The sequence below is a fragment of the Puniceibacterium antarcticum genome (assembly GCF_002760615.1).
Lineage (GTDB): Bacteria > Pseudomonadota > Alphaproteobacteria > Rhodobacterales > Rhodobacteraceae > Puniceibacterium > Puniceibacterium antarcticum.
Genome location: NZ_AWWI01000064.1, coordinates 55,814 through 111,535 on the forward strand (window position 1 = coordinate 55,814; position 55,722 = coordinate 111,535).

Genomic DNA, 55,722 nt, shown 5'->3' on the forward strand with positions numbered 1-55,722 from the left:
GCCGTCATCGCCATCGTCTCGGGGGGCAATGTCGACGGCGACATCTTTGCCCAGGCCTTGCAACGTTTCCCGGCCTGACCGTCCCCCACCACCGCCAAGAGTTTTTACAAAACTCTTGGCAAAACTTTTCTGAAAAGTTTTGCACCGCCCACACCAAACCCGGCCAAAATTCGCACCCACAGCCGACAGGAGCGCCCGCTCATGCACATCGCCAATCTCGACGACATCCGCCTGCACCACCGGATCGACGGCGACCCGGACGGTGCCCCGGTGGTCTTTTCCAATTCGCTTGGCACAGACCTGCGGCTCTGGGATCAGATCATACCTCTGCTTCCCAAGGGGTTGAAATTCATCCGCTACGACATGCGCGGCCATGGCCTGTCCGACTGCCCGCCCGCGCCCTATGGCATGGGCGCGCTGGTCTCGGATGTTGAAAAGCTGATGGACCATCTCGGGGTGCGGGACGCCGTCTTTGTCGGCCTGTCCATCGGCGGCATGATTGCCCAGGGGCTGGCGGCCAAGCGGCTTGATCTGATCCGCGCCCTTGTGCTGTCGAACACAGGCGCCCGGATCGGCAACCGCGACATGTGGCAGGACCGGATTGACGCCGTGCGGGCGGGCGGCATCGAGGCCCTGTCCGAGGCGACCCTGCAGCGCTGGTTTTCGGCTGCCTTCCGTGCGTCCGACGCCTTCAACGGCTGGCGCAACATGCTGATCCGCCAGCCGGTCGAGGGTTATATCGGCTGCTCCGCCGCGATCTCGGGCACCGATTTCATGACGACCACCGCCGCCCTGCGCCTGCCGACCCTTGGCATCGCGGGCTCCGAGGATGGATCGACCCCGCCCGATCTGGTGCGCGAAACCCTCGATCTGATCCCGGGCGCCGAATTTGCCCTCATCCGCGGCGCAGGCCATCTGCCCTGTGTCGAGCAGCCCGAGGCCTATGCCCGGATCCTGACCGATTTCATCACCCGTCAGGGCCACGCAACTCTCTGACCCCGGACCGGAGCTGCCCATGTCCCATTTCCTGATGATCCACGGATCCTGCCACGGTGCCTGGTGCTGGCGCGATCTGCTGCCGGAACTGCACGCCCTCGGCCACACGGCGCAGGCCATCGACTTGCCTGCCCATGGGCAGGACCAAACCCCGGCGGCCGAGGCCACGCTTGATCGCTATGCACGGGCAATCCTTGGGGCTCTGGACGCGCCCACAATCGTCGTCGGCCATTCGATGGGGGGCTTCCCGATCAGCCGGGCCGCAGATATCGACTCCCACCACATCCAGCGCCTGATCTATCTCTGCGCCTATGTGCCCTGGGACGATCACACCCTGGTCGAAATGCGCCTGCGCGCGCCGCGTCAGCCGATCATGAAAGCGATCCGAAAATCCGAAGACGGGTCAACGTTCGCCATTCTGCCAGAGCATGCGCGCGAGGTTTTCTATCACGACTGCCCCGACGCCGCCGTCGAATATGCCCTCGCAAACCTCTGTGCCGAACCGACCTTGCCGCAAGCCACCAAAGTCACTCTGGGCGCGGCTTATAAATCCGTCCCCCGCAGCTATATCCTGTGTGAGCAGGACAGCGCGATTCCGTCGGAATTCCAGCAGACAATGGCCGGGTACTTCGCGCCCGAAGACGTGGTGCGGATGAACACCTCTCATTCGCCGTTCTTTGCAGCCCCGGCAGAGCTGGCGCAACATCTGGATCAGATCGCCAAAGGCTGAGCGGCCAGAAGTACAGCTTCCTGTCTGGCGACAATCTCGCTTTTGCGTAATTGAAAGGGGAGGACGCCGCACAAAAGAGTCCGCCCGCGACTGAACCTCTCAGATGCCGGACGGCGCAGCACCGTTCAGTTCGCGAAACCCTATAGGCTTGGCCACTATCACTCGAACGGCGCTGCTCCTATAATGAGCACAATCACACAAAGACCCAAGGACTCTTCATGCCCGCCTCGCCTTTCGACAGCGCCCATCTGAGCAAACTCTTTGATACCGGGGAAGCCGCCCGCCTGTTTTCGGACAGTGCCGAGATCCGTGCCATGCTGCTGGTCGAAGGCGCGCTGGCCAAGGTGCAGGGCGCGGCCGGTCTGATCCCCGAGCTCAGCGCCAAGGCGATCCACCGGGCCACGCTGGAAATTCAACTCGACCCTTCCGGTCTGGCCCAGGCGACTGGCCAGAACGGTGTCTCTGTCCCCGCCCTTGTTGCCGCCTTCCGCGGGCTGATGCAGGCACCGGAACATGCGCAATATCTGCATTGGGGCGCGACCTCTCAGGATATTCTCGACACGGGCCTGATGCTGCGGCTGCGGCAAGTGCTGGCGCTGTACGACAGCGGGCTTGAAGCAACGCTCAAGTGCCTTGCCACTCTGGCACAGGGTCATGCCGCCACCCCGATGGCGGCCCGCACCTATGGCCAACACGCCACACCCACCAGCTTTGGCGCAACTGTCGCCGCCTGGGGCTGGCCGCTTTTGACCTTGCGGCAAGAGCTCCGCCAGATCCGCGCAGATGGCCTGCCAGTCTCGCTCTCTGGGGCGTCGGGAACTGCAAGCGAACTGGGGCCGGATGTCCCTGCCCTGCGGGCCGCGCTGGCGCAGGCCCTCGGCCTTTCTGATCCCGGGCGCAGCTGGCACAGCGACCGCAGCGTGATCCTGCGCCTTGCCGCATGGATCACACGCACCACAACTGCGCTGGGAAAGATGGGCGAAGATCTGCTGTTGCTGACCCAGTCCGGACTGGGAGAAGTGCGGCTGGGCGGGGTGGGCGGATCTTCGACCATGCCGCAGAAACAGAACCCGGTGGCGCCTTCGGTCCTTGTTGCCCTGTCGCATCATGCCATCGGCCTGAACGCAACCCTGCAGGGCGCAGGACTGCACCGCCAGCAGCGGGACGGCGCCGCCTGGTTCACCGAATGGCTCACCCTTCCGTCGCTCTGCCTCTGCCTTGCCTCGGCACTGACCCATACTCAGCGTCTGTCCAAAACTGTGACCCCCGATGCAGGGGCGATGCGCGCCACGCTCGACAACGCCCAGGGCCTGCTCGCCGCAGAGGCGCTTTCCTTTGCCCTGACCGCCCGCATGTCGCGCCCCGAGGCCCAGGCCGCAGTCAAGCAACTCTGCGAGGAAGTCATTGCCAATCGCACGCATCTGCGTGACGCGGCAGAGGCCCGCTGGCCCGACCTGCCGGTGAGTGTATTCGAATATGCCACACAGATGGGCCAGGCCCCGCAAGAGGCGCGCGACTTCGCCACCGCTGTGCACGCGCTGTGACCTTGCGGCAATGACCAATAGCGCACAAAGCGATCACGCGAAGATGCGACTGCCAGTGATCTTTCTGCTGCTCACCGTGATGATCGACGCCATCGGCATCGGCCTGATCATCCCGGTCATGCCCGACCTCATCCGCGACGTGACCGGCGGTACCCTTTCCAATGCAGCACTTTGGGGCGGGGTGCTGGCCACGGTCTTTGCGGTGATGCAGTTCCTGTGCGGGCCACTGATGGGGAACCTCTCGGACAGATTTGGCCGTCGCCCCATCCTGCTGAGCGCGCTGGCGGTGATGGCCGCCGACTATATCGTCATGGCCCTGACTGGCAGCCTGTGGCTGCTTCTTGCCGGTCGCCTGGTGGGTGGCATCACGGCCGCCACCAAAAGCACCGCCTCGGCCTATATGGCCGACATATCCGAGCCGGGAAAGAAAGCGCAGAACTTTGGCCTGATCGGCGCAGCCTTCGGACTTGGCTTCGTGATTGGCCCGGCGCTTGGCGGCCTCATGGCACAATTGGACACCCGCGCACCGTTCTATGCTGCAGCAGCGCTCGCCGCCGGAAACGGCCTCCTCGGCTACTTCGTCCTCACCGAAACCGTAACCGACCGAATCCGCCGCCGCTTCGAATGGCGCCGCGCCAACCCGTTCGGCGCCTTCAAGGCCCTGAACCGCCTGCCGGGCATCGGACGCGGCATCGTGGTTTTCTTCCTCTATCAGGTGGCATTTTTCGTCTACCCGGCGATCTGGGCCTATTTTGGCACCGCGCGGTTCGGCTGGGACGCCGGGATGATCGGCCTTTCGCTCGCTCTGTTCGGCATCTCCATGGCCCTGGTGCAGGGCTGGCTGATCCGGCGCATCCTGAAACGACTGGGCGAACGCGGCACGGTGATCTACGGACTCACCTTCGACATCTTCGCCTTCCTCGCACTCGCCTTTGTCACCTCCGGCCCGCTGGCGCTGATTCTCACCCCACTCACCGCCCTCGGCGCGGTGATCACCCCGGCCCTGCAGTCGATCCTCAGCCAAAAGGTACCCGACAACCAGCAGGGTGAATTGCAGGGCGCTCTGGCTTCTGCCGGTGCAGTGTCGATGATCGTCTCCCCCCTGCTGATGACCTGGGTCTTCGCGGTCTTCACCGCGCGGGATGCCGCAATCTACATGCCTGGCGCGCCTTTTCTTGTCGCTACGGGCCTGATCATCGCCGCGCTCGGGGTCTTCCTTGCGCCAGCGCGCCCGTGACCGCTCCGTCTTCCTCTCTTTCCAAACACGCACAGCAGTGGCGGCGGCCGCATTCCCGCTTGTGTCCTCCCATCATGCATCGCAGGCTGCCCAAAGCATATTGCTTTTGCGAAGAGCCATGCCTTCAGTCAGCAGACGAAGTCAGCGTTTGCCTCGGGAAACACCTGCGGCAGGACTGTTGAAGGCCACTCAACGCCACATGATCTGAACCGAGAGGGGGCACCATGACCCGCATCACCGCCGCCGTCTGCACCGCACAGGGCGCACCGCTGACCATAGAAGACCTCGACCTGCGCGCGCCCTTGGCGGGCGAGGTCGAAGTCACCCTCGAAGCGGTCGCCATCTGCCATTCCGACATCCACTTCGCCGAAGGCGCCTGGGGCGGCGACCTGCCTGCCGTCTATGGTCACGAGGCGGCAGGCCGCATCACCGCCCTTGGCGACGGGGTGAGCGGTCTCACACTCGGCAACCGCGTCGTCGTCACGCTGATCCGCGCCTGCGGCACCTGCCCGCAATGCGCCACCGGCAAGCCGACGATCTGCGAAACCCCCTCCCCCAATCCCTCACCGCTCAGCCGCCCCGATGGCACCAGCGTCGTGCAGGCGATGAACTGCGGCGCCTTCGCCAGCCACGTGGTGGTGGACCAAAGCCAGGTCGTCCCCCTGCCCGACGGCATGCCCCCCGAGGCGGTCGCGCTCATGGCCTGCGGCGTGATCACCGGCATCGGCGCTGTGGTGAACGCCGCCCAGCTGCGCCCGGGTCAGGACGTTGTGGTGATCGGCGCCGGCGGCGTCGGCCTCAACGCCATTCAGGGCGCAAGGATCGCCGGTGCACGCCGCATCATCGCCGTCGACATGTCGCCGGAAAAGCTCGCCATCGCCCGCGACTTCGGCGCCACCGACGGCGTGCTGGCCACTGCCGACAAACCCTGGCGCGAGGCGATGAAACTCATGGGCCGGGGCGCCGATGCGGTCATAGTCACCGTCGGTGCCATCCCCGCCTATAACGACGCGCCCCGCTATCTCGGCTGGGGCGGCAAGGTGGTGATGGTCGGCATGCCCCATTCCGGCGCCATGGCCGAATATGAACCGGTCATGCTCGCCTATATGTCTCAGGGCATGACGGGCTCCAAGATGGGCGATGTGGTGATCCGCCGCGACATCCCTTGGATGGCCGACCTCTACCGCCAGGGCCGCCTCAAGCTTGACGAACTGGTCTCGGGCCGCTGGCGGCTCGATCAGATCAACGAGGCGATCGCCGACACCAAATCCGGCGGTGCCAAACGCAACGTCATCGTCTTTTAAAGCGTCCCGCCTTAAACGTGACTCGCTTGTTCGCTGCCTGTCGGCTGCGTCTCAAACCCGAAAAGCGATGCGTGTGTTTCAGGTGAAAGGCGGGGCGCTCTAGACCCTGCCTTCACCTGTCCCCAAATATCCCGGGGGAGTCGCCCGGACGGGCGACGGGGGCAGCGCCCCCAACCCGGTCGGAGCGCACCCGCGATCCGAAACCAGACCAACGGAGCCACCCCGATGAAACTCACAGATCTCGACATCATCGTCACCGCCCCGCCGGCCCCCGGCTGGGGCGGGCGCTACTGGATCCTCGTCAAGCTCACCACAGACACCGGCCTCACCGGCTGGGGCGAATGTTACGCCGCCTCGGTCGGCCCGACCGCCATGCAGGCCGTAATCAAAGACGTGTTCGAACGATACTTCCTGAATGAAACCCCCGAAAACATCGAACTCCTCTTCCGCCGTACCTTCAGCTCGGGCTTCACCCAGCGCCCGGACCTCACCGTCATGGGGGCTTTTTCAGGCCTTGAAATCGCCTGCTGGGATATTCTGGGCAAGGCGCGCGACCGCCCGGTCTGGGCGCTTCTGGGTGGCATGGTGAACCCGCGCATCCGCGCCTATACCTATCTCTACCCGCTGGAACAGCACAATCTGACCGACTTCTGGAACAACCCCGATCAGGCCGCCGACTCTGCCCTCGACCTCGTGGCGCGCGGCTATACGGCGGTAAAATTCGACCCCGCCGGCCCCTATACGATCCACGGCGGCCACCAGCCCGCGCTCTCGGACATCTCGCGCTCGGTGGCCTTCTGCAAGGCGATCCGCGAGGCGGTGGGCGACCGCGCCGACCTGCTCTTTGGCACCCACGGCCAGTTCACCACCTCGGGCGCGATCCGTCTGGGCCAAGCCATCGAACCCTACCTGCCGCTCTGGTACGAAGAACCCATCCCCCCCGACAACCTGCTCGAATTTGCGCAGGTCGCCCGCGCCGTGCGCATCCCCATCGCCACGGGTGAACGCCTCACCACCAAATCCGAATTCGCCACCCTGCTGCGCACCGGCGGGGCCAGCATCCTGCAGCCCGCTCTGGGCCGCTCCGGCGGGATATGGGAGACGAAAAAGATCGCCGCCATGGCCGAGGCCTTCAATGCCGAAATGGCGCCGCATCTCTATGCAGGCCCCGTGGAATGGGCCGCCAACGTGCATTTCGCCGCCTCGATTCCCAACCTGCTGCTGGCCGAGACCATCGAAACGCCGTTCCACAGCGCCCTGATCAGGAACAGCATCCAGATCGAAAACGGCTATATCGTGCCGCCCACCGCCCCGGGTCTGGGCATCGAGGTGGACGAGGATCTCGCCCGCGCCCATCCCTACACCGGCACCGGCCTGCATTTACAGATGCAAGAGGCCCCCTGCGACTATCAGAACGACAACCACTTCATGGGCGGCGCACCACCCGTGGCGGACTGATCCCGCCACAGGCAAGGGCGGCACCGACGCGCTGCCCTTGCCTGTGGCCTCAAAGTTACTTCAGCCAGTCCCAAGGCCGGGTGAATGCGCCCAGCACGGCCGAAACCTGCGCCTCGTCCGCACCATTTGCCGCCAGTTTCGCCACAAGCCCGCGCTTATTGTCATCCACCACCGACACGACCCGCGCCGCGCACTCCGCCTCGGCAAGCGCGCCGTTATACACCCGGGTGATCGCCATCTTGCGCAGATCCGGCTTGAACACCTTGCCCACCGCCGTCTTGGGCAGTTCGTCCAGAATGGTCATGTGCTTTGGCTGCGCCGCGCGTTCATGCACGTGCACCCGGGCGTACTCCAGCAGCTCTGCCTCGCTCACGGTGCTGCCGCTCACCAGCTCCACATAGGCACAGGGCAGCTCTCCGGCATGGGCATCGGGCTGACCGATGGCCCCGGCAAAGGCCACCGCCGGATGCCCCAGCAGCGCCTCTTCGATCTCGGCGGGGTCGATGTTATGCCCGCCCCGGATGATCAGATCCTTGGCCCTCCCGGTGATCCAGAGGTATCCGTCCCCATCGACACGCCCCAGATCGCCGGTGCGCAGATGCGTGCCGTAATGGAACAGATCCCGGTTCTTGTCCGCCTCGGTATAGGTATGCCCCGCATAGACCCCGGGGTTCGAAATACAGATCTCCCCGACCTCATCCACGCCGCATTCAACAGGCTGACCATCCACCACCCGCAGAATCTTGACATCCGTATAGGGCATCGGAATCCCGATGGATCCGACCTTTTTCACCCCCTCGACCGGATTGACTGACACCAGACAGGTCGCCTCTGTCAGACCATAGCCTTCGACGATGGACACCCCCGTCGCCTCTTCGAACCGCCGGAACAGCTCAAGCGGCAGCGGCGCAGACCCCGAAAACGCTGTCTTGACCGACGACACATCCGCATCCACCGGACGCTGCATCAGCGCCGACAGCGCCGTTGGAACGGTGATCACAAAGGTGATCTTCCAGCGCTCGATCAGCTTCCAGAAATTGTCGAACACCCCCTCGCCGCGATAGCCCTGCGGCGTGGGAAACACCACATGCGCCCCCGAAGACAGCGATGCCATCAGGATCACATGCACCGCAAAGACATGAAACAGCGGCAGCGGGCAGATGATGTTGTCCTGCTCGCTGAACAGCAATGTATGCCCCAGCCAGCCGTTGTAGATCATGCCGCTATAGGTGTGCTGCGCCACCTTGGGCATGCCCGTCGTGCCCCCGGTGTGGAAATAGGCCGCCACCCGGTCTTTCTGCACATCCTCGAACTGCAGAATCTTCGGCTGGCGCGCGCATTCCCGACGGAAACATTTCACATCCACATGGTCGGCGCCCCGCAGCTTGGGCCGCAGAAACGGCACGATCCACGACTTCGGCGGCGTCAGATAGCGGTTGAGGTCCACCTCAAGCACCGTCTTCACCCCCGGCGCATGGCGGCAGGCCTCGTGCACCTTCTGCGCCACGTCGGTCTTGGGGAACGGCTTCAGCGTGACGACAACCTTGGCCTTGGTCTCGCGCAGGATCGACGCGATCTGTTCGGGCTCAAGCAGCGGATTGATCGGATTGGCGATCCCCGCCACCATCGCGCCCAGCAGGGCCACGGTCGTCTCGTTGCAGTTGGGCAGCGCATAGGCCACCACATCCGTCTCACCGATTCCCAGTTCGCGAAACAGGTTCGCCGCCTGCGTCACCCGGTCCAGAAGCTGCGACCAGCGCAGGGTCTCGGCCTTGTCCTTGGGTCCCGAAAAGATCTGATAGCTGACCGCCGGGCGATCCGGAAAGGTCCCCGTCGTGCGGCTCAGCAATCCAAAAAGTGTCTTGGGCAGATCCCTGTCCTGCCACGGCATCTCTGCCTCTAGCGCATTCCGGTCTGCCATGGATGCAAAGCCCATCAGCCGTCTCCTCCTTAACTTCCGGCCTCTCCCGGGCCATCGCGTTGCCTCAGTTTCCCGAGGAACGCGCCGCGACGCAAGCCCGCCCGACGCTGCGGCATCAAAACTCTGACGCAACGTCGGGCTCTTCCGGTTTCACCTGTCTCAAAATATCCCGGGGGAGTCACCCTTCAGGGTGACGGGGGCAGCGCCCCCTCCCACGCCAGAGTTACTCTGCCGCGATCCCGTCGGTGAACTGCAACCGGGCCAGCCGCGCATACAGCCCGCCTTCGGACACCAGCGCATCATGCGCGCCCATGGCGACGATCCGCCCCTGATCCAGCACGACAATCCGGTCGGCCTTTTTCACCGTCGCCAGACGGTGCGCCACAATGATCGTGGTGCGGTCGCGCGACAGCTTGTCCACGGCACGCTGCACCGCCCGTTCGCTTTCGGCGTCCAGCGCGCTGGTCGCCTCGTCCAGCAGCAGCACCGGCGCATCGCGCAGGATGGCGCGTGCAATGGCGATGCGCTGCTTCTGCCCGCCCGACAGCATCACACCGCGTTCCCCCAGCCAGGTGTCATACCCCTCGGGCAGCCGGTCGATGAATTCAGACGCCGCTGCGGCCTCTGCTGCCGCCTCAATCTCGGCGTCCGTGGCGTCAGGACGGCCAAAGCGGATATTTTCGCGGGCCGAGGCGGCAAAGATCACCGGGTCCTGCGGCACCAGCGCGATATGCTTGCGAAAGGCGTCGCGCTCCAGATCGGCCAGCGACATGCCATCCATGCGGATTGCGCCTTGGTCCGGGTCATAGAACCGCTGGATCAGCTGGATGATCGTGGTCTTGCCCGCCCCCGACGGGCCGACCAGCGCCACGGTCTCGCCCGCGCGGATCTGCAAATCGATCCCGTCCAGCGCCGCCACACCGGGCCGCGCCGGATAGGCAAAGCTCACGTTGTCGAACGCAATCTCGCCCCGCACCGGGTTCGGCAGCACCGCAGGCGACTCCGGGTCCGTCACCGGATCCTCGGTCTGCAGCAGCTCGACCAGACGTTCGGTCGCCCCCGCCGCGCGCTGCAATTCACCGATGACTTCGGACAGGGCGGCGACCGACCCGGCCACCATCACCGCATAGATCACGAACTGCACCAGCGACCCCGGCGTCATTGACCCGGCGCGCACATCCCAGGCCCCGATCCACAGCACCCCGACAATCCCCGTGAACACGAGGAAAATCACGATCGCCGTCATCAGCGCCCGCGTCCAGATCCGACGCCGCGCCGCGTCAAAGCTTTTCTCGGTCACATCGCCAAAGGCCGCACGCGAAATAGTCTCATGCGTGAACGCCTGCACCGTCTGCACCGAACTCAGCGCCTCGGACGCATTGCCAGACGAGGCCGCAATCCAGTCCTGATTTTCGCGGCTCAGCTTGCGCAGCTTGCGCCCCAGCGTGAGGATCGGCACCACCACGGCGGGCACGATCAGCAGCACCATCAGCGTCAGCTTCCACGAGGTGAACAGCATCAGCACCAGACCGCCCGCAAAGATCAGGATATTGCGCAGCGCGATGGACACGGACGACCCGATCACGCTCAGGATCAGGGTGGTGTCGGTGGTGATCCGGCTCAGCACTTCGCCGGTCATGATCTTTTCGTAAAACACCGGCGAGAGGCCGATAACGCGGTCGAACACCGCCTTGCGGATGTCGGCAACAACCCGCTCGCCCAGCCGCGTGACCAGCGCATACCGCAGCGCCGTCCCCACAGCGAGCAACGCGGCAATCGCCAGCGCCGCGCCGAAATACTGGTTGAGCAGCGCGCCGCTGCCATCCTCGAAATTGTCCACCACCCGGCGCACAGCCAGCGGCAGGATCAGCGACACACAGGCGGTCAGGACCAGCGCCATCAGCGCCAGGATCACAAGCCTGCTGTAGGGCAGCATAAAGGGCCAGAGGCTGCCAAGCGATCCCAGCCGTTTCGATTTCTGGCGTTCGTCGTGACCCGTGGTCGGTGCGGTCTCTCGGGCCATGACCCCTCCTGATATCGGTGCCCCCCGTGTTTCACCACTCAGGCCGCCATGGTCAAGCGCCGCATTGCCGCGCCCTGCCCGACTCTGCCAAAAAAAGACGCAAAATGGGGATACTGGCCACGATCACCCCCTCCCAGACGTGGACCAAACGCCTTTGTCAGCTGCCTGCTGTGGCGACATGGGTACGCTGCACTGCGGAAAAATTCAGCGTCCGCCGAAACACTCCGCCTCAGGACCGCCGGTTTCCTAGGGATTGGGCGCGGCGTGCCTAGCTCAGACCCAAGCAACCCGGAAAGAGGTTTTACATGGACCCCGTCCAAGATGTCGGACAGGTCATGCAGGACATGGAACAGGCCATCGGCGTGTTCGAAACCTACGTGCCCGCCCCGCTCTGGCCCTGGCTGATCGTCAGCATCGGCCTTGTCATCGCCCTGACCCTGCATGCCGTGCTCTGGCGTCCGGTGCGCCGCTTTTGCCACGGTCGCAGCGGTCTGGTCTTTACCGTCCTGCCCCGCCTGCGCCGTCCCAGCCGCCTGCTGATCCTGATGCTGGTGTCGCTGCTGCTGGTCAATGTCGCGGGCCTCCCCGAGGTCTGGAGCGCGGGCCTGACCCAGGGCGCCACCGCCACGCTGATGGTGATCATCGGCTGGATCTTCACCGTGGCACTGGATGTCGCCTGCCAGCGCTTTCTGGGCCGCCTGCCCGAAGACACCGAAGATAACCTCTCCTTGCGCAAACAGGCCACGCAGGTGCGCATGATCCAGCGCATCGGGCGGCTGTTGATCATCCTGCTGACCGCCGCGCTGGTCCTGTCCAGCTTTGACGCTGTGCGCCAGTTCGGCGTTTCGCTCTTTGCCTCTGCGGGTGCGGCCGGCCTTGTGCTCGGCTTTGCCGCCCGGCCCGTGCTGGCCAACCTCATGGCCGGCATCCAGATCGCCCTGACCCAGCCGATCCGCATCGACGACGTCGTCATCGTCGAAGGCGAATGGGGCTGGATCGAGGAAATCACCTCGACCTACGTCGTTGTGCGCATCTGGGACTGGCGCCGCCTTGTGGTGCCGCTGAGCTATTTCATTGAAAAGCCGTTCGAAAACTGGACCCGCGAAAGTGGCTCGATCATCGGCGCGGTGACCTGGCATCTCGACTACACCGCCCCCGTGGCCGAAATCCGCGAAAAGCTAGAAGAGATCGTGCGCGGCTCCTCCCGCTGGGACAAAAAGGTGGTGAACCTGCAACTGATTGAAACCGACCGCGACAGCATCACCATCCGCGCCCTGATGAGCGCGCGCAATTCCCCCATCGCCTGGGAGCTGCGCTGCGAAGTGCGCGAAAAGATGCTGGAATGGCTGCAGCGCGAACATGCGGAAAGCCTGCCCAAAGTGCGCACGCAGCTGCAGATCAATCAATCGCCGTCAGAAGACGCGCCCGTGCAGATGCACAAACGCGCGGCAAACGGTTGATAAGGGGATAAATTGGAGCGGGCGACGGGCTACAGGCGCTTAAATCGAACCTCAACGGCCCCGACACTTCTCAAACATTTTCAGCTACTTGCCGCTCCTCTTTCTTCCGGCGGATTTTTCTGTGTGTGCCTGACGTGCCGCTCTTGTGTGCCTGACGTGCCGCACTTTTGTACCACAATCATGTGCCCGACTACTTGCCGACGCAAGGACGATTTGACAGGTCGTATCCACTGCGCCACGTTTGCTGAGTAATTGGTGGGGACGGACAGAATGAAGAAACAGGGTCTTGTGGTTGGGTTAATTGCCTTGGGCGCTCTCGCTTCATGTGTGGAGCCAACTACTTCCACGGTTGCGGGACCATCAGGGGCCACCATAAGCACTGCGAAGTGCAGCCGGTCATCCGAAGGCTGCCTTAAGTCGGCGGCAACCAGCTGCAATGGGCCATACCAAGTTTTGGATAGTTACAGTAAATCCGGGGGGCTGATTGCCGACATTTTACCGGGTCCAGTAACATGGTATTACATGTCTTACCAATGCGGGAGGTCTGATGGCCGGATGCCGTCTTTTGACTTTCGAGGGCAATCCTACCAGCCACCACCAATGGTAATTTCGCCGACATATACACCACGCACCACCACAACGAACTGTAACCGCTTGGGTAACTCCGTCTCATGCACCAGTTACTGAAAAAGCGCTGCCCTCAATTAGTTTGACTGCCTCTTCGGGATTACGGACCACTGCTTCCGGGAAGTCGTTATGTCCTTCGAGGACTCGGAACCTTTTGTCGCTGGTTACAAAAACATCATAACCGGCATGGCGATGCGCCCAGAATGCCTGTACATCAAGAAGCTGGTTGCGCCATCGGGCATATCCCTTGGACGTAAGATCGTCCCCTTCATAGCCCTTTGCGGCGGCATACTCGGTCCATTCTGGCGGCGAGTTGGGGAATAGGGCGCGATAAATCGAATGCTCAACTGCAATGGTCTCGTCGCTACCCATGAGGCAATGGTCAAAGAAGCTTATGTCGAAGCGGCCAATTGATGGGAGCAATGGCAAATTTCCAAACCCCAGCGCATTTCTGCGCTCGTCGAACGTATTTAGTGAGGAAAGATATCCGTCGCCCTCCTGCCGTTCAGAAGCACTAGAAGCGACTAGCGCAACCTCAACTGCACCCTTCTTAGCGGTAGCGAGCAAGCTCAATACGTGCACTGCCATGCTGCGTTTCTCTGCAACGTCGATTATGCAGTTAGTATCCAATGTGAACTTCATCTCCGAGCCTCTCTCCATCGCCAGTTGCTTGGCCAGTTTTAACGTCTACGAAAAGCGAACTTGCCCCACAGTTACTACGGCAGGGCCCCGTTGGCTGTTGAGAGTTCACCTTACAGGACCAGAAGTGGGCGATGCTCGGAATATTTCACCACAAAATTCTGTAGCCCCGAGATGATATATATGGCCCCGGCAGGCTCCCCCGTGGAGGTACCCAAGATCACCAGCTAGGCCGTAGTTTGCTTCTTTGGCGGGAAGCTCCCGTTGATGACCTAAGCCGTGAAGGTCCCGGCGGCAGGGATGCGGCAGGGATAAGGGGCGGCGTGTTAAGGCGACTTTTAGGGTGTACTTCAAGAGAACCGGACTCGAGGCGGTTCGATAAATGCCAATTGAAAACCCAAAGCGAACTAACGATAAGAGAACCACCTAAATAGAACCAAAGGTGCCCAGCCATGTTCATCCGCGCTTATCTCCGAGCATCAACCAAAGACCAAGACGCCGACCGCGCCCGCACTGACCTCGAACACTTCGTCTCTGTGCGAGGGACCAAGATCGCATCCTATTACGTGGAGAACGAAAGCGGTGCAAAACTGGAGCGACCCGAGTTGATGCGCCTGATTGCAGATTGCCAGACAGGTGACGTGCTGTTGGTCGAACAGGTGGACCGCTTGAGTCGCTTGAATGCCAAGGACTGGGACAAGCTAAAGTCCGTGATCGGGGCCAAGCGCGTCCGCGTGGTGGCTCTCGACCTGCCGACCTCCCACCAGTTAATGCAACCCGAAGCCGACGAGTTCACCGCGCGAATGCTGGATGCAATCAACGGCATGATGCTGGACATGCTCGCAGCCATCGCCCGCAAGGACTATGATGACCGGAGACGCAGACAGCGGCAGGGGATTGAGCAGGCCAAGGCTGGCGGCGTCTATCGCGGAAGACCCGAAGACGCCAAACGGAATGCAGCTTTGGCAGCCATGCTCGACAACGGCCAGAGTTGGGCGAGCATCATAGCTGCTACGGGGTGCTCCCGCTCTACGCTGGCGCGGTTGAGGAAGCGCGGGAAGGACATTTCCGGGGCAGCCTGATGCGAAACTCTTGGCGCGCCCATGTCCTGTTGGGCGATCAATGACTTTCGTGGAGGCGATAGCCCCCGGCCATTATCCCACAACTCAGACACAACAGCCCCTTCCGGCCACCGGAGGGGGCTTTTTCACGTCTGACAAAGGAAACCCCCATGAAGACCCAAACGCAAGCCAGCGGTGCCCAGCCCCAAGTGAGCCAGACCCGCGCCCTACGCTATATCACTCCCCGCGAGATCACAGCCGACCAAGCTTTTCAGTTCCGCCAGGCGGGCACCGACAAGGCACACGTTCGGGGGCTGACCCAAACCCTGCGGACCGTGGGCGACCTCGACCCGGTGTTGGTCTGGGAAGAGACAGCGGCCGAAGGCCTTCCCACTGGTCGCATCATCCTACTCGATGGCCATCACCGGCTTGCGGCATACGCCAATGCCAAGAGCAGACAACAGGGCATCAAAGCGGTTGTCTTTCAGGGGGACCGCACCGGGGCCATGCTGGAAGCCGTCAAGGCTAACACGCGGGAGAGCCTGCCACTGACTAAGAGAGAGCGGATGAATGCCGCATGGCAATTGGTCAGACTGCCGGGAAGGCGCATCACTGTTCTCGCAGTCGCACGGGCCGCAGGCGTTGGGGCCGCGACCGTCGACCGGATGCGCAAGCGGTGGACTGTGATGCAGGCTGCGGGGGCGAAAGTCACAGGCGAGTGGTGGCGTGATCAAAAGGATATCGAACCAGACATGAAAGATCGACCAGAGATGACAGATGCAGAACGGGAGGCGGCTATTGTGAAGCTGGTGACCGATATCAAATCTGCCCTTGGCAGGATGAACAGATCGCCGCCGAAGCGCTGGAACGTGCTGTGGGAACATACAAGCTTCGAGCCATGGCGGAGTACCTGTTCAGCCCACAGGACGAATTTGGCAGCGAGGAGAACCACAGCGCCTGTTGGGAACCCCTAAGGGAACCCGAAACGGGCACGACCAAGCATGACTTCTGACCCCTGAACACATCCCTCATAGGAACACATCATTGATGTGATTTCGGTGCCGATGGCGGCGCTCGTACAGCACTCCCAGCGCTCGTCAGTGGCACCCCCGCGCCCAGCGCAATCCGAACCCCTCAACCAACCGATGCAGCCCACCAGCCCCGCTCAAGCGGGCGGGGACACATTGCCCATTTTTACCAGAAAGAACTGACATGACAACGAACACCACACCCACCAACGCAGACCAGAACAGCCCGACAGCGCCCGGTGACCAGCCCGAAGTAAGTCAGACCCGGATTGAGATTTATACGGATGGTTCGTGCATCGGGAACCCCGGCTACGGGGGCTTTGGCGTCGTCATCCTGCGCAGGGATGACAGCGGCAACATCATCAAGGAACGTGAGTTCAACGGCTATGAAACAGTCATCACCACCAACATCAGGATGGAGATGACCGCCGCCTGTACTGCCCTTGAACGCCTCGGCAGCGTCACCGCCGAACCGATCACCGTCCGGTGCGATGCCAACCTCATTCCGAACGCCATGAACGGATGGCTGGCAGGCTGGAAGGCCAAGGGCTGGAAGAAGAGTGACGGCTCGTCCCCGGAAAATCCCGACCTATGGGACCGCCTTGAGGCGGCAGCAAAAGGGCGCAACGTGGAATGGCAATGGGTCCGAGGCCACAGCGGCAGCGAGTTCAACGAACGGGCTGACCGGCTGGCCTATGCCGGGGCGCGTAAGGCAGAGAAGCGCATACGGCGACACTAACGGCAGCGCCACAGGCTACCCGGCGGGGGAACTCGCCGGGGCGCCTTGCCTCAGTCTTCCAAGCCGAAAGCCCGCTTCATGACTCGTGTTGTGGCCCGCAGCTTGGCAACCTCGCCCCCATAGACGCGATCACCGACTCCGCCCAGCGCGTGACCCAGTATCAGGTTCTGGTCAAGGGATGCGGCTTCGACCAACACTAGCCTGTCTTTCATGTTGTGGCGCAGGGAATGTATGACGTGCTTTTCGTCCGTGGAGATACGCCGCAGGTGCTTCATCAGCGCAGCGGAGGCTGCATCGGCGCCCCGGATACGACCATACTCGGGGAACAGCATTAGGGCATCTGGCGCGACCTCAAGCGCCTCTTTGGCAGCAGCCAAAGCATCACCCACAAGGGGAACCTGACGGCGAGAGGTCTCGGTTTTCAGACCACGTAATCCATGCGGCTCAATACGGATGTGCGGCAGATCGCCCCCAACCTTCACATCCTCAACCCGCAGCCCCGTGACCTCTGCAATCCGACAGCCTGTACCCTCGACCAGCCGCCAAATCAGGGCCAGCGATTTTGAGCCATTGGCTATCACCCGGTTCCGCGTCTGCATCAGCACAGCTTTTGGCAGTGGGTCTCTCTTCTCCGAAGCCTTTCGGCCCTGACCCTTTGCCACACGTTCCACCGGCAGGCGGCTGAACGGGTTTTGAACGACATCGCCCAATCCAAACTCCACCTTGGCAAAGTTTATGATTGCCGCGATGATCGTCAGTTCCCGCGACACCGTTGCAGCGCTGACTTTCCCGCCAACCCCTCTCCCCCTGACCTTCACCCGGTCAAGCATTTCGTCCCGCACCGTCCGCGCATCCTCTCTGGTGATGGCGGACAGCATGGGGTCACGACCCATTGCGCTGATGGCGGCATGAATGACCCGCCGCGCAAGGCCTACGGTACGACTGTCGGTCTCCGGGCTGCCCTCATTCAGGTGCTCCTTGAGGTACAGCTTCAGTGCATCCCCGAGGGTCGGTTCAGGAACCTTGATCTTGCCCGGAGCATTTCGCAGCAGGTTGATTTTGTAGCGGTCCAGTGGAGGGACACCGATAGGCCCGTTATAATCTTGAGGATATGCATCCGCGAGGTTGTCTGCAGTAATTTCCAAGTCTTCCTGAGAGGCAACCAGTTCAGCCCGCCACCGCAGGGCTTCTGCATAGGCTTCACGCTCGGATGCTTTGGCGCTTTTGGCCAGCTCCGACCGAACCCGGCCCCGCTTGGCTTCTGCAATCTCCCGCTCCACCTCGGCATGACAGCGGGCGTAGGCGGCGACTGCCTCCCGCTGAGAATCACCAAGCTTGCGCTTGAACTCCCGCTTCGTGATCACCGCTGCGACGTCCTTGGGCACCCTGCGCCGATACTGCCAGCTGCCCGATTTCGTTTTCTCGATGTACTTCAAGATTAGACCCATGTGTGCCCCGTGTGTGCTGCGATGTGCACCGGAAGGGGACGCAAGTACCGAAAGATGTTGAAAAATTTGGCCTCGTCACGGGTCCAATGGAGCGGGCGACGGGAATCGAACCCGTGTCATCAGCTTGGAAGGCTGAGGTCTTACCATTACACAACGCCCGCTCTATGACTCCGCTCAATATTTCATGAGACTTTTGGGGTCAAGCCATATGTCGAAATTCTACGGTGGTACCTATAGCGTCCCGCCTTTAACCTGAGACACACTCATCGCTTTTCGCGTTGCAGGCGCAGCCGGCAGACAGCGAAGAAGCGATCCAAGTTTAAGGCGGGACGCTTTAAGGTCGCGTTGACACCGGCCGTCCTGTCATGGACCTTTGGCGCCAAATCATAAGTCTGAATTGACCGACAGGACCTCAAATGCGCTTTCCCGCCGCCCTCACCGATCTGACCCGACGTGTCGAGACGATGACACTGGTCGTCATCCTGCTGATTGCCGGCGCGCTCTGGGCCTTTGTCGCGCTGGCGTCCGAAATGCTCGAGGGTGATTTGCACGCCTTTGACGAAACGCTGCTGCTGGCACTGCGCACAGCGGGGGACCCGACAAACCCCATCGGCGGCCCGCAGGTCGAGGTGGCGATGCGCGACATCACCGCGCTTGGCGGGGTCACGGTTCTGACGCTGATTTCCCTTTCGGTACTGACCTTTCTGGTCCTGCGCCGACAACGCGCCTCGGCGGCCTTCCTCGCCATCGCGATTCTGGGCGGACAGGGGCTGTCACACCTCACGAAATCCGGCTTTTCGCGCCCACGCCCCGATCTGGTGCCACATAGTGTCGATGTGGTGACCGCGTCGTTCCCCTCGGGCCATTCGATGATGGCGGCGGTGACCTACCTCACTCTTGCGGTCATGCTGGCCCGCACGGAATCGCAGTTGCGCATGCGGGCCTTCTACATCTCTGTTGCAGCCATACTGGCAATGCTTGTCGGCGTCAGCCGGGTCTATCTGGGGGTGCACTGGCCCTCAGACGTGCTGGCGGGCTGGACGCTGGGTGCGGCTTGGGCGCTTGGCGTCTGGCTGCTCGCCCGCCGGATGGCGCGCGAGGGTCAGATCGAGCCGAGCTCAAAGAGTGATCCCTGAAACGGCCCCAAATGCAAAACGCCCGCCGGAACCGGCGGGCGTTGCAGAAGTGCCTTGAAGCGGTGCGCTTAGCGGCGGATGTTCAGACGCTTGATCAGGTCCTGGTAACGGGCCTCATCCTTCGACTTGGTGTAATCCAGCAACTTGCGGCGCTGTGCGACCATCATCAGAAGACCACGACGCGAGTGGTTGTCCTTCTTATGGGTCTTGAAGTGCTCGGTCAGGGTCGAGATGCGCGAGGTCAGGATAGCAACCTGAACTTCGGACGACCCTGTGTCGCCTTCTTTGGTCGCAAATTCTTTGATCAGGCGGGCTTTTTCTTCGGGTGTAATCGACATCGGGGTCTCCTTTGAAAGGTTGGTATGATGGCGCAGGCCGGGATGTCGTCCAGCAGGGCCCGTGGAGGCTCCGCCCAATCTTGGACGGATGCACGCCTATAGTTTGATTCCATGCTGAGGAAAAGGAAAAAGATCGGCCCGGAAATCCTCCCTCTGGCTCACTGCTCAGGGATCATCGCATCACGGCTCGAATCGACCGAGATTTCCTGAATAATCTGGGTGGCAAAATCGCCCAGCACAGGGATGAACTCCACCTGGCTCAGCACCACAACCACCACCGACACCAGCGCGCCGCCACCGATCACACCGCCCAGACCGAAGGCGAGCCCGCGCAAAAACTGAAACCAGACCAGTTTCAGCATATTGTCATGCAGCCGCACGAACTTCAGCTGCAAGACGGATTCCATTGCATTGGCCAAGCGCTCGGTGTCTTTGGCCAGCTTGTCGTCCTTTGAGGTCTCAGTCATCAGGATATCGCTTTTCTTGCGGCCAGAACTCTGGCCCGGTTGCATAGGGCACATAAAGCGGATGGCGCGGATGTCCGTGTTTGGTCAACCCAAGATGCCACAACTGCGGCAATTCCCGCGCCATGCGGCGGCCCTGCCCAAGATAGGCACCATGCACACCCCAGGCGGCAATCGTCATCTCAGCCCCCTGCCCCCAAAGGTAAAGGATTTCATCATTGCCCACCCCCACGGGATCCTCTGCCGCCTTCAGCTCAGCTGGCCGGGTCGCCCTAAGACCAAAGAGGTTGGCAATCCGGAAACCGCCAAACCCCATGGCGCGGGTGCGCCGCTCACAGCGTTCGATTGTGGGATCGTTGCGCAGTTCCGTCGCGGTCGATGGGTTGAGCATCACGAACAGCACCAGACCGCCAGCATCGTCCCAGATCCGAGACAACCCATAGCGGTAGCGTTCGCACGGGCTATAGAGCGCCTCTGACCGGGTGGCGTCATCCATATGCGCGCGGGTGATCACTGGCGGCCGGATCAGACCGGTGCTGCGAACACCCGCACCGGGTGCAGCTCTCCGCCCTTGTAGATGCCAACAGCGACAGCGCGCCCATCCAGAGCCGCCCAGCACTCATCGCCGTATTCGACGCTCGCACTGATCACCATGCCCGGGTTGCCATTGCGCAGCTTTGCAGCGGCCTCGGCGCCGCAAGGCACCTGCGGAAGATCAGCCAGCCCCACTTCAAGCGGCTGCACATAGGCATCAAGTTCAGGTGTGCGCGCCAACCGCTCGACTTCTTCCAAACTGATACCGTCTGCGGCATCGAACGGGCCCGACCAGGTCCGGCGTAATTCGCGTACATGACCAAAGCAGCCCAGTTTTTCGCCAAGGTCCCGCGCGATGGAACGTACATAACCGCCCTTGCCGCAGACCATTTCCAGCGTCACGTGATCCGCATCAGGACGCCCCATCATGATCAGGGAATCGACATAGAGATCGCGCGCGGCAATCTCCATCGTCTCGCCGTCGCGTGCGCGTTTATAGGCGCGTTCGCCGTCGATCTTGACTGCGGAAAACTGCGGCGGCACCTGCTGGATATCGCCGACAAAACCGTGCAGCGCCTCTTTGATCTCGTCATCTGACGGGCGCAGATCTGAGGTCTTCAGCTCTTCTCCCTCGGCATCGTCGGTGTTTGTGGAAACCCCGAGCCGGATCGTGAACTCATAAGCCTTCAGTGCGTCGGTGATATAGGGCACCGTCTTGGTCGCCTCGCCCAGTGCCACAGCCAGAACACCGGTCGCATCGGGGTCTAGTGTGCCCGCATGGCCCGCCTTCTTGGCATCCAGCGCCCAGCGTACCTTGTTCACCACGGTGGTCGAGGTGAGGCCCGCAGGCTTGTCCACCACCAGCCAACCGGAAATATCGCGCCCCTTGCGGCCTCGTGCCATCGTGCTTGCCCCTTTACAGATAAGGGCGGTCGCGTAACAGCGCCCTCGCGCCCTGTCAACGTGGCTGTGTCCTGACAACAGGCACGGCCACGGCTGATTTCGCCAAAAATCGCCGGAACGCCGGCCTCAGTCCAGCCGACGCGCCTCGTCCAGCAGCATCACCGGAATGCCGTCACGGATCGGATAGGCAAGCCGCGCGCGCCTGCTGATCAGCTCCTGCGCCTCGGCATCATAGGACAACGTTGCATGGGTCTGCGGACAAATCAGCGCCTCCAGCATACGTCGATCAAAGACCGGCTCGCTCATTGCATCAGCCCGTCCTCTGATCCGCCGCGCAGCGCGTATTCGATCAGCGTCACCAATGTTTCCCGCCGTGTGCTGAGCGAGGGCGCCTCGAGCAGGGCCTGTTTGTCCTCTGGATCGAAATCCAGCATCATCGACAGCGAATTCACCAGCAGTTCGTCCTCTGCCTCTTTCAGCGTATCCCAATCCGCCGACAGATCGCGCGCATCAAAGTATCGCCCCAGCAGTGTCAGGAACTTGGGCCGGTTGAACGCCCGGTCTTCCTCGGCATCCGCGCGAAGATCCTGCTCGAACCCCTCCCAGCTGACCTCGCAGCGGCGATAAGGCGTGAATCCCTCCACCTCTTTCTGCACCCGAAAGCGCGAAATCCCGGCCAGCGTGATCATGTACCGTCCGTCCTCGGTTTCCGAGAACTGGCTGATCCGGCCCGCGCAGCCGATCCGCTGCAAACCGGCCTTGTCACGCCCGGGGATGGCATTGGGCTGCACCATCCCGATCAGTCGCGTATCGGTCTTGAGCGCATCATCGAACATCTGCAGATAACGCGGCTCGAACAGATGCAGCGGCAGCCGCGAGCGCGGCAAGAGCAGCGCGCCCGGCAGGGGGAAAACCGGGATCAGATCCGGCAGATCGGGTATATGTTTCATGTGATCCTAGCTAGCCCGCAGAGCGGGTCAGGCAAACAGCATTGAGCTGAGTTTCCGCCGGCCTTTGAGCGCAACCGGATCATTTGGCTTGAGTGCGTCGAAAATGGTGAAAAGCTGGGCCTTTGCCGCAGCCTCGCTCCACTCGCGATCACGACGAAAAGATTCAAGCAGTTGTTCCACCGCTCCTTCGACATCGCCCGTGGCATACAGCGCCTGCGCCAGATCCAGCCGCGCCTGATGATCGGCGGGGTCGGCTTCGACCTTGGCCATCAGCTCGGTCACCGGACCGGCATTCTTGGCCTGCCGCGCCAGCATGAGCTGGGCGTGGGCCGCCTCAAGCTCGGGCGCCTTGGAAATCTCGACCGGCGCACCGTTCAGGACCGCTTCTGCCTGATCAAGATCATCCAGCGCAATGTGGCAGCGCACCATGCCGCCGTACGCACCGGCGTGGTTCGGGTCTTCTTCAAGGATCGCGGCAAAGATCTGCACCGCATCCGCAGCGGCCCCCTGCTCCAGCATCTCTTCGGCGGCAGCAATCGCTTCGTCCAGACCGCCGCTTGCATCGCCGCCGGCCAACTTTACCAGCTTTTCGACAAAGGCCTTCACCTCGGATTGCGGCACGGCGCCCTGAAATCCGTCAACCGGCTGACCCTGATAAAAGGCATAGACCGTGGGGATCGACTGGATTTGCAGCTGTGCAGCGATCTGCTGTGCCTCGTCCACATTAACCTTGGCCATCTTAACGGCACCCTTTGCGGCATTCACCGCCTCTTCCAGCTGCGGGCCCAGCGTCTTGCAGGGGCCACACCAGGGCGCCCAGAAATCAACAATGATCGGGACCTCTTTGCTGGCCTCGATCACCTCTTTCATGAAATCCCGCTCTGCCACGTCTTTGACATGACTCTGCTGCGGCTTGGCGGCGCCCGTTCCCAATTCGATCATCGCGATATCCCCTTTGCCCGGAATGGCTGTTGCCCGTTTAGATGGCGCAAGGGCCAATGCGTTGCAAGGGGGCCGTCCACCTGCGCCACCACAGCGCGGGCTACTGCCCCCGACATGCCTCGATTTTTTCTAAAGGTCGAAGGTCGCAAATACTGGCGCATGATCACTGGGCTGCTCCCATCCGCGCACCGCACGCAGCACGCGGCTGGAATGGGCCGAAGAAGAGATATCCGCCGTCGCCCAGACATGGTCCAGCCTGCGCCCCTTGTCCGCCGCGTCCCAGTCTGGCGAACGGTACGACCACCAAGAATAAAGATTGCCCTGCGGAATATCCTGCCGGGTGATGTCGACCCAGCCGCCTGCCTCTTGCGCCGCGCCAAGATGATCCACCTCGATGGGCGTGTGCGAAACGATCTTGAGCAGTTGCTTGTGGTTCCAGACGTCATCCTCACGCGGGGCAATGTTGAGATCTCCCACGAGGATCGCCTTTTCCGGGCGCTCTGCATGAAACCAGTCGCGCATCTCGCTCAGATAATCGAGCTTCTGGCCGAATTTCACGTTCACGGCGCGGTCGGGTTTGTCCCCGCCTGCAGGCACGTAAAAGTTGTGGATCGTCACGCCGTTTTCCAGCCGCGCCGCGACGTGGCGGGAATGACCAAGTGCGGCAAAATCCTTGTCGCCCAGATCCTCCAGCGGCAGCTTGGACAGGATCGCCACGCCATTGTATCCCTTTTGCCCCCGCGCAACCACATGTTCATAGCCAAGTGCTGCAAACCCCTCCAGCGGCAACAACTCTACCGGGCTCTTGCATTCCTGCAGGCACAGCACATCGGGCGCCTCTTCGCGCATCAGGCGTTCGACCAGCCCGGCACGCAGACGGACTGAGTTGATGTTCCAGGTGGCAAGGGTGAAGGGCATGGCAGGCTTCCTTGGGCTTTGCGCCAGTGTCTGCGGCGCGTGGATATGCGCCCGGACCATGCCCCTGATGGGATGCTGGGTGCAAGCCGGGAAAAAGACGCACCGCAACCGTGCCGCCCTTACGATGGTGGTCCATCAGACTCTACGCCCAGCGCGCCTTTCGATACAGACAGGGCGGAACAGAAATCCAGAGTTCCTTCTCTTCAAAAACACGCCCGCCGGCGGCTGCAGATTCTGGCGCAAAACCTCAGATGATCTCGTCCTCATCAAACAGTGCCGCGGCTTCGAGATGTTCTCCCATTCCCTGCGCGGCGGCCTCGGCATGAGCGGCGCGTCTGGGGATGGCGATGTGAAACAGTGCGTCGCCCTCATTCACCACGGGCAGGTTGGTGCGCCCCACGACAATGCCGGTGTCCATGGCCAGCACCTCGGCCTCGACCTCTCCAAACGGATCAGAGATGACGCCAAGCACATCGCCGACCTCGACGTAATCGCCGCTTGCCTTCATCGTCCGCAACAGCCCGCCTGTCGGCGCACGCGACCAGCTCGACCGTTCGCAGAACACTGGCGCACCGCGCGCCCGGGGCACACCCTTGGGAGTGATCATACCCAGCTGCGCCATCACCCTCAGGATGCCCGCCACACCCGCGCGGGCGGCGAATTCATCAAACCGCAGCCCCTCGCCCGCCTCATAAAGCAGCAGATCAACGCCGCGCGCCTCTGCCTCGCCGCGCAGGGATCCTTCGCGCACCTTGGACATCAGCGTGACGGGGGCGGCAAAGGCCTCGCCCAGGGCGCGCAGCCGTTCATTGCCCGGGGTCAGGCGGATTTGCGGCAGGTTGGTGCGCCCGACGGCAGCCGAATGCAGATCAATGCCGATGTCGCAGCGCATCACGATCTCTTTCATGAAGAGATGGGCCAGTCGCGCCGCCAGAGAGCCTTCGGAATGCCCCGGAAAACAGCGGTTGAGGTCGCGCCGGTCGGGCAGATAGCGGGACTGGTTGAGAAATCCATAGGCGTTGACGATAGGCACCGCGATCAGCGTCCCGGACAGCCGCTGCAACGGGGCTGCGCGCAGAAGCCGACGAACGATTTCCGCTCCAATCACTTCGTCGCCGTGGATAGCGGCAGACACGAACATCACCGGTCCGGGCCGCCGCCCGTTGACCACATGGGCCGACAGCGTCACAGGCGTGTGGTCGGACATGACCGAAACCGGCAGATCGATCGTGCGTCGGCTGCCCGGCGGGATAGAAACTGTTCCGAAGTCAAAGGCTGTGTTCATCTGGCTCCCCCTCGGTATCGGCATTTGATAGGACGACAAGGCCGCGCCGATGACAAGTGCCAGAGCCCCCGAGCCGCGCCTTTTGCACCCGCAATCGCCTCCACCCCGCGGGACAGATCGAAAAAGCAGCCACCCGCCTTTTTTGGGCGGGCGCTAACCTACCTTGGCCAAGGGCGAATGGCCGCGCTCAGTGCTGGCGGTTGCGCGGCGCGCCGAACAGCCGACCGTTTTCAGCCACAGCCACAAGGCTGAGCGAAAGCGCCCCCAGCAGGGTGAAGCCGGTGAGCATCGGGATCAATGAGCCATTGTAGAAATAGCCGACAATGCCACCCAAAATGCCGCCGCCCAGAGTCTGCACCGTGCCCAGCACTGCCGAAGCCGTGCCCGCCACTTGGCCCAGTGGATCCATCGCCAACGAGTTGAAGTTCGTCGGGATAAAGCCGAACAGGCAGAACTGCGGGATCAGCAGCCCGAGGAACAGACCGAACGGCGCCGCACCACCATAACCGATCGCCACGCATAGATGCAGTGCCGCGATCAAAGTGAACCCGGTCAGCGCGCCGTGGCTCAGCCGCCGTGTTCCAAACCGTGCGACCAGCCGCGAGTTGGCAAAGCTTGAAAGCGACATGAAACAGGCCACGAGCGAGAAGTAGAGCGTGAAGGCCGGTCCGATGCCGTAGACTTGGGTATAGATCTGCTCGGCCTGAGCAATAAAGGCAAAGAGCACGCCGAAAAACGCCCCCGTCGCCAGCGTGTAGCCAAAGGCCTGCCGGTTGGTAAAGATGATGCGGAACGCCTCAAGCACCCGCTTTGCCGTCAGTTCGCGCCGGTCATCGGGGTTCAGCGTTTCAGGCAGGCGAAACCAGGCCCAGGCAAAAGCGACGACGCCAAACAGGCACATGACCGCAGACAATTCGCGCCATGTGCCCAGCAGCAGGATCAACGACCCAAGGTTGGGCGCAAAGACCGGCATCACCATGAAGACCATCATCACCAGCGACATGACAGAGGCCATGCGCGGTCCGTTGAACCTGTCCCGGACGACCGAAAGGGCGATGACCCGCGTTGCCGCAGCCCCGATGCCCTGAATGACGCGTAGCGCGACAAGGATGCCGAAGGTCGGTGTAAAGATCGCGGCAAAAGCCGCCGCCACATAGATCCCAAGACCCGCAAACAGCACCTTGCGCCGTCCAAACCGGTCCGACAGCGGTCCGTAGATCATCTGCGCGCCGCCAAACCCCAAGATATAGGCGGTGATCACCCACTGGCGCTGATTGTCCGAGGTGATGCCAAGGGCGCTGCCCACATCCGACAGCGCCGGGATGTAGACATCAATGGCGGCCGCGTTCAAGGCCATCAGAAGGGCGATGATCGCCACAAATTCCCAATAGGGCAGGCTGTCCGCGCGGCTGGTGCGCGACTCCATGTCGGTTGATGAGGTCATAGCCATCGGGTGGTCTTTCTATCGGCTGGGCATTCAAGCGCGTGAGGTCCGTGAGGCGCGCCATTCTGGTGCAACGCCGATTCGCCCCAAGCGATTGACTTAGGGCGCGGTTGCGTATCTGCTACACCAAGCGGTTCATTTTTGCAGCCACTTCGTTCCACAGGGTAACGGCCTTGCGCCTGACGCATGGCTTTCATCCATTTGCATGCAAACGGATTGACGCGCGCCGCCGGGATCAGCCTCCGCTCCGCTGACCTTCGCCACCCCCCTTGCCTGTGAAGATCACACTGCCGTCAAAGTCTCAGCTTTTTCCAGCCGTAGATCAGCATCATCCCCGACCCCACCGCCCCGACAATATAGGGCGCTCGCAGCGCCAGATCACGACCAAGTTCGGGCTGCACAAGCGAGACGATCCAGCCCCCTGCCAAGGCACCGATCGGCATCATGCCCCAGCCAAAGAAGCGGTAGAGCGCATTGACTCGCCCCAGAAGTGCATCTGGAATCAGCCGCTGACGGTAAGACACAGTCACGATATTCCACAGCAAGGCGGCGATCATCTCGACAAACAGCGCCAGACCCACAAGGGCCGGGCTTGCGGTCATCGCGATGATCAAAAAGGGCAGCGGCATCAGGCACAGGGCCAGCAGCACACTGGACTGCGCCCCGATCCGCGCCACAACTTTGGGTCCGACAATCCCGCCGACGACTCCCCCGGCGGCCCCGGCAGTCAGCAGGATCCCATGCCCAACCGCGTCCAGCCCCATGATTTCTTGCGAGAACAGGATCAGCATCGTCACCGCCATCGTCGAAATCGCATTAATCAGGCCCAGCATGATCGCCAAGCGAAAGATCGTGGGCTGCGTGCGCATCCAGCTCCAGCCCTCGACCACCTCGGGCCAGATACGTCGGGCGGGCCGCACTGCCCTGCGCGGAATCGCGATACACCAGACCAGCCAGGCCGCAATGCCAAAAGTCACCGCATCCAATGCAAACGGCGCAGGCACCGCCAGCGCGATCAGCACCCCGGCAAGCGGCGGGCCGACAAAGGACCCCATGACCTGCTCGACACTCCACATCTGACCATTCGCGACTTCCAGATCTCTCTCGGCCACAAGAGAGGGCAGCACCGTCTGGGCCGCATTGTCGCGCACCACCTCTGCCGCCCCCAGCAGAAACGCCAGACCGCACAGCGCCAGAATGTAGCTCAGCGGATCACCGTCCAATGGAAAGCCCGGGATGGAAAAGATCAGCGCGATCACACCGGCGGTCAGCAGCAGACGAAAGACATCCGCCTGAACCATCAGCATCCGCCGGTCGCGCCTGTCCACGATGACCCCAGCGGGGATCGACAACAAAAGCCACGGCAGACGGGTTGCAAAAGCAACAAGCGCGATCAGCGCCGGATCGCGGGTGATCAGCGTGGCAAGCCAGGGAAAGGCCAGCGCCGAAATCCCATCGCCCAGATTGGAAATCGCGGTGGCAGAGAACAACAGCCGGTAAGGCCGGTTTGAAACAAGCAATGTCATGAAACGCAAGCAGACGACGCCACCGACAACCAGTCAACGGAAAAGATCCGCGGCCCGTCTTTCCCGTGCGCGCGACATGGCAGTATTGAGACAGCCCCGAAACGGAAAAGCCCCGCCATCAGCGGGGCTTCCTGCAGGTTTGTAACTCTGATCCGGATTCAGTCCGGCAGCTTGGCCATCCGCAGATAGGGCAGCACGGTCTTGAACTCACCAAATTTCGCCTTGGCATCCTCGGCATTGACCGAAGTCGGAATGACCACATCCTGTCCGACTTCCCAGTTCGCCGGTGTCGCGACGGAATATTTCGCCGCTGTCTGCAGCCCGTCCAGCGCGCGCAGCACCTCAGCAAAGTTGCGCCCCACGTTCATCGGATAGGTCATCGACAGCTTCAGCTTTTTGTCCGGCCCGATGATGAACACCGCCCGCACCGTGGCGCTGTCATTGGGCGTGCGGCCATCGGGCATATAGGCCTCGGCCGGCAGCATATCGAAGGCTTTGGACACTTCCAAACCCGCATCCGCGATGATCGGAAAACCCGCCTTTGCACCGCTGGAGGATTCGATGTCGACCTTCCACTTCTTGTGCTCTTCCACACCGTCGACCGAAACGCCGATCACCTTGGTGTCGCGCTTGGCCCATTCATCGGCCAACTGTGCGACAGCCCCGAATTCTGTGGTGCAGACAGGCGTGAAATCCTTGGGGTGGCTGAACAGGATCGCCCAGTGATCACCAATCCAGTCATGCAGCTTGATCGTGCCCTGATCCGTTTCGACCGTCATATCCGGAATCGTGTCATTGATGCGCAGGCCCATGATCTCTTCTCCATGTTTTGTTGCCGTTAACCTCTACATAGGCTCTTCAGCGCTGCTTTGCATCCCCTTGAACTGCCCCAACGGCAGTGACAATATATGATCAAATTCCCGCGGCACCTGCCCGGGACGAAACACCACACGGGAGACTTCAGCATGATCGAGAAACGCCAGTTCTACATCAACGGGGCCTGGGTCGATGCAATCGACGGCACCGACCATCAGGTCATCAACCCTTCGACCGAAGAGCCCTGCGCGGTGATCTCGCTCGGCGGTCAGGCCGATACCGATGCCGCCGTCGCTGCCGCCAAGGCCGCCCTGCCCGGCTGGATGGCCACGCCGCCTGCCGAACGCATCGCCTGCGTCGAGCGCCTGCTTGAGGTCTACAACCGCCGGGCCGAGGAAATGTCCCAGGCCATGAGCCTTGAGATGGGCGCGCCCATCGACCTCGCCCGCTCCGGCCAGACCGGCTCTGGCACCTGGCATCTGCAGAACTTCATCGACGCCGCCAAGGCGTTTGATTTTGACGCGCCGCTGAACGATCACTCGCCCGAGGATCGCATCATCCACGAGGCCGTCGGCGTCGCCGCGCTGATCACGCCCTGGAACTGGCCGATGAACCAGGTCACGCTCAAGGTTGGTGCGGCGGCTGTCGCAGGCTGCACCATGGTGCTGAAGCCGTCCGAGGAATCCCCCCTCAACGCCATGCTCTTTGCCGAGATGATGGACGAGGCAGGCTTTCCCAAAGGCGTCTTTAACCTCGTGAACGGCGATGGCGTCGGCGTCGGCTCGCAGCTCTCCTCGCACCCCGACGTGGACATGGTCAGCTTCACCGGCTCGACCCGCGCGGGCAAGCTGATCTCCAAAGCCGCCGCCGACACGCTGAAACGCGTGCACCTGGAACTGGGTGGCAAGGGCGCGAACCTGATATTCGCCGATGCCGATGACAAGGCCGTGACGCGTGGCGTGCGCCACATGATGGAAAACACCGGCCAGTCCTGCAATGCGCCCAGCCGAATGATGGTCGAGGCGCCGATCTATGACCGCGCCGTAGCCGAAGCCGCCGAAGCCGCCAATGCCACCAGGGTCGCCCCGGCAAGCGAAGAAGGCCGCCACATCGGCCCGGTGGTCAACGCCGTGCAATGGGGCAAGATTCAGGACCTCATCCAGAAGGGCATCGACGAAGGCGCGCGTCTGGTTGCCGGTGGCCCCGGTCGCCCCGAAGGCCTGAACCGCGGCTTCTATGTCCGCCCGACGGTCTTTGCCGACGTAACCCCGGACATGACCATCGCGCGCGAGGAAATCTTTGGCCCGGTCCTGTCGATCATGAAGTTCGACACCGAGGAAGAAGGCCTGCGCATCGCCAATGACACGCCTTATGGCCTGACAAACTACGTCCAGACTCAGGATGGCGCGCGCCGCAACCGGCTCGCCCGCCAGCTGCGCTCGGGCATGGTGCAGATGAACGGCAAGTCCCGCTCGGCCGGCTCCCCCTTTGGCGGCATGAAACAATCGGGCAATGGCCGCGAAGGCGGATCCTGGGGCATCGCCGACTTCCTTGAAGTCAAGGCCGTCTCCGGCTGGGCCGCCGAATAAGCGCCAGACAAGAAAGGGCGGCACGTTGCAAAACGTGCCGCCCCAACGTCCGAACCAGATCAAGACGCACCAACATCGCCTCGGGGTTCCGTCCCCCGCTTCTTCTCTTCCCAAATACGCAAAACCAAACGCCTGCCAAAGGCGCCACGCTTCAGAACGGCGCGGGCAGACGAAACTTGACCCCTTCGCCCCCCTCGGGATGGCGCAGCCGCAATTCCTGTGCATGCAGCATCATCCGCGGATACTCCGCCGCCCGCTCGGGCATGTACAGCGGATCGCCCAGGATCGGATGCCCCAGCGACAGCATATGCACCCGCAACTGATGGCTCCGCCCCGTATGCGGCATCAGCTGCACGCGGCTTTCATCATCCTCAGCCTTCATCACCCGCCAGTCGGTCTGCGCGGCGCGCCCCTCTTCGTGGTCCACCCTCTGCAACGGACGGTTCGGCCAGTCCACCTTGAGCGGCAGATCCACGGTCCCGGTCTTCGGCTCCAGCCGTCCGGCGACGCGGGCCAGATAGGTCTTTTTCACCATCCGCTTTTCGAACTGCAGCCCCAGATGCCGCTGCGCATGGGGCGTCAGGGCAAAGACCATGACACCGGATGTGTCCCGGTCCAGCCGATGCACCAGCAGCACCTGAGGAAAGGCCGCCTCAAGTCGCGCGATCAGGCAATCGGCCAGCCCCTCAGCCTTGCCCGGCACGGACAACAGGCCCGCAGGCTTGTTCACCACAAGCAGCTCCTGATCCTCGTGCAGGATCTCGATCGGGTCGGTGGGGGGGGCATACTCAGTCATCATACCCACCCCATGACAAAAGCCGGCATGGCCCGCAAGGGTCACCGTCTTTGCGCCGTCGCACCAAAACGGCATCGGCGACAGGCAAACTCCGCCCGCCACGGAACTGTCAGTCCAGAACCAGCCGTGCGGCCAGCCCGCCGAACACCACGGCGCTGATTCGGTTCATCACCCGCGCACGTGCCCGCAGCGCAGCCCCAAAGGCCCCGGCCAGCGCGCCATAGCCGCTTGTGATAACAAAGCCGGTGGTCACAAATACCGCCCCCAGCGCCAGCAACTGCGGCCAGACCGGACCCAGCGCCGGGTCGGCAAACTGCGGCAGAAAGGCCAGGATGAACAAGCCCACCTTGGGGTTCAGCACATTGGTTAGAAGCCCGCGGGCAAAGGCGCGGCGCAGGCTGTGGGCGCCTTTGGCACGGGGCGTGTCCGCAGGGGCGGTCCATGCGCCATAGGCGAGCCAGAGCAGATAGCCCGCCCCGCCCCAGCGCAGGATGTCCAGCGCATGCGGCACAGCCTGCAACGCCGCCGCCACACCCAGAACCGTCAGCAGAATGTGAAACGCCGACCCCAAGCCGATGCCTGCCGCCGCCGCGATCCCCGCCCGCGCGCCCCCCTGTGCCCCGCACGCCATGGCAAACATCACATCCGCCCCCGGCGTCAGGTTCAGCAGCATCCCCGCCCCGGCAAAAGCCAGCAGGTTCAGCGGGTCCATGGCAAGGATCGTGGCAATCATGGCCTATTCTTTTTGCGGCAGTTCATCGGTGATGCTGTAATAATCACCCTTTTCCGCGGTAAAGATGTGTTTCTCAAGGTGCAGCCCGCTGGCATCGTCCAGCGCCCCGAGGGCAAAGCTGATCTCACTCTCGCCCTTGCCCTGCCAGAACAGGAAGGCACCGCAGGTGGGGCACAGCCCCCGTCGGGCGCGGGGCGAATTCCGATACCAGCTCACCGGGCCCGTGATGGTCAGAGCCGACTCCGGCACCTGCGCCGAGGCCCAGAAATGGCCCGACATCTTGCGGCACTGCACGCAATGGCAGACTGACAGACCAGCAGGTCTGGCGCTGGTGGTGAAGGTGATCGCGCCACAGGCGCAGCTGCCGTGTATCATGTCATATCACCTTCCCGGGGTCAGGGCACTGCCACCCAGCAGCAGGCCATAAAGAATGAAACAGCCCGCCATGAGGCGGCGCACCAGCCTGTTGCCGACAGCGCCCAGCGCGGCCCGGCCAAGCCCCGCGCCAAGCCCGGTATAGGTGCAATAGCTGGCGGCAGTGATCGTAAGCGCGGTTGGCACGATCAAAATCATCTGCGCGGCAATCGGCACGTCCGGCTGCACGAATTGCGAAAAGGCGGCAAGGTATCCGGCCACGGATTTAGGGTTGATCGTCGCGATCAGAAGGGCCCGCCTGTAGATATGCCCGGGCGGCAGGGCGCGCGCCTGCACCGGATGCGACGCGGCGCGCCAGTTGCGGATCCCGGTCCAAAACAGAAAGGCCGCCCCGATCAGCTTGGCGATAAAGAACCCGGTGGGCGATGTGGTCAGCAACGCCGTGATACCCACCGCCGACAAAGACAGGAACAGCAGCGATTGGGTAAGGATACCAAGCACCCCCCATAGCGCGCGCCCAAAGCCGTAGGTCATGCCGTTCTGGATACAGTTGACCGCATTAGGGCCGGGTGAGGTGACGAATACCATCCAAAACAGGGCAAAAACGGTCCAGGCGTGAAAGGACATCGCAACTCCTCAGGAAACCGGCGGCCCAGTCCCCCCGGATGTCATAACCGGGGTCGGCTTATCGCGCACCGCGCCCATCTCGGGGGCACGATGCTGCAGTCAGTCAGAATGTTAAAGGTCTTTTTCAGCCGCATCCGCCCTCAGCGCACATCCCGGAAGGTGGCGGCGAGAATGGCTGCCAGCGCATCGGCATCGCCATGCTCAAAGGCGTCAGGCTGATCACTGTCGATGTCGAACACCCCCAGCAACCGCCCTGCGCCGCTCATCACTGGCAGAACCAGCTCCGACCGGGTCGAACTGGCACAGGCAATATGGCCGGGAAAGGCCTCCACGTCCGGTACCAGCTGCACCTGCCCGGTGCGCGCCGCAGCACCACAGACACCGCGCGAAAACGGGATGACAAGACAGCCATGTCCACCCTGATAAGGCCCGATTTTCAGAACTTCGGGGTCTGTCACCCGGTAAAACCCGGTCCAGTCGAACCGATCATCTGCATGGTGCACCTCGCAGGCAACGGTCGCCATCAGCGCCACCGCGTCAGTTTCCCCCTCCGTAAGGGCGGCAAGGGTTCGGCTCAATTCGTCATAGTCAACGCGCATGTCTTCTCCTCTGGTCACCAGATCGCGGCTGTGCCTGCCCCTCATACGCCCCGGCGCCCGTTCGGCAAGAGGCGCCTCATCGCCCGGGAATGCCACATCCCGCGACACCGGGTCAAATCGCTGCTGATCACCGGATGGTAAGCTTTGATGCTTAAACGCATCCTTCAGATCAGAAACGGAATGTGCCCCATGAATCTCTCCACCCGCGTCCTGGGTGACCTCCAGGTGATCCTGGTCAATGCCGCGCGGATCGACGCCTCGGTCGCCATCCGGTTCAAGGACCGGATGCGTGAACTGACCGCCACGGCCCCGGCGCGCGTGGTGCTGGACATGCACAAGGTGGATTTTGTTGATTCCAGCGGACTGGGCGCCATCGTCGCCGCGATGAAACAGCTGGACAGCCAACAACGGCTTGATCTGTCCGGGCTCACCCCCGGCGTGGACAAGGTGTTCCGCCTGACGCGCATGGATTCGATCTTTGCAATCCACAGCGATCTTGATGCCGCACTCGCCTCCTCCACACTCTGACCCGCGGCCCGGCGCGGGCGGCAACCCGGTGCTCCGGCACCACCTTTGCGCCACACAGGACGCGGTCTGCGAAACACTCTCACTTGCCGTCGCAGAACTCGGCAAGGCAGGGATCTCTCGCGCCAAGGTCACACTGATCGAACTGGTGCTGGCAGAGGTGCTGAACAATATCGTCGAACATGCCTATACCGGGCAGCAGAGCGGGCAGATTTCCCTGCGCATCACGCGCAACGGCACGCTGCTCTGGCTCGATTTCTGCGATCAAGGCCACAGCATGCCCGCAGGCAGCCTGCCGCCCTTTGGCGCCCCGAACATGGACGTACCGCGCGCCGACCTTCCCGAAGGTGGGTTCGGCTGGTATCTGCTTCACCTGCTTTCCCTCAAGATCGACTACCACAGAGCGGGGGCGAGCAATCATCTGGTGATCAGCCTCGACCTCGACACGCTGGACTGACGGCCAGCCGCCGGACAATCACCGCCAAATCGCCATTTTCGGGTCCCAATTAGGCCCCAAACGGACAGCATAAAGATCCCATAGCTGTAATCAGCTTCCCTCGGCGTCAATCCTGAATGCCCCCCGGTTCGTGACGCCGAGGCACCATTTCCGCTCTCCAACGCCCGCTTCCGTGATGCGACCATCGCTGACAGGACGGGGCTGCTTTGGCAGATGGCAACAGCGCGCCACTCCATAAGCGGGCAGGACCCGTTCAAAGATTGTGCAAAATGGATCCGCCTCCTATGGTCCGGGCAAAGTCATACGGAGCCTCGGACATATGCGTGATTTTCAAACCCCCGGCCGGTCGCCGGTTATGGTGACAAACGGCCTTTGCGCCACGTCGCACCCCCTCGCCGCGCAGGCGGCGGTCGCGATCCTGCAACAGGGCGGCAATGCCGTAGATGCCGCCATCGCAGGCGCCGCGATCCTGGGTCTGGCCGAACCGGCCATGACCGGCCTTGGCGGTGACTGCTTTGCGCTGATCTCGCCCGCCGGGGGGGATGATATCATCGCCGTGAACGGATCGGGCCGCGCGCCCGCCGCTGCCAGCGCGGCTGCCCTGCGCGCCGCCGGTCACACCACCGTGCCGGTGAACAGCGCCGACGCCGTGACCATCCCCGGTGCCATCGACGCCTTCTGCACCATGTCTGAAACATGGGGCAAGCTGGGCCTTGCCGACAGCCTCGCCCCGGCGATCCGCTACATGGACGCAGGCCTGCCCGTCGCGCCGCGCGCCAGCTTTGACTGGGTGGCCCACGAGGCATCCCTGCAGGGCCATGCCCGCACACATTTTCTGAAAGGCGGCGCGCCGCTGAAAGCCGGCGAACTCTTTACCCTGCCCGGCAATGCCGAAGTGCTGCGCCGCGTCGCTGCAAAAGGCCGCAGCGCATTTTATGAGGGCGAAGTGGCCGAGGATATGCTCGCTGTGCTGAACGGCATGGGCGGCGTGCACAGCCTTGCGGATTTCGCCGCCACCGCCAACACCATCGGCGACCCGATCAGCGGATCGTACAAGGGGCGCGAGCTGTGCGAGCATCCGCCAAACGGTCAGGGCGCGACGGCGATCCTGCTGCTCAACATCCTCGCGCAGTTCGACATCGCCTCGATGGATCCCTTCGGTGCAGAGCGCGCGCATATCGAGGCAGAGGCGACCAAGCTCGCCTATGACACCCGCAACCGGTTCATGTGTGATCCCGCGTCAATGACACGCCTTGATCACATGCTGTCGATGGACACCGCCGTGCGGCTGGCCGAGCTGATCGACCCGAAACGCGCCATGCCCTCGGCCACCAGCATCTCGGAAGCGGTGCACAAGGACACGATCTACATCACCGTCGTCGACCGCGACCGCATGGCCGTGTCGCTGATCTTTTCGATCTTCCATGCCTTCGGCTCGGGCATCGCGTCCGAGAAATTCGGCATCCTGCTGCAGAATCGCGGCGCCGGTTTTTCCCTCACCGAAGGACACCCGAACGAGATGGCGGGCGGCAAGCGTCCGATGCACACGATCATCCCGGGCATGATCCGCGATGGCGGGCGTGTCACCATGCCGTTTGGCGTAATGGGTGGGCAGTATCAGTCCTGCGGCCATGCGCGCATGGTCAGCAACTGGACCGACTTTGGCCTCGACCCGCAGACCGCGCTGGATTCACCGCGCTGCTTTGCCGAGGGCAACACCCTGCAGGTCGAACGCGGCTATTCCGACACGGTGCGCGCCGAACTGGCCGCAATGGGGCATAACGTCGTCATCCCCGACGAACCTATTGGTGGTGCGCAGGCGATCCTGATCCATGAAAATGGCGTGCTAGAGGGCGCATCGGACCCGCGCAAGGATGGCTGCGCAATCGGGTACTAAAGATACAGTGCCGGGCAGATCTTCCGGCACTGAATTTCCCGGCAAGACAGCAGAGATACAAAAGCGCAGCGCCCATCCAAAGGCGCTGCGCTTTTCTTTGTTCCCGAGCGGTAAGCTCAGTAGCTGTATTCTTTATAAATCCGGTCCAGATCGCCGTTCCAGTCGCCGTGATAATGCTCCAGCAGCTCATCGGCGGGTGTCATGCCTGTATCCACGCTTTCCCGCAGCGCGTTCAGGAAATGCGTCTCGTCCGGGACAAGACCGCCAGCGCCCGGGCGCGCCCGCGCCTTCAGCCCCGCTTCGGACAGGTCCAGCACCTCGCGCGCAAGGTCCAGCATGTCGATCTTGCCGACCTTGGCTTGCAAGCCATCGACCGAGGCCGCAATCCGCAGTGCATCCCGCGTCTCGGCGTCCCAGCCCTTGACCAGATCCCAGGCCGCATCCAGCGCGCCCTGATCATACATCAGACCAACCCAAAACGCGGGCAGCGCGCACAGTCGGCGCCACGGGCCGCCATCCGCTCCGCGCATTTCGATATATTTCTTCACCCGCGCTTCGGGGAAGGCGGTTGTCAGGTGGTCGGCCCAGTCGCTCAGTGTCGGACGTTCGCCCGGCAGGGCAGGCAGCTCGCCCTTCAGGAAGTCACGGAAGGACATGCCCAGCGCATCAATATATTTGCCGTCGCGATAGACAAAGTACATCGGCACATCCAGCGCATACTGCACCCAGCGTTCGAACCCGAACCCCTCTTCAAAGATGAACGGGATCATGCCGGTGCGCGACGCGTCAAGATCACGCCAGACGCGCGAACGCCAGGATTTGTGACCGTTCGGCTTGCCCTCAAAGAACGGCGAATTGGCAAACAGCGCCACGGCGACCGGCTGCAGCGCGATGGCCACGCGCATCTTCTGCACCATGTCCGCCTCGGATTCGTAATCCAGGTTCACCTGCACGGTGCAGGTGCGGCGCATCATCACCCGGCCCATAGTGCCGACCCGGCCCATGTAGGAATCCATCAGCTTGTAACGGCCCTTGGGCATCAGATCCATCTGCTCGTGGGTCCAGACCGGGGCCGCACCCAGCCCGATGAACCCGGCGCCGATCCGGTCAGCGACCTCTTTCACTTCGCGCAGGTGCTGGTTCACCTCGTCACAGGTCTCGTGGATCGTCTCAAGCGGGGCGCCGGACAGTTCCAGCGCGCCGCCGGGTTCAAGGCTCACATTGGCAAGCCCCTTGACCAGCCCGGTCAGCTTTCCGCCTTCGACCACCGGATCCCAGCCATGGGCGTCGCGCAAACCTTCCAGCATGGCGCGGATCGAACAGGCGCCTTCATAGGGCAGCGGCAGCAGCGTGTCCTTGGCATAGCCGAACTTTTCATGCTCGGTGCCAATGCGCCAGTCGTCGCGCGGTTTGCAGCCCGAGGCCATGTATTCGGCCAGCTGATCGTGGTGTTCGATCAGGCCGCCGCCGGATTGAGGAATGGACATGGGTCAGGCTCCGCTTTGCCGCATTTGGTTTCGCAAAGGGATGGGCGGAAACGGGCGGGGTGTCAATGCAGCCGCCTGATCGTGTTGACACGGGCAGCACTGCGCCAGATCACAACGATATCACGTTTCGGTTCCCGCATCTCGCGCAGCATGTGTTCGGTGCGGATGCCCGGCAGTGTGGCAAACGAGTCAAACAGCGACTCGGCCCCCTGCGCGGTCAGCGGAATGTGCAGCGGCGGCTGGCCTTTCTGGACCAGCACCCAATGCGGCGGCTTTTCCCCGCGATCAATGCTGAGCGCATCCAGATCGTCCAGATCGACGATGCCGCCGGTCAGCGGGCCAAAGTAGCCGATGCGGCGCTCATTGATCTCGACCACGCCGGGGCCGCCCTCGCCCTGCCGGAACCGTGCCCGCTGAATGCCCGCCACCAGCAGGGCCAACCCACACAGGCAGACGACATAGCCAATCCAGTGCAGCAGACCGCCGCCCGTCAGAAACGCCCAGTAAAGGCCCAGCGCCAGAACACCCGCGCCCGCGATGGCATCCCGCCAGCGGCGCAGTTCCTTTTGTGCGCCGGGGCGGATCAACGCCAGTCCCCATAGGTCATCTGCCACAGGGTCAGCGCCGCAACAGCCGCCGTATCCGCCCGCAGGATTCGCGGCCCCAGCCCGATGATCTCTGCCTGCGGCAATGCATGCAGCCGCGCCCGCTCGGGTTCGGAAAATCCGCCCTCGGGCCCGATCAGAATCGCCCAGGGGCCACTCGCTTCACCCGCCGGGGCACCCCCCACAGCAGGACCCTGCCCCACCTGCCCCTCATCGCAGAACATCAGCCGCCGCTCTGCGGGCCAGTCCGCCAGCAGCCGGTCCAGCTTTTGCAGATCCGCAACCTCGGGCACAAAGGTGCCGCCGCATTGTTCTGCCGCTTCGACCGCATGGGCCTGCAACCGGTCCTGCCGGATGCGTTCGGAATTGGTAAAGGCCGTCTGCACCGGCAGAATCCGCCGCGCGCCCATCTCGACCGCCTTTTCGACGATGAAATCGGTGCGCGCCTTCTTGATCGGGGCAAAGATCAGCCACAGGTCCGGCGGTGTCAGCACCGGGCGCACGAATTCCTCGCACACCAGAATCCCGCCACGCTTGTTGGCCTGCGCCACCCGGGCAATCCATTCGCCGTCCACACCGTTGAACAGCGCGATCCGCGCATCGTCCCCCAGCCGCATCACGGCAAAAAGGTAATTCGCCTGATCCCGCGACAGGGGAACCGGTTGTGCCTCCCCCAGCGGGTGCTCTACAAAAAGTCTGACTTTCGCACTCATGAGGCGCACCATATGACCGACTCCCGGACAACGCCAGAGGGGCTGAACGCCCCTGATCAAGGTCAGGTTGCAGATGCGGTAACGGGCAACTGGGTCGACACGCGCGCCCCCGTCCGGATCCGCCCCTATCTGCGCCTGTCGCGGCTGGACCGCCCCATCGGAACATGGCTGCTGCTGCTGCCCTGCTGGTGGGGTCTGACCCTTGCCATGCTGCATGACGGCAACCTGCGCTGGCAGGATCTGTGGATCTTTGTCGGCTGCGGCATCGGCGCTGTGCTGATGCGCGGCGCGGGCTGTACCTGGAATGACATCACGGACCGGCACATCGACGGCTCGGTCGCGCGCACCGCGTCGCGGCCCATCCCCTCAGGTCAGGTCAGCACGAAACAGGCGCTGGCCTGGGCCGTGGCGCAATGTCTGGTCGCCTTCCTCATCCTCATCACCTTCAACCTGCCCGCCATCCTGCTGGGCATCCTCGCGCTGGCACCGGTCGCGATCTACCCGTTCGCCAAGCGATTCACCTGGTGGCCACAGGTGTTTCTGGGCATCGCCTTCAACTGGGGCGCGCTGCTGGTCTGGACCGCGCATACCGGACGGCTGGAACTGCCCGCCGTGCTGCTCTACTTCGCCGGCATGTCCTGGACGCTGTTCTACGACACGATCTATGCCCATCAGGACAAGGAAGATGACGCCCTGATCGGCGTGAAATCCACCGCCCGCCTCTTTGACAAGGCAACTCCGCTCTGGCTGACCGGCTTCCTGATCCTGACGCTCGCGCTCATGGGGCTGGCGATCGTCCTTGCCATTCCGCAGGGGGCCACCCCGATGCGCGCCATCGCCCTGATCGGCGCCGGCGCCATGGGCGCGCACCTGATCTGGCAACTCCTGCGCCTGAAACTCGACGACAATGACAGGCTGCTGCGCCTCTTCCGATCCAACCGCGATGCCGGTCTCATCCCCGTGCTGTTTTTCGCCGTGGCTCTTTTCGCCTGATTGCGCGCCCCGGCCCCGCAGCGTATCAGGGACCATCGCTGACAAAAACCGGAGCGTCGATGCGCCTCTCGTCCATTGCCATCACATTGGGAACATTCGCTCTTGCAGCCGGTCTGTGCCTTGTCGCGGCGTTCTTCACAGTGCGCCTGATCGAAGACAGCTCTACGGTCGGGGTACGGGCTGAACTGGACCGCGAGGCGCTGACATGGGCCAGTGTGGATGCCAACGGCCTGCAACTCTTCGTGATCGGCACCGCCCCGAACGAAGCGTCCCGCTTTCAGGCGCTCAGCGCGGCGGGCCGTGTCGTGGACACCACCCGCATCATCGACGAAATTCTGGTCAACGACCCCTCGCTCGCACCGCCGCCGCGCTTTTCCATGGAAATCCTGCGCAACGACAACAGCGTGCAGATCATCGGGCTGATCCCGTCAGAAACCAACCGCGACCGGCTGATTGAAGATATCACCAGACTGGCGGGCACCGATGCACAGGTGTCCGACCTGCTAGAGGTCGCGGATTTCGACAATCCCGACGGCTGGGACGACTCCATGCGCTTTGCCATCGCCGCCCTGCGCGCCCTGCCCCGCTCCAAGATCTCGGTCGAGGCGGATCAGGTCTCGGTCAAGGCCATGACCGACAGCGCCGATGCCAAACGGCGACTGGAGGCGGATCTGGCCCGCCGCGCCCCAAAGGGCATGGGCCTCGACATGGATCTGTCCGCGCCGCGCCCGGTCATCACACCGTTCACCACACGCTTTCTGATCACCCCCGACGGCGCGCGCTTTGACGCCTGTTCCGCCGATACCGAAGAAACCCGTGACCAGATCATGCAGGCCGCCACCGCAGCCGGGCTGCGCGGCAAGACCAGCTGCACTATCGGCCTGGGCGTGCCCACCCGCGACTGGGGCGACGCCGTGGCGATGGGGATCAAGGCCATGCAGGATTTGGGCGGCGATTCGATCACGTTTTCAAACGCAGACGTGACCCTGATCGCCAGAATGGGCACCGCACAATCAGACTTTGACCGCGTGGTCGGTGAGTTGGAAAATGACCTCCCCGATGTCTTTGACCTGCATGCCGTGCTGCCAAAGCCGCCCGCGGAAACCCCAGAAGGCCCGCCGGAATTCACCGCCACCCTCAGCTCCGAGGGCAAGGTGCAGCTGCGCGGCCGTCTGTCATCCGAAATATCGCGCAACACGATCGAAAGCTTTGCCCGGGCACGGTTCGGCTCGGATGATGTCTACACCGGTGCGCGGATCGACGAAACGCTGCCCGGCTCCTGGCCCGTGCGCGTGCTGGCAGGACTAGAGGCGCTGTCAAAGCTCGCCAATGGCGCGGTGACGGTGACGCCCGACATGGTCTCAATCTCGGGCGATACCGGCAACCAGAAGGCCAGCGCCGAAATCGCCGGCCTGCTGTCGGAAAAGCTGGGCGAAGCCAAGGATTTCGACATCGCCGTGGTCTACAGGGAAAAGCTCGACGCCTCTCTTGGTATTCCCAGCCCTCAGGAATGCGAAGCGCAGATCGTTGAGATCATCGGTGATCGCAAGATCACCTTTGAACCGGGCTCGGCCACACTCGATTCCTCTGCCAAGGAAATCCTTGACGATCTGGCCGACCTGCTGCAGCTCTGCGGGGACATCCCGCTCGAAATTCAGGGCCATACTGACAGTCAGGGCCGCGAGATCATGAACCAGCAGCTCAGCCAGCAGCGCGCACAATCGGTGCTAGAGGCGCTGCGCAACCGCCGCGTTCTGACCGCCTCCTACCGCGCACGTGGCTATGGCGAAGAAAACCCCGTCGCCGACAATGGCACCGAAGAGGGCCGCGAAGCCAACCGCCGGATTGAGTTTCACCTGATCATCACGGAACCTGAGGTCGCGGCGGAGCCCGAAGCCGACCCCGAGGCCGCGCCGGAAGCCGAAACTGCGCCAGAGCCCGCGACCGAAGCCGAGCCCGAAACCGACGAAGGCGCAGGCCCACCGCAGGACAGCGCCGAAGACATGATCGATGCCGGGGACGATGCCCCCGCCAACGAAGAGGGATCTTCCGATGAACAGAACTGAGTTTGTGGTCGCGACGGCGATTATCCTGTTTGTGGCCTTCAGCCTCGGCTGGTTCGCCAACTGGCTGATCCATCGCTTCACCCGGGTCAGCCAGTCCGATGTCGACCAGCTCGAACAGATGAGCCAGGAACTGCACGAGGCCGAGGAAACCCGCGATCAGGCGATCACCTATCTGCAGCAGCGCGAGGCCGAACTGACCAACCAGCTCGCCCAGACCGAGGCCGAACTTTCCGCCGCCATGGAAGGCCTGCGCGATGCCCGTTACGAGGCGGAAGAGATGCGCGCCTATATGGAACGCATGAACGCAAACTAGGGCAAGCCGCCTTCAACCGGCTGAGTGCGACACAGTTTCGGCCAGCCAGTCCCCTACCGCTTTCTGTGTCCCCCGGCACTGCGGCTGTGAAACCCCGGCGGACGTTTCGCAACCCAGCCCACAAAGGCAGACAATCGCGGATGCCCGCGCAGCGCCTCAAGCGTGTTGAACGCCCGCGCCAGCTCTGCCTCGGTCAATGTCGCGTGAATCTCATTGTGGCAGATCTGGTGCAACCGCACCACCGGCCCGCCCTTGCCACCCTTGAGCTTGGGGATCAGGTGATGCAGGCTCTGTCGACTGCCCGGCGGAATTGGCCGTCCACACAGCCCACATATCGGATCGTCCATGCCTTTCCCCACGCTCTTTCGTCTTTGCGCTGCAGCTAGCGCCCCGGGCGGACATGTCACCCTGCAGTCTGGGGCACCCCATGACCTGTGACGCGCTGGTCATCGGCGGCGGCCCCGCCGGGCTGATGGCAGCCGAGGCTTTGCTGGCCGCCGGGCGCAAGGTCCTGCTGGCCGAGGCAAAGCCCTCGCTCGCGCGCAAATTCCTGATGGCGGGCAAATCCGGCCTCAATCTGACCAAGGCCGAAGATGCCGACGCCTTCCTTGCCGCCTATGGCGACCGCACGCCACAGCTTGCCCCCATGCTCACCGATTTCGGCCCCGACGCGGTGCAGGCCTGGGCAAAAGATCTCGGCCAGCCCCTGTTCACCGGCTCCACTGGCCGCGTTTTTCCAACCGCGATGAAGGCCTCTCCCCTCCTGCGCGCCTGGCTGGCCCGGCTGACGGAACAGGGGCTGGACATCCGCACGCGCTGGCGCTGGACCGGCTGGCAACACCCCGCCTTCCAGTTCGACACGCCCGACGGCCCGCAGGCTCTCACCCCGCAACTCACCGTTCTGGCCCTTGGCGGCGCAAGCTGGGCACGGCTCGGCTCGGATGGCCTCTGGGCCGACAGGCTGCAGACCGCGGGCATCCCCCTCGCCCCGTTCCGCCCGTCGAATGCCGGTCTGCAGGTCGCATGGTCCGCCCATATGACCCGCCATTTCGGCGCACCGCTCAAAAACGTGACCTTCCACGCCGGTCCCCTCACCTCACGGGGCGAGGCAGTGATTTCCACGCGGGGTGTTGAGGGCGGCGGGATCTATCCGCTGACCCCCGCACTGCGCGACGGTGCGGCGCTGCGGCTGGACCTGACACCGGATCTGAGCCTCCAGCAGGTGACCGACCGCCTGACCCAAGCCGGATCGCGCCAAAGCCTGTCCAACACCCTGCGCAAGGCACTATCCCTGACGCCCGCCGCGCAGGCGCTGCTGCAGGAATGCGCCCGCCCGCTGCCGCGCGAGGCGGCCAAACTCGCGCAGATCATCAAAACCCTGACCGTCCCTCATGCCGGAGTCCGCCCGATGGACGAGGCAATCTCGACCGCCGGCGGCGTGCCTTTTGCCGCGCTCGACACCTCACTGATGCTGCGCAACGCGCCCGGTGTATTCTGCGCCGGCGAAATGCTGGATTGGGAGGCGCCAACCGGCGGCTACCTTCTGACTGCCTGCATGGCCACAGGCCTCTGGGCCGGACGTCACGCCGCCCGCTTCACCCCCGGCTCGACAACATCGCCAGCCGGATAAAGCAGCGTTCCACCAGTGCCAGCGCGGGCGCATGCTGCCCCGCCGATCGCAGCTGCAGATCCGTGTCGGTCAGAATCCCCAGCGCGGATTCCAGCCGGAACGCCCCCCAGCCCTGCGCCTGCCGCAGCATCCTGTCCCGGCGCGGGCCAAAAATCGGCGGACGCGCCCGCGCCGCCCCCTGCGCCGGGCCACCGGGATCAGAGGCGACGCTATACAGCGCCCGGAAATGCCGCGTTGCCATGATGATCAGCGTCACCGCCGCCATGCCCTGCCCCTCAAGCCGGGACATCATCGGCCCGATCTCGGCGCTGCGCCCTTCGGCGACCACATGCAGCATCTCGTCCAACTCGGCCTCGCTCGACAGCGGCGCACACAGCGCCACCTCTTGCGGGCTCAGCGGGCTGCTATCGCCCAATTTATACAGCGCAACCTTTTCCACCGTCTGACGGAAATCGCCGGGGTCCAGCTCGCGCGCCAGCGCGCTCAGCGCCTCCATGGCAGAGCGATCGACCTCTTTCAGACCGGACTTCGCCAGATCTGCCTCGATCTCCTCGCGGCTGGGAGGGTCGTTATAAATGCCTACGGCGCAGGCGGATTTATGCCCCTCGAACAGCTTGCGCAGCGCCGATGTCGCCTTGAGCGCGCCCGCCGTCACGATCAGCTGCGCATCGCCGGGCCGCCAGTCCTGCAGCGCGGCGCTAACGGGCTTGGTCAGCGTATCGCTCGCCTCTTCCAGAAAGGCGACGCGCGGGCCGGGGAAAAAGCTTTGTGCCTTCAGCGCATCCAGCAGCATCGCCGGATCCTTGCGCAGCTCTGATCCGGGAATGCGGGTCAGACGCATTTCCGCCTCACCCTCGGGGCCGATCAACGCCGCGATGACCTGCTGGCGCTTCAGCGCGACGCGCATCGCATCCTCGCCATAGATCAGCAGACCGGTGCTGTTCGCGTCGGGCCGGGCGAAATAGCCCGGCGCATCGCGCGGGCTCAGCTTCATTGTGCGGCCTGACCCGTGGCCCAGAGCAGCAGCTGATCCACCATCTGATCCGCCAGAATCACCATAAGCCGCTCCATCGTATCCCGTCTGGCGGCAAGGGTTGCAACGTTGGACCCGGTCGCCGAATAGCCCGCAAAGGCCGAGGTGTCGCGCGTGCTCAGAACCGCGCCCGTGGCGGCATCCTTCAGCGTATACTCCACGGTCCCGATCAGCTGGTAACGGGTGGTCGACCCGGCCGAGGTCGTCCCCAACCCTTCGCTCGTCACCCGGGTGGCATAGCTCAGGGCATACCGCCCCCCCAGTCCACGTCCCAGCCGCTCTTCCAGCCGCTGGGTCAGCAGATAACCTTCGCGCGTATCCGGCGCATCAAGGGCGATTTCGCCCAGCAACATGTCGCCGCCGCCCCCCGGCCCATAGACCGGGGAGAACCCGCAGGCCGCCAGCAGGCCAAGCGCCCCGGCGCCCAGCAGAAAGGTGCGCCGGTTATACAACAACATTCACGATCCTGCCCGGCACGACGATGACCTTTTTCGGCGCCGCCCCTTCCAGCGCCTTGATCACGTTGTGATGCGACAGGGCGAGCTTTTCGATCTCACCCTTGTCCATGTCCTTCGGCACCGTAACCTCACCGCGCCGCTTGCCGTTGACCTGAATAGGCAGGGTCACGGTGTCCTCGACCATCATCGTCTCATCTGCCACCGGCCAGGGCGCATTGGCAATCAGGCCCTCACCGCCCAGCAGCTGCCAGATCTCTTCAGCAAGGTGCGGCGTCATCGGCGACATCAGCTGCGCCAGCGTGCGCGCCGCCTGACGTTTCGCATCCGCCCCCGCATCGGATTTCGCCAGCGTGTTGGTAAAGGCATAAAGCTTGGCGATCGAGGCGTTGAACCCAAAGGACTCGACCCCCTGCGTCACGTCATGGATCGTCTTGTGCATTTCGCGCATCAGCACCGCATCACCATCCGTTGCCGCGGCATCCGACTCGCTCACATCCTGCGAGATGCGATAGACACGCGCCAGATGTTTGGCCGTCGCCTCGGCCCCTGCCGCCGTCCATTCCACATCCCGCTCGGGCGGGGAATCGGACAGCACGAACCAGCGCGCCGTATCCGCGCCGAACTGGCTGATGATCTCGACCGGGTCCACCACGTTGCGCTTGGATTTCGACATCTTGGCCGAGGGGATGACCTCAACCTCACGGCCGTCCGCCAGCTTGCCGTCCGTCACCTCCTCGGGGAAGTGATAGACGGGGCGGCCATCCGCATCGCGCGTCTGATAGATCGCATGTGTCACCATGCCTTGGGTGAACAGCGCATTAAACGGCTCGCGCGCCGCATCCGGCAAGTGGCCGGTCACATTCATCGCGCGCGCAAAGAAGCGGGCATAGAGCAGGTGCAGAATCGCATGTTCGATGCCGCCGATATACTGATCAACGTTCATCCAATACGCGGCCTCGGTCGCATCCGTGGGCGTATCCGAATGTGGCGCGGTGAAGCGCGCGAAATACCAGGACGAATCGACAAAGGTGTCCATCGTATCCGTCTCGCGCAGCGCATCGCCGCCGCAGGACGGGCAGACACAGTTGCGCCAGGTCGGATGCCAGCCCAGCGGGTTGCCGGGTTTGTCGAAACTCACATCATCCGGCAGACGCACCGGAAGGTTCTCTTTCTTCTCGGGCACCACCCCGCAGGTGTCGCAATGGATCACCGGGATCGGCGCCCCCCAGAACCGCTGACGGCTCAGACCCCAGTCGCGCAGACGGAACTTGGTGACACCCTGCCCCACGCCGTTGGATTCGCAAAAGGCGACAGCCGCGTCGATGGCCTCGGTCCCGGTCTGCGCCTCTTCGCCGGCATAGCCGTTGATATAACGCACGGTTTCGGGCTTCGGCGGCACATAGGCCGGGCCGCCCTCCTCGGGCAGGATAAACGCGTCTTCGCCCATCGCCGGCACATAGACCGAGCTCACCGGCAGCTCATACTTGCGCGCAAATTCCAGATCGCGCTGATCATGCGCCGGGCAGCCAAAGATCGCGCCGGTGCCGTAATCCATCAGGATGAAGTTCGCCACATAGACCGGCAGTTCCCAGGAGGTATCAAACGGATGGCGCACCCGCAGCCCGGTATCAAAGCCCTTCTTCTCGGCCTTCTCCATCTCTTCTTCAGAGGTGCCCATACGGCGGCATTCGGCGTTGAACTCGGCCAGCTCGGCATTGTCCTTTTCCAGCTGCTTGGCCAGCGGATGATCGGGTGAGACGCCGACAAAGGACGCGCCCATCAGCGTGTCGGGACGGGTCGTGTAGACATCAATCCGGTCAAACCCGTCCGGTGCGTCGATGGTCGAGAACGCAAACTGCAAACCGCGCGATTTGCCGATCCAGTTGGCCTGCATCAGCTTGACCTTGGCCGGCCAGTTGTCCAGCCCGTCCAGCGCCTCCAGCAGATCATCCGCCATGTCGGAAATCTTGAAAAACCACTGCGTGAGTTCCCGCCGTTCGACAACAGCCCCCGACCGCCAGCCGCGCCCGTTCTCGACCTGTTCATTCGCCAGAACGGTCATGTCGACCGGGTCCCAGTTCACCACTGCGTTCTTGCGATAGACCAGCCCCTGCTCCAGCATATCCAGGAACAGCGCCTGCTGCTGGCCGTAATACTCCGGATCACACGTCGCGAATTCGCGCGACCAGTCGATGGACAGGCCCAGCGGCTTCATCTGCGCGCGCATGTCGGCGATGTTCTGATAGGTCCAGTCCTTGGGATGGCCGCCGCTCGCCATGGCAGCGTTTTCCGCCGGCAGGCCAAAGGCATCCCAGCCCATCGGGTGCAGCACCGCATGGCCGGTGGCCAGCTTGTAGCGCGCGATGACATCACCCATCGTGTAGTTGCGCACATGGCCGATGTGGATGCGCCCCGACGGATAGGGGAACATCTCAAGCACATAGTACTTGGGCTTGTCGTCCGACCGGACGGCCTTGAACGTCAGGGCCTCGTCCCAGGCCTTCTGCCATTTCGGTTCGATTGCGGCGGGGTCATAGCGCGACATGTGAAATCCTCTTCAGCGCGGGCCCCTCAGCGCGGGCTGGGCGGCGCGTGCATCTCTTTTGCACAGGGTGATAGGGCCAAGGCGCTGGATCGTCCAGTGTCATGGACCATCGCGCGGCACCAAGATGTCAATCGCCGGGCCGGGGCATCTGAAAATCCGCGCACGGGGCGCGATCCAAAGACCACAGCCAGATCCCGGCCGGTCAGCGCCCTCCCGGGCAAAGACACCGGGGCAAACAAACCGGGGCAGACAAACCGGGCAGCCCGTCGGACAGCCCGGCAAGCGGTTCAGAAGCGTGTATCGGCCTGACGCAGCTGGCGCGCACGGGTCAGGATCGCATCCTCGACCGCACGCAGGGTTCCGGCGTCCACCGGACCAGAGCGCGTTGCCAGCGCAAGGTTCAGCGACCGCGCATCCAGCGCAGGGTCGGACACATAGATGGTGGCGCGGTATTCACGTCCGCCACCCGGCGGCGTGCCATAGCCTGTGGTGATCACACCGGTAAACGGATCGACAGACTGCACCGGCAAGAAGTTCAGCACTTCCAGCGAGGCATTCCAGAGATACTTGTTCACCGCCCCTACGGTCGCGGCATCGCCACGCTCGCGGAAGATGTCCCAGATGGTCGACTTCGGCGCGCTCCGGCCATTATAATACTCAGCATCCGCGATCTCTTGGGCCGAACGTGTCTCTACCGCTGGCGCATTGGCGCCCCGGGTGCCGCAGCCGGCAAGGGCAACCAGCGTCACAACCAGGGTCGCAAACATCCCGTGGCCTGTGATGTTACGCATTTTGTCCATATCTTCCCGCTCCTGCCGGTCTTTTCGGTCTGTGCGAATCCTTACCTGCCCCGCACGCGCCCGACAAGGCGAAGTTCACCGGACACCCCGCCCGCCCCTGCAGGACAACGCCCTCAGCGCCCCTCGAAAGCTTTGTGACAAATGCGCATCACTGAAAAGCTTGTTGCCTTAACGAAATCCTGATCGCTTGCACGAATGGCGTCATGGGGAGCATAGAGCATTCATCAAGTCCGGGCATTCGGATTGGTACGTGCCTTACGAACACATGAGGGAAAAAATGAAAAAGATTCTTTTTGCAACCACCGCGCTGGTCGCATCCGCCGGTTTCGCATCTGCCCAGGACCTGGGTGTGGCCATGACCGGTAGCGCCGAAATGGGCATCTTCTCCAAAGACCGCCTGAACGTAAACACCGGCGCAGTCACCGAAAGTGATTCCCAGTTTTTCACTGACCTGGACATCCGCTTCACCATGTCCGGCGTTGCAGACAACGGCCTGACCTTCGGTGCGACCATCGATCTGGACGAAGCTGCTGACCGCAACAACCCCGGCAAGTTCGAGACACCTTCGGACCAAGGCGGCGAGGCAATCTTTGTTTCGTTCGGCGGCGCGACATTCACCATGGGTGACACCGATGGTGCTTATGACGCACGCATCGGCGAAGTTGCTCTCGCAGGCGGTTCGCTGAACGACGACGAAACCACCCACCTCGGTTTCGACGATCAGGACGGCCTGTTTGACGGCTTCGCAAGCGGCATCGACGGCTCCGCAGACGGTCAAGTCGCTCGTTTCGACTACACCTTCTCGACCTTCACGTTCTCCCTCTCCATGGAGCAAGGCGACAACGGTGCAGGCGATGTGGACAACATCTACGGCGCAGGCGTTTCCTATGACACCGTCATGGCCGGCATCAACCTCGGCCTCGGCCTTGGCTACCAGGCGCAGAACGACTTTGCAGACTCAGTTGGCTTCTCGGTCATCGGCGGCATGTCGAACGGCTTCAGCGCAGGCATCTCCTACGCAAGCACCAACTTCGACGACAATGCTCAGCGCGGCGCCACAAACGCTGTTGCAGCAACTCCTGCCACTGTTGACCTCGTAACCGGCGCGATCATCCCGGGCACAGCAGCTATTGCTGCTGAGTTCGCAATCGGTGACGAAACTCAGAAGAACTTCGGCATCGGCTTCGGCTACGAAATGAACGCATTCGCGGTCGGCCTGAACTACGGCAAAGTCACCAACGCAAACGGCGTTGACGGCTTCGACGTCGAAGGCGTTGGCCTTGCAGCCGCATACGACCTCGGTGGCGGTCTTCAGGCACAGTTCGGCTACGGCCACAGCTACAGCGACGATTTCGACAACGTGAACTCGTACTCCGCTGGTCTGAGCATGTCCTTCTAAGTTCAAAAGAACTTGGATTTCTGGAAAGAGCGGGCCTTGGCCCGCTCTTTTCTTTTGCGCCTGTGCCACTTATCAAGCGGGAAAGGAGACCCGCCATGCTTCCTGCGCTGCAGACCCGGATAAAGGCCCAGTACGATACCGCCCTGCGCGCGCTTGGCGCCGGTCAGCTGGACGCGGCCGAAACCACCCTGTCCACCATCCTCAAAACGCTGCCCGACTCTGCCGAAGTGCATTTTCAGCTGTCCCGGATCGCCCATCTGCGCGGCGATCACGCCTCACGCGCGCGCCATATCGCGGCGGCCCTTGCCCAGAAACCCGACGAAACCGCCCTGAACGAAGCGGCGGTTCAGGCCTTTGCCGCCATCGGCGATCAGGACGGGGCGCTCGCCGCCCATGACCGCCTGATCGCGGCCTTTCCCGGTGACATCAAACGGCAGGTGGACAAGGCCCTGACCCTTCAGTTCGCCGGACGGTTCGATGCCGCAGAAACCCTGCTGCGCAAGCTGATCAGAAAGCATCCCGAACAGGGTTCGCTCTACCGCATCCTTCTGGCCGCCCACAAACTGCCGACCGGCGATCCGCTGATGCGCGCCATGACAAAGGCGCTGGCCAATCCCCGCGCCTCCGACAACGCGCGCATGCACCTCAGCTATGCTCTGGCCAAGGCGACCGAGGATCAGGGCACCATCGACAAGGTCTTTGCCCATCTCCACCGCGCCAATGCCCTGCAGCGCAAGCTCGCCCCGTTTGACCGGATCGCACGGATTGCCGAAAACGCCGCCTATCTATCGGCCCAGGACGGCGCGGACCTCAGCCCGCTTGGCGACCCGCAGCCGCTGCGCCCGGTCTTTGTCACCGGCATGCCGCGCTCTGGCACCACGCTGGTCGAACAGATCATCGCCGCGCACAGCAGCGCCACGGCGGGCGGAGAACTGGCCCATGCGCTCAAGCTTGCCGTCGCCGCCTTTGGCACCCGCGACGGGCTGGCCCCGCTTGGATCGATTCCCGACGTGCAGATTACAAAATATGCGCAGGATTACACCGATCTGGCCCGCAGGGACACCGGCGCCACCAGCGGCCTCGTCACCGACAAGTCGATCCAGAATCACCCGATCTATGGGCTGCTACACCGCGCCCTGCCCGGTGCGCGCTTTGTCATCGTCCACCGCGACCCGCGCGACATTGCCGTGTCGATCTACAAGAACCATTTCAAGACCGGCGCGCATCGTTATGCCAACGATCTGTCCGACATCGCCTTCACGATCAGGACCTTCCGCGCCAATGTCGCCTTCTGGAAATCCCGCCTGCCCGGCGTGATCCACGAAATCCGGTACGAGGATCTGGTTGCCGATCCCGAACCGCAGACGCGCGCCCTGATCGCCGCCGTCGGGCTGGACTGGGAAGACGGCTGTCTGACCTTCCACAAGGCCGGAGGAAGCGTCAAGACACTGAGCCTGCATCAGGTCCGCCAGCCGATCTATCGCGGCTCGGCGCAGGCCTGGCGCAAATATGAAACTGAACTGGCTCCGTTCATCGAAGCCTGGGGAGATGAGCCATGGGACTGACAGATATCAAGGAACGCCTCGCAAAGGCCGAAGCAGAGGCCGGACGCGCCCCGGGATCGGTAAATCTGATCGCCGTGTCCAAGGTGCAGCCGAACGAACGGGTCGCGGCGGTGCTGGACCAGGGCCAGCGCCTGTTCGGTGAAAACAAGGTGCAGGAAGCGGCAGGCAAATGGCCAGACTTCCGCGAAACCTATCCCGACGCTCAGGTGCATCTGATCGGCCCGCTGCAAAGCAACAAGACCCGCCAGGCGATGGAGCTGTTTCAGGCGATCCATGCGCTGGACCGCCCGAAGCTCGCCAGCGCGATTGCGCGCATCGCGCAGGAAATCGGCTCCTGCCCGGATCTGTTCATTCAGGTGAACACTGGCGAGGAAGAGCAGAAGGCCGGCATCCTGCCCGCTGAGACCGATGCCTTTGTCGCCGAATGCCGCGCGCTGGACCTGCCGGTTGTCGGGTTGATGTGCATCCCGCCGGTCGATGAAACGCCGTCGCTGCATTTCGCCCTGCTGGCCAAGATGGCGGCGCGAAACGGGCTGGACGGGCTGTCCATGGGCATGAGCAGCGACTTTGAGGAGGCGATCAGCTTTGGCTCCACCCATGTGCGGGTGGGATCAGCAATCTTTGGCGAGCGCGATTACGGATGATCCCTGCGCGGGGTCTGGGGCGTGGCAGGGGGCGCTGCCCCCGCCCTGCGGGCTCCCCCGGGATATTTGGGGGCAGATGAAACACCGGGGCCTTATCTGAGGGCGAGATACGAAAAACCCGGCGGGATACGCCGGGTTTTCTGTTTCTGACGAAGGGTCGCGGTTCAGTGGAGCTTTTGGCCCACATCCGCGATGGACTCGTCGATCAGCTGCGCGGAACGCTCTTTGGTCATCTGCTTGGCGATCACATCGCGTGCAGCCGCCACCGCCACGGTGATGGCGCGGTCACGCACTTCGCGCACAGCAGCCGCTTCGGCCGAGGCGATCTGATCTTCGGCAGCGGCCATGCGGCGCGCCAGCGATTTTTCCAGATCCGACTTTGCCTTGTCTGCGGCATCCTGTGCCTCGGTCTTGGCTTGTGCAACGATCCGGTCAGCCTGTTCCTGCATCTCGCGCTGCTTGCGCTCGTAAGAGGCAAGAAGCGTCTGGGCCTCTTCCCGCAGGGCGCGCGCTTCGTCCAGATCGCTCTGAATGCCGACGGCACGCTTGTCGAGAAGGCCCATCACCATCGTCGGGATCTTGAAGTAGACCAGAACGGCGATGAACAGGAGGAAGGCCAGCAGCACAACAAAATTGGTGTTGTGCAGCGAAAAGAACGCCCCCGTCGCCGCAAAGGCCGGTGATGCGGCCAGAGCGGAGAGGGCAGCGGCAAGTGTCAGCATATGGCGCATGGCGTTACCCTTTCATCCGGTTGTCGACAGCGTCGGAAATCACGGCCGTATCGGCGGAACCACCCAGGGCAGCAACCAGCGCTTCGGCTGTGTCCTTGGCCACGGCTTCGACATTTTCCATGGCAGAGGCACGGATCGCGGCAACGGCGCTTTCCGCTTCGGCTGTTTTCTCGGCGATGCGGGCGTCAGCCTCTTGGGTGGCCTTGGTCACCTGCGTCTTGATCTCGTCGCGGGTGTTCTGCGAAATCGCCTGCGCTTCCGCGCGGGCATCCTTCAGCGCCTGCTCGTAGGCGGCTTCCGCTTCCGACGCCTGACGCTTCAGGTCTTCGGCACGGGCGATATCATTGCTGATCGTGCCCTGACGTTCTGCCAGAACGGCTGCAATGCGCGGCAGGGCCACGCGCGACAGCACAAGATAGATGACGATCAGTGCGACAAGCAGCCAGAAGATCTGGTTGGCCCAGGTCGAAAAGTCCAGCTGCGGCATGCCTGTTGATGAGGTTGCCATATCGTGCCCATCTACGCCCATGACGTCGGCCATACCGTTTCCGGTGGCACTATGTGTTTCAGTAGCCATGTGGCCGTCCTCCAGGGGTGCTTTTCTTCACAACGGGCGGGGCCGCATGACGCAGCGCCGCCCGAGCGTAAGGATCAGAACCGATGCTTAGACAGCGAACATCAGCAGCAGAGCGATGAGGAACGAGAAGATCCCCAGGGCTTCTGCGAACGCGATACCGATGAACAGCGTTGCGGTTTGTGCAGCAGCAGCGGACGGGTTGCGCAGCGCGCCCGACAGGAAGCTTGCAGCGACGTTGCCGACGCCCAGGGCTGCGATACCGGTTCCGAGACCTGCAATGCCTGCGCCGATGTGTGCGAGTTGACCTTCCATGGGTGTATCTCCTTACGATTGGAAGTTGAGTAGAGGTCGGGAGAGGACGCGGTCAGCGCACCCCTGCCGTTTGGGTGATCAGTGGTGCGGGCTCAGCGCGTCCTTGAGATAGACGCAGGTGAGGATGGTAAAGACATAGGCCTGGATAAAGGCCACAAGGACCTCAAGCCCGTACATCGCCGTGATCGCAAGGATCGAGATCGGCGAGACGACAGCCAGTGCGGCAAAGCCTGCGAAAACCTTGATCACGGCGTGGCCGGCCATGATGTTGCCCGCAAGACGAATGGAGTGGCTGACGGGACGCACGAAGTACGAGATCAGCTCGATGATCGCCAGAACCGGGCGCAGGGCCAGCGGCGCGCTGGTGACCCAGAACATGCCAAGGAAGCTGACGCCATTGTTGACGAAGCCAAGGATGGTGACAGCCAGAAACACCGCCAGCGCCAGAACCACGGTCACCGCGAAATGCGACGTGGTGGCAAAGGACATCGGGATCAGACCCAGGAAGTTGGCCAGAACGACAAACATGAAAAGCGACATGATGTAGGGGAAATACTTGACCCCGTCCTTGCCGGTCACATCTTCGACCATCTTGTAGACAAAACCATAAGCCAGTTCGCCAACCGACTGGCTGCGCGACGGGATGATCGCCCGGCGCGACGTGCCCAAGACCATGATCGCAATCACGGCCAGGACGGTCAGTGCCAGCCAGAGCGTCGCGTTCGTCAGGGTGAACATGCCAACGGGGCCGTCACCGAACAGCGGCCTTACAATGAACTGGT

The 55,722-nt window shown here is 62.9% G+C and carries 56 protein-coding genes and 1 tRNA gene (2 of these 57 only partly in view); 23 read left to right on the forward strand and 34 right to left on the reverse strand.

Annotated features, from left to right (window positions below):
• The 7 genes from P775_RS09660 to P775_RS09690 form a co-directional block, all read left to right on the forward strand.
• A protein-coding gene (locus tag P775_RS09660; protein WP_099910800.1) for a threonine ammonia-lyase crosses the window boundary here: on the forward strand, positions 1-78 show its final stretch. Its footprint begins 897 nt before the window's first position; 78 of the gene's 975 nt are visible here — the last part of the coding sequence; its start codon lies beyond the left edge, outside the window; it ends in the stop codon at positions 76-78.
• Between the two features lie 123 nt (positions 79-201).
• Complete coding sequence (gene pcaD / locus P775_RS09665; protein ID WP_099910801.1) at positions 202-996, forward strand: 3-oxoadipate enol-lactonase; 795 nt, start codon at positions 202-204, stop codon at positions 994-996.
• A 19-nt stretch (positions 997-1,015) separates the two neighbouring features.
• Positions 1,016-1,726: an alpha/beta fold hydrolase gene (locus P775_RS09670; RefSeq protein WP_099910802.1), complete on the forward strand. Its 711-nt coding sequence runs from the start codon at positions 1,016-1,018 to the stop codon at positions 1,724-1,726.
• Positions 1,727-1,944: 218 nt separating this feature from the next.
• Positions 1,945-3,270, forward strand: coding sequence for a lyase family protein (locus tag P775_RS09675; RefSeq protein ID WP_099910803.1), 1,326 nt, complete (start codon positions 1,945-1,947; stop codon positions 3,268-3,270).
• 10 nt (positions 3,271-3,280) lie between these two features.
• Complete coding sequence (locus P775_RS09680; RefSeq protein WP_143520860.1) at positions 3,281-4,507, forward strand: TCR/Tet family MFS transporter; 1,227 nt, start codon at positions 3,281-3,283, stop codon at positions 4,505-4,507.
• 224 nt (positions 4,508-4,731) lie between these two features.
• Positions 4,732-5,811 carry a Zn-dependent alcohol dehydrogenase gene (locus P775_RS09685; protein WP_099910805.1) on the forward strand — a complete coding sequence of 360 codons (1,080 nt, stop codon included), beginning with the start codon at positions 4,732-4,734 and terminating at the stop codon, positions 5,809-5,811.
• Between the two features lie 225 nt (positions 5,812-6,036).
• Positions 6,037-7,269 (forward strand): mandelate racemase/muconate lactonizing enzyme family protein, encoded by a 1,233-nt coding sequence (locus P775_RS09690; protein WP_099910806.1) that lies wholly within the window; start codon positions 6,037-6,039, stop codon positions 7,267-7,269.
• A gap of 55 nt (positions 7,270-7,324) precedes the next feature.
• On the opposite strand, the gene P775_RS09695 is transcribed toward P775_RS09690, so the two are convergent.
• Complete coding sequence (locus P775_RS09695) at positions 7,325-9,205, reverse strand: acyl-CoA synthetase (protein ID WP_099910807.1); 1,881 nt, start codon at positions 9,203-9,205, stop codon at positions 7,325-7,327.
• Between the two features lie 208 nt (positions 9,206-9,413).
• On the reverse strand, positions 9,414-11,213 hold the full coding sequence (locus tag P775_RS09700; protein ID WP_099910808.1) for an ABC transporter transmembrane domain-containing protein: 1,800 nt from the start codon (positions 11,211-11,213) through the stop codon (positions 9,414-9,416).
• 305 nt (positions 11,214-11,518) lie between these two features.
• Between P775_RS09700 and P775_RS09705 the strand changes: the two genes are divergently transcribed.
• Positions 11,519-12,673: a mechanosensitive ion channel family protein gene (locus P775_RS09705; protein ID WP_099910809.1), complete on the forward strand. Its 1,155-nt coding sequence runs from the start codon at positions 11,519-11,521 to the stop codon at positions 12,671-12,673.
• Between the two features lie 669 nt (positions 12,674-13,342).
• Here P775_RS09705 and P775_RS09715 read toward each other — a convergent pair.
• Positions 13,343-13,942 carry a hypothetical protein gene (locus P775_RS09715; RefSeq protein ID WP_143520861.1) on the reverse strand — a complete coding sequence of 200 codons (600 nt, stop codon included), beginning with the start codon at positions 13,940-13,942 and terminating at the stop codon, positions 13,343-13,345.
• Between the two features lie 449 nt (positions 13,943-14,391).
• Between P775_RS09715 and P775_RS09720 the strand changes: the two genes are divergently transcribed.
• From P775_RS09720 to P775_RS09730, 3 genes are all read left to right on the forward strand, one after another.
• Positions 14,392-15,021, forward strand: coding sequence for a recombinase family protein (locus P775_RS09720; RefSeq protein WP_099910812.1), 630 nt, complete (start codon positions 14,392-14,394; stop codon positions 15,019-15,021).
• A 149-nt stretch (positions 15,022-15,170) separates the two neighbouring features.
• Positions 15,171-15,974, forward strand: a complete 804-nt coding sequence (locus P775_RS09725) for a ParB N-terminal domain-containing protein (RefSeq protein WP_099910813.1) — start codon at positions 15,171-15,173, stop codon at positions 15,972-15,974.
• Positions 15,975-16,212: 238 nt separating this feature from the next.
• Entirely contained in the window at positions 16,213-16,767 is a 555-nt protein-coding gene (locus tag P775_RS09730; RefSeq protein ID WP_099910814.1) for a ribonuclease H family protein, read from the forward strand.
• A gap of 50 nt (positions 16,768-16,817) precedes the next feature.
• Here P775_RS09730 and P775_RS09735 read toward each other — a convergent pair whose 3' ends face one another.
• Together P775_RS09735 and P775_RS09740 are read right to left on the reverse strand one after the other, a co-directional pair.
• A complete protein-coding gene (locus tag P775_RS09735) occupies positions 16,818-18,215 on the reverse strand; it encodes a tyrosine-type recombinase/integrase (protein ID WP_099910815.1) in 1,398 nt (465 codons plus the stop codon).
• Between the two features lie 87 nt (positions 18,216-18,302).
• Positions 18,303-18,376 (reverse strand) — tRNA-Gly (locus tag P775_RS09740).
• 255 nt (positions 18,377-18,631) lie between these two features.
• Between P775_RS09740 and P775_RS09745 the strand changes: the two genes are divergently transcribed.
• The gene (locus tag P775_RS09745) at positions 18,632-19,351 is read left to right on the forward strand and encodes a phosphatase PAP2 family protein (RefSeq protein WP_245875621.1); all 720 of its coding nucleotides are present in this window, start codon (positions 18,632-18,634) and stop codon (positions 19,349-19,351) included.
• 68 nt (positions 19,352-19,419) lie between these two features.
• Here P775_RS09745 and rpsO read toward each other — a convergent pair whose 3' ends face one another.
• The 12 genes from rpsO to P775_RS09805 all read right to left on the reverse strand — a co-directional run bounded on the left by rpsO (position 19,420) and on the right by P775_RS09805 (position 29,467).
• On the reverse strand, positions 19,420-19,689 hold the full coding sequence (gene rpsO, locus P775_RS09750; protein WP_099910816.1) for a 30S ribosomal protein S15: 270 nt from the start codon (positions 19,687-19,689) through the stop codon (positions 19,420-19,422).
• A 158-nt stretch (positions 19,690-19,847) separates the two neighbouring features.
• The gene (locus P775_RS09755; protein WP_099910817.1) at positions 19,848-20,156 is read right to left on the reverse strand and encodes a DUF5665 domain-containing protein; all 309 of its coding nucleotides are present in this window, start codon (positions 20,154-20,156) and stop codon (positions 19,848-19,850) included.
• Positions 20,149-20,649 carry a DUF1643 domain-containing protein gene (locus tag P775_RS09760; RefSeq protein WP_099910873.1) on the reverse strand — a complete coding sequence of 167 codons (501 nt, stop codon included), beginning with the start codon at positions 20,647-20,649 and terminating at the stop codon, positions 20,149-20,151. The genes P775_RS09755 and P775_RS09760 overlap by 8 nt, the downstream gene beginning before the upstream one ends.
• 29 nt (positions 20,650-20,678) lie before the next feature.
• A complete protein-coding gene (truB, locus tag P775_RS09765; protein WP_099910818.1) occupies positions 20,679-21,590 on the reverse strand; it encodes a tRNA pseudouridine(55) synthase TruB in 912 nt (303 codons plus the stop codon).
• A gap of 126 nt (positions 21,591-21,716) precedes the next feature.
• Positions 21,717-21,896: a Trm112 family protein gene (locus tag P775_RS09770; RefSeq protein WP_099910819.1), complete on the reverse strand. Its 180-nt coding sequence runs from the start codon at positions 21,894-21,896 to the stop codon at positions 21,717-21,719.
• Entirely contained in the window at positions 21,893-22,540 is a 648-nt protein-coding gene (locus P775_RS09775) for an LON peptidase substrate-binding domain-containing protein (protein WP_099910820.1), read from the reverse strand. The genes P775_RS09770 and P775_RS09775 overlap by 4 nt, the downstream gene beginning before the upstream one ends.
• A gap of 27 nt (positions 22,541-22,567) precedes the next feature.
• A complete protein-coding gene (trxA, locus tag P775_RS09780) occupies positions 22,568-23,482 on the reverse strand; it encodes a thioredoxin (RefSeq protein WP_180287393.1) in 915 nt (304 codons plus the stop codon).
• Positions 23,483-23,611: 129 nt separating this feature from the next.
• Complete coding sequence (locus P775_RS09785) at positions 23,612-24,400, reverse strand: exodeoxyribonuclease III (RefSeq protein WP_099910821.1); 789 nt, start codon at positions 24,398-24,400, stop codon at positions 23,612-23,614.
• Positions 24,401-24,647: 247 nt separating this feature from the next.
• Positions 24,648-25,685: a succinylglutamate desuccinylase/aspartoacylase family protein gene (locus tag P775_RS09790; RefSeq protein ID WP_099910822.1), complete on the reverse strand. Its 1,038-nt coding sequence runs from the start codon at positions 25,683-25,685 to the stop codon at positions 24,648-24,650.
• A gap of 187 nt (positions 25,686-25,872) precedes the next feature.
• Positions 25,873-27,135, reverse strand: coding sequence for a multidrug effflux MFS transporter (locus P775_RS09795; protein WP_218967657.1), 1,263 nt, complete (start codon positions 27,133-27,135; stop codon positions 25,873-25,875).
• Positions 27,136-27,422: 287 nt separating this feature from the next.
• Complete coding sequence (locus P775_RS09800) at positions 27,423-28,655, reverse strand: MFS transporter (RefSeq protein ID WP_099910823.1); 1,233 nt, start codon at positions 28,653-28,655, stop codon at positions 27,423-27,425.
• A gap of 158 nt (positions 28,656-28,813) precedes the next feature.
• Positions 28,814-29,467, reverse strand: coding sequence for a peroxiredoxin (locus tag P775_RS09805; protein WP_099910824.1), 654 nt, complete (start codon positions 29,465-29,467; stop codon positions 28,814-28,816).
• Between the two features lie 153 nt (positions 29,468-29,620).
• Here P775_RS09805 and P775_RS09810 point away from each other — a divergent pair, with 153 nt between their 5' ends.
• Positions 29,621-31,060 (forward strand): aldehyde dehydrogenase family protein, encoded by a 1,440-nt coding sequence (locus tag P775_RS09810; protein ID WP_099910825.1) that lies wholly within the window; start codon positions 29,621-29,623, stop codon positions 31,058-31,060.
• A 151-nt stretch (positions 31,061-31,211) separates the two neighbouring features.
• Here P775_RS09810 and P775_RS09815 read toward each other — a convergent pair whose 3' ends face one another.
• The 5 genes from P775_RS09815 to P775_RS09835 form a co-directional block, all read right to left on the reverse strand.
• Positions 31,212-31,859, reverse strand: coding sequence for an RluA family pseudouridine synthase (locus P775_RS09815; RefSeq protein ID WP_180287394.1), 648 nt, complete (start codon positions 31,857-31,859; stop codon positions 31,212-31,214).
• Positions 31,860-31,965: 106 nt separating this feature from the next.
• Entirely contained in the window at positions 31,966-32,589 is a 624-nt protein-coding gene (locus tag P775_RS09820) for a LysE family translocator (RefSeq protein WP_099910826.1), read from the reverse strand.
• A 3-nt stretch (positions 32,590-32,592) separates the two neighbouring features.
• The gene (locus P775_RS09825; RefSeq protein ID WP_099910827.1) at positions 32,593-32,964 is read right to left on the reverse strand and encodes a GFA family protein; all 372 of its coding nucleotides are present in this window, start codon (positions 32,962-32,964) and stop codon (positions 32,593-32,595) included.
• A gap of 6 nt (positions 32,965-32,970) precedes the next feature.
• A complete protein-coding gene (locus tag P775_RS09830; RefSeq protein ID WP_099910828.1) occupies positions 32,971-33,591 on the reverse strand; it encodes a LysE family translocator in 621 nt (206 codons plus the stop codon).
• Positions 33,592-33,731: 140 nt separating this feature from the next.
• A complete protein-coding gene (locus tag P775_RS09835) occupies positions 33,732-34,190 on the reverse strand; it encodes a GAF domain-containing protein (protein ID WP_099910829.1) in 459 nt (152 codons plus the stop codon).
• A 189-nt stretch (positions 34,191-34,379) separates the two neighbouring features.
• Between P775_RS09835 and P775_RS09840 the strand changes: the two genes are divergently transcribed.
• The 3 genes from P775_RS09840 to P775_RS09850 all read left to right on the forward strand — a co-directional run bounded on the left by P775_RS09840 (position 34,380) and on the right by P775_RS09850 (position 37,069).
• Entirely contained in the window at positions 34,380-34,718 is a 339-nt protein-coding gene (locus P775_RS09840) for an STAS domain-containing protein (RefSeq protein ID WP_099910830.1), read from the forward strand.
• Between the two features lie 28 nt (positions 34,719-34,746).
• Positions 34,747-35,172 (forward strand): ATP-binding protein, encoded by a 426-nt coding sequence (locus P775_RS09845; RefSeq protein ID WP_180287395.1) that lies wholly within the window; start codon positions 34,747-34,749, stop codon positions 35,170-35,172.
• Between the two features lie 319 nt (positions 35,173-35,491).
• On the forward strand, positions 35,492-37,069 hold the full coding sequence (locus P775_RS09850) for a gamma-glutamyltransferase family protein (RefSeq protein ID WP_099910832.1): 1,578 nt from the start codon (positions 35,492-35,494) through the stop codon (positions 37,067-37,069).
• A 116-nt stretch (positions 37,070-37,185) separates the two neighbouring features.
• Here the strand turns inward: P775_RS09850 and P775_RS09855 are convergent, their stop codons facing one another.
• The 3 genes from P775_RS09855 to P775_RS09865 form a co-directional block, all read right to left on the reverse strand.
• Positions 37,186-38,556 (reverse strand): glutamate--cysteine ligase, encoded by a 1,371-nt coding sequence (locus P775_RS09855; RefSeq protein WP_099910833.1) that lies wholly within the window; start codon positions 38,554-38,556, stop codon positions 37,186-37,188.
• 62 nt (positions 38,557-38,618) lie between these two features.
• Complete coding sequence (locus tag P775_RS09860) at positions 38,619-39,170, reverse strand: hypothetical protein (protein WP_245875622.1); 552 nt, start codon at positions 39,168-39,170, stop codon at positions 38,619-38,621.
• Positions 39,140-39,874: a 16S rRNA (uracil(1498)-N(3))-methyltransferase gene (locus tag P775_RS09865; RefSeq protein ID WP_099910877.1), complete on the reverse strand. Its 735-nt coding sequence runs from the start codon at positions 39,872-39,874 to the stop codon at positions 39,140-39,142. Before P775_RS09865 ends, P775_RS09860 begins: the two co-directional genes overlap by 31 nt.
• A 12-nt stretch (positions 39,875-39,886) precedes the next feature.
• On the opposite strand from P775_RS09865, the gene ubiA reads away from it, so the two are divergent.
• Genes ubiA through P775_RS09880 form a run of 3 tightly spaced genes read left to right on the forward strand, consistent with a single transcriptional unit; the run spans position 39,887 to position 43,246 of the window.
• A complete protein-coding gene (gene ubiA, locus P775_RS09870) occupies positions 39,887-40,867 on the forward strand; it encodes a 4-hydroxybenzoate octaprenyltransferase (protein WP_099910834.1) in 981 nt (326 codons plus the stop codon).
• A gap of 59 nt (positions 40,868-40,926) precedes the next feature.
• Positions 40,927-42,933 (forward strand): OmpA family protein, encoded by a 2,007-nt coding sequence (locus tag P775_RS09875; RefSeq protein ID WP_099910835.1) that lies wholly within the window; start codon positions 40,927-40,929, stop codon positions 42,931-42,933.
• The gene (locus P775_RS09880) at positions 42,920-43,246 is read left to right on the forward strand and encodes a hypothetical protein (protein WP_099910836.1); all 327 of its coding nucleotides are present in this window, start codon (positions 42,920-42,922) and stop codon (positions 43,244-43,246) included. The genes P775_RS09875 and P775_RS09880 overlap by 14 nt, the downstream gene beginning before the upstream one ends.
• A 53-nt stretch (positions 43,247-43,299) precedes the next feature.
• Here the strand turns inward: P775_RS09880 and P775_RS09885 are convergent, their stop codons facing one another.
• A complete protein-coding gene (locus P775_RS09885) occupies positions 43,300-43,593 on the reverse strand; it encodes an HNH endonuclease family protein (RefSeq protein WP_099910837.1) in 294 nt (97 codons plus the stop codon).
• An 80-nt stretch (positions 43,594-43,673) separates the two neighbouring features.
• Between P775_RS09885 and P775_RS09890 the strand changes: the two genes are divergently transcribed.
• Positions 43,674-44,876: a TIGR03862 family flavoprotein gene (locus tag P775_RS09890; RefSeq protein WP_099910838.1), complete on the forward strand. Its 1,203-nt coding sequence runs from the start codon at positions 43,674-43,676 to the stop codon at positions 44,874-44,876.
• Here P775_RS09890 and holA read toward each other — a convergent pair.
• The 4 genes from holA to P775_RS09910 all read right to left on the reverse strand — a co-directional run bounded on the left by holA (position 44,842) and on the right by P775_RS09910 (position 49,703).
• On the reverse strand, positions 44,842-45,870 hold the full coding sequence (gene holA, locus P775_RS09895; RefSeq protein WP_099910839.1) for a DNA polymerase III subunit delta: 1,029 nt from the start codon (positions 45,868-45,870) through the stop codon (positions 44,842-44,844). The genes P775_RS09890 and holA overlap by 35 nt on opposite strands.
• A complete protein-coding gene (gene lptE / locus P775_RS09900; RefSeq protein ID WP_099910840.1) occupies positions 45,867-46,367 on the reverse strand; it encodes an LPS assembly lipoprotein LptE in 501 nt (166 codons plus the stop codon). Before lptE ends, holA begins: the two co-directional genes overlap by 4 nt.
• Positions 46,354-48,912, reverse strand: a complete 2,559-nt coding sequence (gene leuS, locus P775_RS09905) for a leucine--tRNA ligase (protein ID WP_099910841.1) — start codon at positions 48,910-48,912, stop codon at positions 46,354-46,356. Before leuS ends, lptE begins: the two co-directional genes overlap by 14 nt.
• A gap of 287 nt (positions 48,913-49,199) precedes the next feature.
• Positions 49,200-49,703 (reverse strand): DUF3576 domain-containing protein, encoded by a 504-nt coding sequence (locus tag P775_RS09910; RefSeq protein WP_099910879.1) that lies wholly within the window; start codon positions 49,701-49,703, stop codon positions 49,200-49,202.
• 286 nt (positions 49,704-49,989) lie between these two features.
• Between P775_RS09910 and P775_RS09915 the strand changes: the two genes are divergently transcribed.
• From P775_RS09915 to P775_RS09925, 3 genes are all read left to right on the forward strand, one after another.
• Positions 49,990-51,111, forward strand: a complete 1,122-nt coding sequence (locus P775_RS09915; RefSeq protein ID WP_099910842.1) for a porin — start codon at positions 49,990-49,992, stop codon at positions 51,109-51,111.
• Between the two features lie 95 nt (positions 51,112-51,206).
• Complete coding sequence (locus P775_RS09920; RefSeq protein ID WP_099910843.1) at positions 51,207-52,676, forward strand: tetratricopeptide repeat-containing sulfotransferase family protein; 1,470 nt, start codon at positions 51,207-51,209, stop codon at positions 52,674-52,676.
• Entirely contained in the window at positions 52,667-53,320 is a 654-nt protein-coding gene (locus P775_RS09925) for a YggS family pyridoxal phosphate-dependent enzyme (RefSeq protein WP_099910844.1), read from the forward strand. Before P775_RS09920 ends, P775_RS09925 begins: the two co-directional genes overlap by 10 nt.
• A gap of 164 nt (positions 53,321-53,484) precedes the next feature.
• Here the strand turns inward: P775_RS09925 and P775_RS09930 are convergent, their stop codons facing one another.
• From P775_RS09930 to P775_RS09945, 4 genes are all read right to left on the reverse strand, one after another.
• On the reverse strand, positions 53,485-54,042 hold the full coding sequence (locus P775_RS09930; RefSeq protein WP_425439898.1) for a F0F1 ATP synthase subunit B: 558 nt from the start codon (positions 54,040-54,042) through the stop codon (positions 53,485-53,487).
• Between the two features lie 13 nt (positions 54,043-54,055).
• Positions 54,056-54,628 (reverse strand): F0F1 ATP synthase subunit B', encoded by a 573-nt coding sequence (locus tag P775_RS09935; protein WP_099910846.1) that lies wholly within the window; start codon positions 54,626-54,628, stop codon positions 54,056-54,058.
• A gap of 87 nt (positions 54,629-54,715) precedes the next feature.
• Complete coding sequence (locus tag P775_RS09940; RefSeq protein ID WP_099910847.1) at positions 54,716-54,940, reverse strand: F0F1 ATP synthase subunit C; 225 nt, start codon at positions 54,938-54,940, stop codon at positions 54,716-54,718.
• A 78-nt stretch (positions 54,941-55,018) separates the two neighbouring features.
• Positions 55,019-55,722, reverse strand: the 3' portion of a protein-coding gene (locus tag P775_RS09945) for a F0F1 ATP synthase subunit A (protein WP_099910848.1). Its footprint extends 55 nt past the window's final position; the window shows 704 of its 759 coding nt (coding positions 56-759); its start codon lies off the right edge, out of view; it ends in the stop codon at positions 55,019-55,021.

Coding starts and splice junctions, on each gene's coding strand:
- P775_RS09745 (WP_245875621.1), top strand. CDS start 18,632: ATGCGCTTTCCCGCCGCCCTCACCGATCTGACCCGACGTGTCGAGACG.
- P775_RS09725 (WP_099910813.1), top strand. CDS start 15,171: ATGAAGACCCAAACGCAAGCCAGCGGTGCCCAGCCCCAAGTGAGCCAG.
- rpsO (WP_099910816.1), bottom strand. CDS start 19,689: ATGTCGATTACACCCGAAGAAAAAGCCCGCCTGATCAAAGAATTTGCG.
- P775_RS09880 (WP_099910836.1), top strand. CDS start 42,920: ATGAACAGAACTGAGTTTGTGGTCGCGACGGCGATTATCCTGTTTGTG.
- P775_RS09890 (WP_099910838.1), top strand. CDS start 43,674: ATGACCTGTGACGCGCTGGTCATCGGCGGCGGCCCCGCCGGGCTGATG.
- P775_RS09910 (WP_099910879.1), bottom strand. CDS start 49,703: ATGCGTAACATCACAGGCCACGGGATGTTTGCGACCCTGGTTGTGACG.
- P775_RS09715 (WP_143520861.1), bottom strand. CDS start 13,942: ATGAAGTTCACATTGGATACTAACTGCATAATCGACGTTGCAGAGAAA.
- P775_RS09840 (WP_099910830.1), top strand. CDS start 34,380: ATGAATCTCTCCACCCGCGTCCTGGGTGACCTCCAGGTGATCCTGGTC.
- P775_RS09920 (WP_099910843.1), top strand. CDS start 51,207: ATGCTTCCTGCGCTGCAGACCCGGATAAAGGCCCAGTACGATACCGCC.
- P775_RS09760 (WP_099910873.1), bottom strand. CDS start 20,649: ATGGATGACGCCACCCGGTCAGAGGCGCTCTATAGCCCGTGCGAACGC.
- P775_RS09835 (WP_099910829.1), bottom strand. CDS start 34,190: ATGCGCGTTGACTATGACGAATTGAGCCGAACCCTTGCCGCCCTTACG.
- P775_RS09805 (WP_099910824.1), bottom strand. CDS start 29,467: ATGGGCCTGCGCATCAATGACACGATTCCGGATATGACGGTCGAAACG.
- pcaD (WP_099910801.1), top strand. CDS start 202: ATGCACATCGCCAATCTCGACGACATCCGCCTGCACCACCGGATCGAC.
- P775_RS09825 (WP_099910827.1), bottom strand. CDS start 32,964: ATGATACACGGCAGCTGCGCCTGTGGCGCGATCACCTTCACCACCAGC.
- P775_RS09705 (WP_099910809.1), top strand. CDS start 11,519: ATGGACCCCGTCCAAGATGTCGGACAGGTCATGCAGGACATGGAACAG.
- P775_RS09850 (WP_099910832.1), top strand. CDS start 35,492: ATGCGTGATTTTCAAACCCCCGGCCGGTCGCCGGTTATGGTGACAAAC.
- P775_RS09720 (WP_099910812.1), top strand. CDS start 14,392: ATGTTCATCCGCGCTTATCTCCGAGCATCAACCAAAGACCAAGACGCC.
- P775_RS09940 (WP_099910847.1), bottom strand. CDS start 54,940: ATGGAAGGTCAACTCGCACACATCGGCGCAGGCATTGCAGGTCTCGGA.
- P775_RS09790 (WP_099910822.1), bottom strand. CDS start 25,685: ATGAACACAGCCTTTGACTTCGGAACAGTTTCTATCCCGCCGGGCAGC.
- truB (WP_099910818.1), bottom strand. CDS start 21,590: ATGGCACGAGGCCGCAAGGGGCGCGATATTTCCGGTTGGCTGGTGGTG.
- P775_RS09730 (WP_099910814.1), top strand. CDS start 16,213: ATGACAACGAACACCACACCCACCAACGCAGACCAGAACAGCCCGACA.
- P775_RS09885 (WP_099910837.1), bottom strand. CDS start 43,593: ATGGACGATCCGATATGTGGGCTGTGTGGACGGCCAATTCCGCCGGGC.
- P775_RS09930 (WP_425439898.1), bottom strand. CDS start 54,042: ATGCTGACACTTGCCGCTGCCCTCTCCGCTCTGGCCGCATCACCGGCC.
- P775_RS09935 (WP_099910846.1), bottom strand. CDS start 54,628: ATGGCTACTGAAACACATAGTGCCACCGGAAACGGTATGGCCGACGTC.
- P775_RS09855 (WP_099910833.1), bottom strand. CDS start 38,556: ATGTCCATTCCTCAATCCGGCGGCGGCCTGATCGAACACCACGATCAG.
- P775_RS09670 (WP_099910802.1), top strand. CDS start 1,016: ATGTCCCATTTCCTGATGATCCACGGATCCTGCCACGGTGCCTGGTGC.
- P775_RS09700 (WP_099910808.1), bottom strand. CDS start 11,213: ATGGCCCGAGAGACCGCACCGACCACGGGTCACGACGAACGCCAGAAA.
- P775_RS09830 (WP_099910828.1), bottom strand. CDS start 33,591: ATGTCCTTTCACGCCTGGACCGTTTTTGCCCTGTTTTGGATGGTATTC.
- P775_RS09680 (WP_143520860.1), top strand. CDS start 3,281: ATGACCAATAGCGCACAAAGCGATCACGCGAAGATGCGACTGCCAGTG.
- P775_RS09785 (WP_099910821.1), bottom strand. CDS start 24,400: ATGCCCTTCACCCTTGCCACCTGGAACATCAACTCAGTCCGTCTGCGT.
- trxA (WP_180287393.1), bottom strand. CDS start 23,482: ATGATCGAATTGGGAACGGGCGCCGCCAAGCCGCAGCAGAGTCATGTC.
- P775_RS09875 (WP_099910835.1), top strand. CDS start 40,927: ATGCGCCTCTCGTCCATTGCCATCACATTGGGAACATTCGCTCTTGCA.
- P775_RS09675 (WP_099910803.1), top strand. CDS start 1,945: ATGCCCGCCTCGCCTTTCGACAGCGCCCATCTGAGCAAACTCTTTGAT.
- holA (WP_099910839.1), bottom strand. CDS start 45,870: ATGAAGCTGAGCCCGCGCGATGCGCCGGGCTATTTCGCCCGGCCCGAC.
- P775_RS09925 (WP_099910844.1), top strand. CDS start 52,667: ATGGGACTGACAGATATCAAGGAACGCCTCGCAAAGGCCGAAGCAGAG.
- P775_RS09755 (WP_099910817.1), bottom strand. CDS start 20,156: ATGACTGAGACCTCAAAGGACGACAAGCTGGCCAAAGACACCGAGCGC.
- P775_RS09815 (WP_180287394.1), bottom strand. CDS start 31,859: ATGATGACTGAGTATGCCCCCCCCACCGACCCGATCGAGATCCTGCAC.
- lptE (WP_099910840.1), bottom strand. CDS start 46,367: ATGTTGTTGTATAACCGGCGCACCTTTCTGCTGGGCGCCGGGGCGCTT.
- P775_RS09770 (WP_099910819.1), bottom strand. CDS start 21,896: ATGAGCGAGCCGGTCTTTGATCGACGTATGCTGGAGGCGCTGATTTGT.
- ubiA (WP_099910834.1), top strand. CDS start 39,887: ATGACCGACTCCCGGACAACGCCAGAGGGGCTGAACGCCCCTGATCAA.
- P775_RS09810 (WP_099910825.1), top strand. CDS start 29,621: ATGATCGAGAAACGCCAGTTCTACATCAACGGGGCCTGGGTCGATGCA.
- leuS (WP_099910841.1), bottom strand. CDS start 48,912: ATGTCGCGCTATGACCCCGCCGCAATCGAACCGAAATGGCAGAAGGCC.
- P775_RS09695 (WP_099910807.1), bottom strand. CDS start 9,205: ATGGGCTTTGCATCCATGGCAGACCGGAATGCGCTAGAGGCAGAGATG.
- P775_RS09795 (WP_218967657.1), bottom strand. CDS start 27,135: ATGGCTATGACCTCATCAACCGACATGGAGTCGCGCACCAGCCGCGCG.
- P775_RS09690 (WP_099910806.1), top strand. CDS start 6,037: ATGAAACTCACAGATCTCGACATCATCGTCACCGCCCCGCCGGCCCCC.
- P775_RS09735 (WP_099910815.1), bottom strand. CDS start 18,215: ATGGGTCTAATCTTGAAGTACATCGAGAAAACGAAATCGGGCAGCTGG.
- P775_RS09775 (WP_099910820.1), bottom strand. CDS start 22,540: ATGAAACATATACCCGATCTGCCGGATCTGATCCCGGTTTTCCCCCTG.
- P775_RS09820 (WP_099910826.1), bottom strand. CDS start 32,589: ATGATTGCCACGATCCTTGCCATGGACCCGCTGAACCTGCTGGCTTTT.
- P775_RS09915 (WP_099910842.1), top strand. CDS start 49,990: ATGAAAAAGATTCTTTTTGCAACCACCGCGCTGGTCGCATCCGCCGGT.
- P775_RS09800 (WP_099910823.1), bottom strand. CDS start 28,655: ATGACATTGCTTGTTTCAAACCGGCCTTACCGGCTGTTGTTCTCTGCC.
- P775_RS09685 (WP_099910805.1), top strand. CDS start 4,732: ATGACCCGCATCACCGCCGCCGTCTGCACCGCACAGGGCGCACCGCTG.
- P775_RS09865 (WP_099910877.1), bottom strand. CDS start 39,874: ATGAGTGCGAAAGTCAGACTTTTTGTAGAGCACCCGCTGGGGGAGGCA.